The 57,671-nt window shown below is 59.4% G+C and carries 48 protein-coding genes and 1 pseudogene (1 of these 49 running past the window's edge); 11 read left to right on the forward strand and 38 right to left on the reverse strand.

The window, feature by feature from the left end; genetic code table 11:
- Positions 1-760 precede the first annotated feature (760 nt).
- Positions 761-1,846, forward strand: a complete 1,086-nt coding sequence (locus tag RDL66_RS02165; RefSeq protein WP_308534878.1) for a Fic family protein — start codon at positions 761-763, stop codon at positions 1,844-1,846.
- Positions 1,847-2,077: 231 nt separating this feature from the next.
- On the opposite strand, the gene glgB is transcribed toward RDL66_RS02165, so the two are convergent.
- The 3 genes from glgB to RDL66_RS02180 all read right to left on the reverse strand — a co-directional run bounded on the left by glgB (position 2,078) and on the right by RDL66_RS02180 (position 8,112).
- Positions 2,078-4,300, reverse strand: a complete 2,223-nt coding sequence (gene glgB, locus RDL66_RS02170) for a 1,4-alpha-glucan branching protein GlgB (protein ID WP_308534879.1) — start codon at positions 4,298-4,300, stop codon at positions 2,078-2,080.
- A 308-nt stretch (positions 4,301-4,608) separates the two neighbouring features.
- Entirely contained in the window at positions 4,609-7,137 is a 2,529-nt protein-coding gene (locus tag RDL66_RS02175) for a maltotransferase domain-containing protein (protein ID WP_308534881.1), read from the reverse strand.
- 216 nt (positions 7,138-7,353) lie between these two features.
- On the reverse strand, positions 7,354-8,112 hold the full coding sequence (locus tag RDL66_RS02180; RefSeq protein ID WP_308534883.1) for a VIT family protein: 759 nt from the start codon (positions 8,110-8,112) through the stop codon (positions 7,354-7,356).
- Between the two features lie 364 nt (positions 8,113-8,476).
- Between RDL66_RS02180 and RDL66_RS02185 the strand changes: the two genes are divergently transcribed.
- Positions 8,477-9,424, forward strand: a complete 948-nt coding sequence (locus RDL66_RS02185) for a tetratricopeptide repeat protein (RefSeq protein WP_308534885.1) — start codon at positions 8,477-8,479, stop codon at positions 9,422-9,424.
- Here RDL66_RS02185 and RDL66_RS02190 read toward each other — a convergent pair.
- The 3 genes from RDL66_RS02190 to RDL66_RS02200 form a co-directional block, all read right to left on the reverse strand.
- Complete coding sequence (locus RDL66_RS02190) at positions 9,408-10,061, reverse strand: TetR/AcrR family transcriptional regulator (RefSeq protein WP_308534887.1); 654 nt, start codon at positions 10,059-10,061, stop codon at positions 9,408-9,410. The two genes, RDL66_RS02185 and RDL66_RS02190, sit on opposite strands and share 17 nt — an antisense overlap.
- Positions 10,062-10,372: 311 nt before the next feature.
- Positions 10,373-12,994 (reverse strand): alpha-glucan family phosphorylase, encoded by a 2,622-nt coding sequence (glgP, locus tag RDL66_RS02195; protein WP_297722497.1) that lies wholly within the window; start codon positions 12,992-12,994, stop codon positions 10,373-10,375.
- A gap of 106 nt (positions 12,995-13,100) precedes the next feature.
- Positions 13,101-14,432, reverse strand: coding sequence for a DivIVA domain-containing protein (locus RDL66_RS02200; RefSeq protein WP_297722499.1), 1,332 nt, complete (start codon positions 14,430-14,432; stop codon positions 13,101-13,103).
- Positions 14,433-14,633: 201 nt separating this feature from the next.
- Between RDL66_RS02200 and RDL66_RS02205 the strand changes: the two genes are divergently transcribed.
- Together RDL66_RS02205 and RDL66_RS02210 are read left to right on the forward strand one after the other, a co-directional pair.
- A complete protein-coding gene (locus RDL66_RS02205) occupies positions 14,634-15,575 on the forward strand; it encodes a hypothetical protein (protein ID WP_308534889.1) in 942 nt (313 codons plus the stop codon).
- Complete coding sequence (locus RDL66_RS02210; protein WP_308534891.1) at positions 15,565-16,551, forward strand: hypothetical protein; 987 nt, start codon at positions 15,565-15,567, stop codon at positions 16,549-16,551. The genes RDL66_RS02205 and RDL66_RS02210 overlap by 11 nt, the downstream gene beginning before the upstream one ends.
- Before the next feature lie 102 nt (positions 16,552-16,653).
- Here the strand turns inward: RDL66_RS02210 and RDL66_RS02215 are convergent, their stop codons facing one another.
- Positions 16,654-17,430, reverse strand: a complete 777-nt coding sequence (locus tag RDL66_RS02215; protein ID WP_308534892.1) for an alpha/beta hydrolase — start codon at positions 17,428-17,430, stop codon at positions 16,654-16,656.
- Between the two features lie 174 nt (positions 17,431-17,604).
- On the opposite strand from RDL66_RS02215, the gene RDL66_RS02220 reads away from it, so the two are divergent.
- The gene (locus RDL66_RS02220) at positions 17,605-18,891 is read left to right on the forward strand and encodes an N-acetylglucosamine-6-phosphate deacetylase (RefSeq protein ID WP_297722510.1); all 1,287 of its coding nucleotides are present in this window, start codon (positions 17,605-17,607) and stop codon (positions 18,889-18,891) included.
- Between the two features lie 11 nt (positions 18,892-18,902).
- Positions 18,903-19,205 (forward strand): ATP/GTP-binding protein, encoded by a 303-nt coding sequence (locus RDL66_RS02225; protein ID WP_297722513.1) that lies wholly within the window; start codon positions 18,903-18,905, stop codon positions 19,203-19,205.
- A gap of 114 nt (positions 19,206-19,319) precedes the next feature.
- Here the strand turns inward: RDL66_RS02225 and nucS are convergent, their stop codons facing one another.
- The 22 genes and pseudogenes from nucS to rpmE all read right to left on the reverse strand — a co-directional run.
- Positions 19,320-20,012: an endonuclease NucS gene (nucS, locus tag RDL66_RS02230; RefSeq protein ID WP_297722515.1), complete on the reverse strand. Its 693-nt coding sequence runs from the start codon at positions 20,010-20,012 to the stop codon at positions 19,320-19,322.
- Between the two features lie 36 nt (positions 20,013-20,048).
- Positions 20,049-20,486 (reverse strand): DUF2550 domain-containing protein, encoded by a 438-nt coding sequence (locus tag RDL66_RS02235; protein WP_308534893.1) that lies wholly within the window; start codon positions 20,484-20,486, stop codon positions 20,049-20,051.
- Positions 20,487-20,674: 188 nt separating this feature from the next.
- Entirely contained in the window at positions 20,675-20,983 is a 309-nt protein-coding gene (locus RDL66_RS02240) for a F0F1 ATP synthase subunit epsilon (protein ID WP_297722520.1), read from the reverse strand.
- Between the two features lie 6 nt (positions 20,984-20,989).
- On the reverse strand, positions 20,990-22,435 hold the full coding sequence (gene atpD, locus RDL66_RS02245) for a F0F1 ATP synthase subunit beta (RefSeq protein ID WP_308534894.1): 1,446 nt from the start codon (positions 22,433-22,435) through the stop codon (positions 20,990-20,992).
- 33 nt (positions 22,436-22,468) lie between these two features.
- Positions 22,469-23,401 (reverse strand): F0F1 ATP synthase subunit gamma, encoded by a 933-nt coding sequence (locus tag RDL66_RS02250; protein WP_308534895.1) that lies wholly within the window; start codon positions 23,399-23,401, stop codon positions 22,469-22,471.
- Between the two features lie 66 nt (positions 23,402-23,467).
- Positions 23,468-25,090, reverse strand: coding sequence for a F0F1 ATP synthase subunit alpha (atpA, locus tag RDL66_RS02255; RefSeq protein ID WP_308534897.1), 1,623 nt, complete (start codon positions 25,088-25,090; stop codon positions 23,468-23,470).
- Between the two features lie 62 nt (positions 25,091-25,152).
- Positions 25,153-25,974, reverse strand: coding sequence for a F0F1 ATP synthase subunit delta (locus tag RDL66_RS02260; RefSeq protein ID WP_308534899.1), 822 nt, complete (start codon positions 25,972-25,974; stop codon positions 25,153-25,155).
- Positions 25,975-25,998: 24 nt separating this feature from the next.
- The gene (locus tag RDL66_RS02265; protein WP_297722535.1) at positions 25,999-26,547 is read right to left on the reverse strand and encodes a F0F1 ATP synthase subunit B; all 549 of its coding nucleotides are present in this window, start codon (positions 26,545-26,547) and stop codon (positions 25,999-26,001) included.
- Between the two features lie 9 nt (positions 26,548-26,556).
- Positions 26,557-26,772, reverse strand: a complete 216-nt coding sequence (gene atpE / locus RDL66_RS02270) for an ATP synthase F0 subunit C (RefSeq protein WP_004007339.1) — start codon at positions 26,770-26,772, stop codon at positions 26,557-26,559.
- Positions 26,773-26,833: 61 nt separating this feature from the next.
- A complete protein-coding gene (atpB, locus tag RDL66_RS02275) occupies positions 26,834-27,658 on the reverse strand; it encodes a F0F1 ATP synthase subunit A (protein ID WP_308534903.1) in 825 nt (274 codons plus the stop codon).
- Positions 27,659-27,768: 110 nt separating this feature from the next.
- Complete coding sequence (locus RDL66_RS02280; protein ID WP_308534905.1) at positions 27,769-28,272, reverse strand: hypothetical protein; 504 nt, start codon at positions 28,270-28,272, stop codon at positions 27,769-27,771.
- Positions 28,269-29,453: an MraY family glycosyltransferase gene (locus tag RDL66_RS02285; RefSeq protein ID WP_308534907.1), complete on the reverse strand. Its 1,185-nt coding sequence runs from the start codon at positions 29,451-29,453 to the stop codon at positions 28,269-28,271. Before RDL66_RS02285 ends, RDL66_RS02280 begins: the two co-directional genes overlap by 4 nt.
- A 128-nt stretch (positions 29,454-29,581) precedes the next feature.
- Complete coding sequence (locus RDL66_RS02290; RefSeq protein ID WP_308534909.1) at positions 29,582-30,229, reverse strand: L-threonylcarbamoyladenylate synthase; 648 nt, start codon at positions 30,227-30,229, stop codon at positions 29,582-29,584.
- A 96-nt stretch (positions 30,230-30,325) separates the two neighbouring features.
- Entirely contained in the window at positions 30,326-31,768 is a 1,443-nt protein-coding gene (locus RDL66_RS02295; RefSeq protein WP_374042899.1) for a DASS family sodium-coupled anion symporter, read from the reverse strand.
- 192 nt (positions 31,769-31,960) lie between these two features.
- Complete coding sequence (locus tag RDL66_RS02300) at positions 31,961-32,449, reverse strand: response regulator (protein ID WP_308534913.1); 489 nt, start codon at positions 32,447-32,449, stop codon at positions 31,961-31,963.
- A 127-nt stretch (positions 32,450-32,576) separates the two neighbouring features.
- A complete protein-coding gene (locus RDL66_RS02305) occupies positions 32,577-34,115 on the reverse strand; it encodes an ATP-binding protein (RefSeq protein ID WP_308534915.1) in 1,539 nt (512 codons plus the stop codon).
- A gap of 153 nt (positions 34,116-34,268) precedes the next feature.
- Positions 34,269-35,639 carry an ABC transporter permease gene (locus RDL66_RS02310; RefSeq protein ID WP_308534916.1) on the reverse strand — a complete coding sequence of 457 codons (1,371 nt, stop codon included), beginning with the start codon at positions 35,637-35,639 and terminating at the stop codon, positions 34,269-34,271.
- Entirely contained in the window at positions 35,636-36,451 is an 816-nt protein-coding gene (locus RDL66_RS02315; RefSeq protein ID WP_308534917.1) for an ABC transporter ATP-binding protein, read from the reverse strand. Before RDL66_RS02315 ends, RDL66_RS02310 begins: the two co-directional genes overlap by 4 nt.
- Positions 36,444-38,507 carry an efflux RND transporter periplasmic adaptor subunit gene (locus RDL66_RS02320; RefSeq protein WP_308534918.1) on the reverse strand — a complete coding sequence of 688 codons (2,064 nt, stop codon included), beginning with the start codon at positions 38,505-38,507 and terminating at the stop codon, positions 36,444-36,446. The genes RDL66_RS02315 and RDL66_RS02320 overlap by 8 nt, the downstream gene beginning before the upstream one ends.
- A gap of 231 nt (positions 38,508-38,738) precedes the next feature.
- Positions 38,739-39,611 (reverse strand): peptide chain release factor N(5)-glutamine methyltransferase, encoded by an 873-nt coding sequence (locus tag RDL66_RS02325; RefSeq protein WP_308534920.1) that lies wholly within the window; start codon positions 39,609-39,611, stop codon positions 38,739-38,741.
- 38 nt (positions 39,612-39,649) lie between these two features.
- Positions 39,650-40,753 carry a peptide chain release factor 1 gene (gene prfA / locus RDL66_RS02330; protein ID WP_308534922.1) on the reverse strand — a complete coding sequence of 368 codons (1,104 nt, stop codon included), beginning with the start codon at positions 40,751-40,753 and terminating at the stop codon, positions 39,650-39,652.
- Between the two features lie 215 nt (positions 40,754-40,968).
- A pseudogene (rpmE, locus tag RDL66_RS09020) lies at positions 40,969-41,169 on the reverse strand (50S ribosomal protein L31); the annotation flags it as partial.
- A gap of 203 nt (positions 41,170-41,372) precedes the next feature.
- Here rpmE and RDL66_RS02340 point away from each other — a divergent pair.
- Positions 41,373-42,851: a L,D-transpeptidase gene (locus tag RDL66_RS02340; protein ID WP_308534925.1), complete on the forward strand. Its 1,479-nt coding sequence runs from the start codon at positions 41,373-41,375 to the stop codon at positions 42,849-42,851.
- 21 nt (positions 42,852-42,872) lie between these two features.
- Complete coding sequence (locus RDL66_RS02345; RefSeq protein ID WP_308534927.1) at positions 42,873-43,862, forward strand: L,D-transpeptidase; 990 nt, start codon at positions 42,873-42,875, stop codon at positions 43,860-43,862.
- A 19-nt stretch (positions 43,863-43,881) separates the two neighbouring features.
- On the opposite strand, the gene RDL66_RS02350 is transcribed toward RDL66_RS02345, so the two are convergent.
- Positions 43,882-44,865: a stage II sporulation protein M gene (locus tag RDL66_RS02350; RefSeq protein ID WP_308534928.1), complete on the reverse strand. Its 984-nt coding sequence runs from the start codon at positions 44,863-44,865 to the stop codon at positions 43,882-43,884.
- Positions 44,866-44,883: 18 nt separating this feature from the next.
- On the opposite strand from RDL66_RS02350, the gene RDL66_RS02355 reads away from it, so the two are divergent.
- Positions 44,884-45,741, forward strand: coding sequence for an RDD family protein (locus RDL66_RS02355; protein WP_308534930.1), 858 nt, complete (start codon positions 44,884-44,886; stop codon positions 45,739-45,741).
- A gap of 15 nt (positions 45,742-45,756) precedes the next feature.
- Here the strand turns inward: RDL66_RS02355 and RDL66_RS02360 are convergent, their stop codons facing one another.
- From RDL66_RS02360 to manA, 4 genes are all read right to left on the reverse strand, one after another.
- Positions 45,757-47,430: a DUF5719 family protein gene (locus tag RDL66_RS02360; RefSeq protein ID WP_308534932.1), complete on the reverse strand. Its 1,674-nt coding sequence runs from the start codon at positions 47,428-47,430 to the stop codon at positions 45,757-45,759.
- Positions 47,427-50,759, reverse strand: a complete 3,333-nt coding sequence (locus tag RDL66_RS02365; protein WP_308534934.1) for a glycosyltransferase — start codon at positions 50,757-50,759, stop codon at positions 47,427-47,429. The genes RDL66_RS02360 and RDL66_RS02365 overlap by 4 nt, the downstream gene beginning before the upstream one ends.
- A 30-nt stretch (positions 50,760-50,789) precedes the next feature.
- Entirely contained in the window at positions 50,790-51,083 is a 294-nt protein-coding gene (locus RDL66_RS02370) for a WhiB family transcriptional regulator (RefSeq protein ID WP_299296206.1), read from the reverse strand.
- 258 nt (positions 51,084-51,341) lie between these two features.
- Positions 51,342-52,553 (reverse strand): mannose-6-phosphate isomerase, class I, encoded by a 1,212-nt coding sequence (manA, locus tag RDL66_RS02375; RefSeq protein ID WP_308534936.1) that lies wholly within the window; start codon positions 52,551-52,553, stop codon positions 51,342-51,344.
- Positions 52,554-52,649: 96 nt separating this feature from the next.
- Between manA and rfbA the strand changes: the two genes are divergently transcribed.
- Entirely contained in the window at positions 52,650-53,513 is an 864-nt protein-coding gene (gene rfbA / locus RDL66_RS02380; protein WP_308534938.1) for a glucose-1-phosphate thymidylyltransferase RfbA, read from the forward strand.
- 88 nt (positions 53,514-53,601) lie between these two features.
- Here rfbA and rfbB read toward each other — a convergent pair whose 3' ends face one another.
- From rfbB to RDL66_RS02400, 4 genes are read right to left on the reverse strand one after another with little or no spacing between them, the layout of a single operon-like run.
- Positions 53,602-54,594 (reverse strand): dTDP-glucose 4,6-dehydratase, encoded by a 993-nt coding sequence (gene rfbB, locus RDL66_RS02385; protein WP_308534940.1) that lies wholly within the window; start codon positions 54,592-54,594, stop codon positions 53,602-53,604.
- Positions 54,595-54,645: 51 nt separating this feature from the next.
- Positions 54,646-55,050 carry a DUF2304 domain-containing protein gene (locus RDL66_RS02390; RefSeq protein WP_308534941.1) on the reverse strand — a complete coding sequence of 135 codons (405 nt, stop codon included), beginning with the start codon at positions 55,048-55,050 and terminating at the stop codon, positions 54,646-54,648.
- A gap of 3 nt (positions 55,051-55,053) precedes the next feature.
- The gene (locus RDL66_RS02395) at positions 55,054-55,824 is read right to left on the reverse strand and encodes a glycosyltransferase family 2 protein (RefSeq protein ID WP_308534942.1); all 771 of its coding nucleotides are present in this window, start codon (positions 55,822-55,824) and stop codon (positions 55,054-55,056) included.
- Positions 55,781-56,233 carry a GtrA family protein gene (locus RDL66_RS02400; protein ID WP_308534943.1) on the reverse strand — a complete coding sequence of 151 codons (453 nt, stop codon included), beginning with the start codon at positions 56,231-56,233 and terminating at the stop codon, positions 55,781-55,783. The genes RDL66_RS02395 and RDL66_RS02400 overlap by 44 nt, the downstream gene beginning before the upstream one ends.
- A 24-nt stretch (positions 56,234-56,257) precedes the next feature.
- Here RDL66_RS02400 and RDL66_RS02405 point away from each other — a divergent pair, with 24 nt between their 5' ends.
- Positions 56,258-57,671: the 5' portion of a DUF2142 domain-containing protein gene (locus tag RDL66_RS02405; protein WP_308534944.1), read on the forward strand. It continues 248 nt past the right edge of the window; the window shows 1,414 of its 1,662 coding nt (coding positions 1-1,414); it begins with the start codon at positions 56,258-56,260; the stop codon falls past the right edge of the window.

The raw sequence follows: 57,671 nt of genomic DNA on the forward strand, positions 1-57,671 counted from the left end.
CACGTCAGCCGCCATCGCGGGAGCGACGCCCATGCCAGCAACCAGCGCCAACGAAGCAGCGCCAATCACAAACTTCTTCTTCAAATTCATCTTCAAAAAACCCTTCTTCTGGGTAATAAAGGGTGGAATTTTTTAAACCACCCAGGTGATCCAGGACGGAAACACCCGAGAAAAGTCTACACCACCCAAGTGTTCTGTCAATATTGCGAAAGTCCCCGAGTCGCGAATTCTCGCGGTTTTAGGGCCAATCGCTTCCGAGGAAACCCCCGGAACCAAGGTACCTTCCGGACCCTCGGCTATCAGCCGAAAGGCAGGGAGGAACCTTGCTAACACCCTATATATGTAAAGGCTGGGGACAATCTTACACGAAATGTCAGAAAACGAATGTGAGATAGGTCACACTCGGGGATTTTGGGCAGGTTGCCGTTTTACTCGCTGCTTTCAATGGCGAGCAGCACTAGATTTCTACTGTTGCTTACACGAACGACCGATTTCACCGCGCTTGTGACCACGTCCCTAGACTGCAAATGACCACCACCTGCGGTTTTGCTAAACCCCGGCGCGCAATCACCCAAAATTCCCGGCGAAATCTCTCGTTCATGCACCTGCTTTAATGACTATGGCTCGAAATCCCAGGAGCGCCGACCGGCCCGCCATCAGGACTCCCGGACGTGTAAAGCAGTTTTACACATCGAGAAAACGTGTAAAAAAATTCGGAAATTCTTTACACGTTATATCTTGTTGCAGGTAAACTAACCACATGAGTGTCAATCCTGAACGGCCGTACCAAGACTTGCCCCCGCTGCCGCCTGCGTGCAATCTGCACACCCCCAAAATCATTCGCAAGACCATTTCCGCATCCCGCGCCTTAGCTACAGCGGGAACTTCGGCGAAACGGCTGCCGAACCCGAACATTTTGATACACGCTATCCCGCTGCTGGAAGCCCGCGCCTCGAGCGAAATCGAAAACATCGTCACCACCAACGACGAACTGTTTAAAGCTGCAAGCAACGTCGCTAACCCCACCCTCGCGACTCGTGAAGCCCTCAACTACCGCGAAGCGCTTTATACCGGCTACCAGTCCCTAAAGCAACGGCCCTTGTGCCTGAACACCGCAACACTGGTTTGTTCCGTGATAACCGGCAACAACAGCGAGGTCCGCACCGGCTCCGGGACATATATTGGCCGCTCGGACACCAAGAAACGCATCTATACCCCACCTCAGGGCCGGGAGGAGATAATCAGGCATCTCAATCATTGGGAAAACTTCATGCACCGCAACCAAGACTTCGACCCGCTGATTAAGATGGCGCTACTGCACTACCAGTTTGAGGCTATCCACCCGTTCTCTGACGGCAACGGGCGCACCGGCAGAATCCTGAATGTGCTGTTTCTGGTGGAAAGCAATCTTCTGGATCAACCCATCACCTACCTATCCGGCTACATCGTGGAGAACAAAGGGGAATACTACGAACGGTTAAACGCCGTCACCCAAAACGCTGACTGGGAATCCTGGATAGAGTTCATCCTCACCGCCGTGGAAGTCACGTCCGAGTGGACAGACCACCTGGTGACACGGATTTACCAACTCATAGATCAGACTACGGAACAGTTGAAAGACACCAAGTTACCCGTTAGGGATTTGGCGCATCTGCTCTTTACTCAGCCCTACCTGAGATACGCGGATTTGATGGAGACTCAGGGTATCTCACGCCCGACTGCAACAAAGTGGGCAGAGGCGCTGACTCAATGCGGAATCGTGGAACGCCAAAAAGTCGGGAAAAATGTCATTTTTATAAATTGGCAGTACCTGGACGAGCTGTTCAATACGCCGCTGCCGCGTTGAGTCCGGGTGCGGAACTTCCACGTTATCCGAGGTCAAAAGGTTCTTGGCGAACCTGAGTTAGTCCGGGACGGGTTGGCGCCGGGTTGGTAACGTGTAAAACATTTTTGCACACCGAGAAAACGTGTAAAGAAATTCAGAAATTCTTTACACGTTGTCTCAAACGCGCTGGCGGTCCCCCAGACGTACACGCACGCTACATCGGTGCGCCGCAGCGCCCTTGTGAGCGAAAACCTAACGCGGGCGGTACGGATTATCCTCGGCGGGGCGCAGAATCACGACACCGAGCGGGGGAATCCGCAAAGATACCGAGCAGGGCCGGTTGTTCCACGGAATCTCTTCGGCCGTGACTTGGCCGAGGTTGCCCACCCCGGAACCGCCATAAACTTCAGCGTCCGTGTTCAGGATCTCGTCCCACTTGCCGGCAAACGGCAGGCCGACCCGGAACGGATCGTGGGGGTTGCCGCTAAAGTTCGCCACCACCGCCAGCAAGTGACCCGAATCAATCCCCGAAGGATCCGATTCCGCCACGGAGCGGCGCAGATAGGTGATCAAGTTGTGGTCGGCATCGCTGGGCTCAATCCACTCGAACCCGCGATAGTCGTCACACCACAGCGCCGGATTGGACGCATACAGGTGGTTCAAATCAGTGACCAGCTGGCGAATCCCCTGGTGCTCGGGAATGTCCAGGTGCCACCAATCCAGGGACGCCCCCGAATTCCATTCCGCGCCCTGGCCAAACTCGGAGCCCATGAAGATGAGCTGCTTGCCCGGATGCGTCCACTGGTAAGCAAACAGCAGGCGCAATCCGGCCAGCTGGCGCCAGTAATCGCCGGGCATCTTGGACAGCAGGGAGCCTTTGCCGTGCACGACCTCATCGTGGGACAGCGGCAGGACAAAGTTCTCTGAAAAGGCGTAGACCAGGCTAAACGTCAGCTCGTTGTGGTGCCACTTGCGGTTGACCGGATCCTCCGCCAAGTAGCGCAGAGTGTCGTTCATCCAACCCATGTTCCACTTGAAACCAAAGCCCAGGCCACCTTCGGAAGTCGGCTGGGTGACGCCGGGCCACGCGGTCGATTCCTCGGCAATCATGACCGTGCCGGGGCAAACCCGGTAGCAGGTCGCGGTCACTTCTTGCAGCAGGGCGATGGCCTCGAGGTTCTCCCGCCCGCCGTACTGGTTCGGGTGCCACTGGCCCTCTTTGCGGGAATAATCCAGGTACAGCATCGACGCCACCGCATCCACCCGCAGGCCGTCAATGTGGAAGTCCTCCATCCAGTACAGGGCGTTGGCGACCAGGAAGTTCTTCACCTCGCGGCGGCCGTAGTTGAACACCAGCGTCCCCCAGTCCGGGTGCTCGCCACGCTGCGGATCGGGGTCCTCGTACAGAGCCGTGCCATCGAATCCGGCCAGCGCCCAATCGTCCTTCGGGAAGTGCGCCGGAACCCAGTCCAAGATGACGCCAATCCCGTTTTGGTGCAGCACATCGACCAAGTAGCGGAAGTCGTCGGGCGTGCCGTAGCGCGCGGTCGGAGCGAAGTATGACGTGCACTGATACCCCCAGGATGGACCAAACGGGTGTTCCGCCACCGGCATGAACTCCACGTGGGTGAAGCCCATTTCCTTTACGTAAGGCACCAGGTGTTCGGCCAGGTCACGGTAGCCGTAGCCTTCTTTCCATGAACCAATATGGCATTCGTAGATGCTCATCGGCTGGGCGTGAATCGGGTGTTCCTCGACGTTCGCGGCGCGCTGTTCCATCCATTCGTCGTCGTTCCAGGTGTGGAATTTGTCGGTGACGACCGAGGCCGTGGCGGGGGGAATCTCCGTAGCGCGGGCCATCGGGTCGGCCTTTTGTCGCCAGTTCCCGTCCGGGCCTTTGATGTCGTATTTGTAGCGTGCGCCTATCTCGACACCGGGAATGAACAGCTCCCAGACGCCCGACGCGCCGAGGCTGCGCATCGCACACCCCGACCCGTCCCAAAAGTTGAAGTCCCCCACGACCTTCACCGCTTGTGCGTTCGGCGCCCACACCGCGAACGCCACGCCCTTTACGACCCCGAGCGGACCCTCGTACTCCTTAATATGCGCACCCAAAACGTCCCACAAGCGCTCGTGACGGCCTTCGGAAATGAGGTAAGTGTCCATTTCGCCCAAGGTCGGCAGGAAACGGTAGGGGTCGTCCCCCAGCACTTCCTGGTCGCCGTAGGTCACTTTCACACGGTAGTCCTCGACTTCGGCGTGCGGGATGACGGCCACCCACACTCCGTCCTGTTCGTGTTCAGCAGGGAATTCGCCGTGCTCGGTGACTATGGTGACGCTTTGCGCCATGTGACGCACGGTGCGGATGGTGACGTCCTCACCGTCCGAGTGCGGTCCCAGCACCGAGTGCGGGGCGTAGTAATTCGCGTAGGCGACCTGGTTCAAAAGTTCCGGGGAAACGGTGATTTTAGCCATGGGGTAATTCTTTCATATTTTGCTAGGCGATGTTTTGGGTTCAGTTATGCAATCGCTACCTACCGCGACTCGCGGCGACGCTAGGGCACGTGGTACTTGGAAAACTTCGCTTTCCGTGCCGCTTCCTTGGCTTTGACAATGCAAGCGAGCTTGCGCTGCCAAAGCCTTCGTCGCGGTGGGGTCCTGCACTATTTTTCTAGGCAACAAGTTGCCAAGAAAAATGTACGTGCACCCACAGTGTGCCTACGCGCTCGCCGCCTGAGTCTCGGATAAGAGAAGGACCAAAGACGAGGCACGACTCAACCGGTTCAGTCCGGAATGGGGCTGAAGCTGAGAATATGTCCGGGCGCGGTATAAGGATTGAGCTGGACAAAATTATCCCGTCCCCAGGTATATTCGGCGCCGGTCAGTTCATCGCGCACTACAAACAGGCGCTGCCCCTCGCCGGGCGCAGCCAGCTCCGGGAAGTCCTCCGGGCACAACCCTAGTGACGGCAAATCCAGGTGGACCCAGCCGGTTTGGGTGTTGTGCGGGTCGAGGTTCACGATGACCAGCACCGTGTCCGCCCGGCCGGTCGGGGAATGCGCGGCGTCAATGTGCTTGGAATAAGCGATGATGGCGTCGTTTTCGACAGCGTGGAACTTGATGTTGCGCAGCTGCATCAGCGCCGGGTGAGCGGCCCGGGCCGCGTTCAGGGTGCGCAGCAGGGAGGCGATGCCGTACTTGTCGCGCGCCGCCCAGTCATAGACTTTCACCTCATACTTCGGGTTGTCGTTGACTTCCTCGACCCCGGGACGCTGCACGTGTTCGCAAAACTCGTAGCTGCCCCCGAGGATTCCCCAGGTCGGAGCGGCCGTGGCCGCCAGCAGAGCGCGGGCTTTGAACGCCCCTACACCGGCCGTCATGTAGTCGGTCAAAATGTCGGGTGTCATAGGGAACAGAGCCGGGCGCAACACGTGGGCCGTTTCATAAGCGAGTTCCTCAAAGTACTCGGTCAGCTCCGTCTTGGAGTTGCGCCACGTAAAGTACGTGTAAGACAGGTGGAACCCCGCTTTTGCCAGCCCCCGCATCATCGCCGGAGCGGTAAACGCCTCGGAGAGCATCACCACTTCGGGGTGGGTTTGGTGCAGGTCGGCCGCCAGACGCTGCCAGAAACGCACCGGCTTCGTGTGCGGGTTATCCATGCGGAAAATCGTGACCCCGTGGTCAATCCAAAACTCGATCACCCGCCGGATTTCGGCATACAGCCCGTCCGGGTCGTGGTCAAAGTTCAGGGGATAGATGTCTTGGTATTTCTTGGGAGGATTTTCGGCGTAGGCAATCGAACCGTCAGCCCGGGCGGAAAACCATTCGGGGTGCGACTTTACCCACGGGTGGTCCGGGGAACACTGCAGGGCAAAGTCCAGCGCAATCTCCAGGTGGTTGCGTTTCGCCGCCGCCGCGAACTCGTCAAACGCCTCAATCCCGCCCAAAGCCGGATCGACCGCGTCATGCCCGCCGTCCTCGTTGCCAATCGCCCAAGGCGAGCCCGGATCGCTTGGCCCGGCCTCGAGCGCGTTGTTGCGCCCTTTGCGGAAAGCATGCCCAATCGGGTGGACGGGAGTGAGGTAGATGACATCGAAACCGTCAGCGGCGACCTCGGGCAAAATTTCCGCGGCCGTGCGCAGAGTCCCCGGCACAATCTGGCCGTCCGACCCGTAGTAGGACCCGATGGAACGCGGGAAGATTTCGTACCACGCTCCGGCCACCGAACGCGCCCGGTCGACCCGCAGCGGGCACAGTTTCGTGCGCGTCACCAAATCCCGCAGCGGATTTTCCGCCAAAATGTTCGCGACCAGCTCATTTGTGGCTGCCGACAAACGCACCTGGGGACGGCGCTTTTTCTCGCGCAAGCCCGCAATCGCGCCCTGCAACACGGCCGCGTCAGCCGCGGGCAGCGGAACGGCGGGAGTGGCCGTGTCACGAGCCGAACCGTAGGCCCGTTTCGCCTCGCCCGCAATCGCACGTTCCAGCAGGCGGGCGCCCTCCTCGAGGGTCAGCTCCACGTCGATGCCCGCCGGGATTTTCACCTTGGCGTCATGCACCCACGTCCCATAAGGGTCAATCCACGACTCGACCGCGAACGCGTAACGTCCCACGGTGTTGGGCTGGAGCCAGGCTTCAAACTGGTTTTCACCAGTACCGATTTCATACATCCGGGCGCGGTCCACGACTTCCCAAACCGTGGGGTCGCTCGGGTCAGGAGCGCCCTCGGGGCTGCCCGCCGGAGCATAGAGGTCATAGCCCTTTTCGCCGCGGCGTTTCGGGTCGGCGGGGCGCAGCAGCACCGCGTCAGCGCCGAAGAGGGAATGCCCGTCAACAAACACGGTGGCGTGGACTGGGAACAGCTCGCCGACCGCGGCTTTGGCCGGGAACAGGCCGTCCTCTACGGTGGGGCGCAGCTCGGTGACGCTGATGCGGTTCAGTTCCACGTCAGCAGGCAGGTGGTAGAGGTTCGTGAGGGTTGCCGGGGTTGGGGGTGTGGCCGCGGATTTTGCGGCGGCGGATTTCGCGGCAGTTGGGGTTGCCGGGGTTTCTGCGGCTGGGGTTGCCGGAGTTTCCTGGGTTTTCGCGGCCGCCGTAGGAGCCGGTTTCTTCGTTGATTTCGCGGCGCTTCCCGAGGCTTTTGCCGTCGATTTTGTGCCAGAAGTCCGGGTCTTGCGGGCGGCAGTCGGCTTACTCGGCTTGTCAGCCGGGGGCTTCGCCGCCGGCTTCGTAGCCGGACGAGTGTTAGCACTGGAATGACGCCCGGGTTTCTTGGCGTCGGAATTGCCCGTAGAGTTCGTCTTTTCGCTCACGTCTAAATCTTAAAGCATAACCACAGAATTTATAATCCGTGAGTGCGGGGCATTTACAGCCTTAGTAAAGCCGGGCGCAGAGGTTCAATCAGCACACCGGCCCCCAGAGAGAGCGAAACACCAGGAAAACTCGGCACCGCGCTTGTGAACCCGGCGAAAACCCGACCCACCAGCCTCGTGAGCGAACCAAAAACCCGACACAACGCGCTTGTGAACCTAAACAACGACCCCCAGGAAGTGGCCGACCCCGCCGGTGATTATCATCGCCAGGGCGCCCCCGACCATGACTCGGATGACCGCGCGGAGCCGTGGGGCCTCGCCGCGCCACGCCGAAAGCCAGCCGACCAGCGCTAACGCGACCATCACCATGACGAATGTGGCTTGGATTTTCCACGGGCCGCTGAACAGCAGAATCGCCAGCAGCGGCACCAGAGCGCCGACCGTGAAGGACACCGCCGAGGAAAACGCCGCCGCCCAGGGGGACGTGAATTCCTCGGAACTCAGGCCGTAATGGGCCTGGACATGGGCCTCGACCGGATCGTGGGCGGAGTATTCCTGGGCGACCAGGGTCGCGGTCGCGCGGGTCAGGCCCTTTTCGATGTAGTTTTCCACCAGGCCCTGAAATTCTTTTTCCGGATCCTCGGCAATCAGGCGGCGCTCCTTTGCCACCACCGCTTTTTCCGTGTCGCGCTGGGTGGACACCGAGACATATTCGCCCGCCGCCATCGACAGCGCCCCCGCTACTACGGCCGCGATGCCGGCGGTTGCGATGGCCGTGGTGTTTTCCTGATTCGCCGCCGCCACACCCACGACCACGCCCGCGGTCGAAACAATGCCGTCATTGGCACCTAACACTGCAGCTCGAAGCCAGTTTAGGCGCGAGGAAGTCGCCGCCGACTTGTCGTGTTTTTCGTCCGGTTCGTTCGGGTTTTCGTCCAGGCTTTGGCCCAACTGTTCGCTCAACTGTTCGCTCAAGGTGTGTCGCCTCCGTCGTCCCGTTCGGTGCTGTGTCTACTGTCTCAAGCTACGAGGTTTTCGGCGATATTTCAACGAATCTAAGGCTTGCCTTGGTTAGGCGCAGCTATGTCAGGGCGGGTTGTGAGGAACCGCGCGCGCGGAGCAGGCGAGCTGCAATGCCAACCGGAGAACCTCACTTGTGACAAATATCGCGGCACCGGAACGCAGACGCGCCAACCCCAGATGTCGCAGTGAGCACCGGCCGGTTTTAAGCGCTGGGCGATTTTCCTCAATCGGATTTGATACAGTCCAGGCTTAACGGGTTAAATATCAAGCAGGCGGCCAGCGTTGGCGCCGCGCCCGGATTTAGGAAAGATGAGGCATGACTATGAAAGCTCCCGAAGAACTGCACGATATTCCCGCTGGTCAGGGTGGTGGAGCTGGTGCGGGCGGCGCGGCAGCCTCGCAAACGATTCCCGGGCCGGTGGTCCGAGATGTCACTGATGATACGTTTGCCCAGCTCCTGGAGCTTTCCCGGACTGTTCCGTTTATTTTGGACATGTGGGCGCCCTGGTGTGGGCCGTGTCGCCAGCTCGGTCCCAATTTGGAAAAAGCTGTTAAGAAGGCCGGCGGGCGCGTGGCCTTGGCAAAGGTCAACATAGACGAAAACCCGGCCATCGGCCAAGCGTTTCGAGTGCAAAGCATTCCCGCCGTATTCCTGCTGATGAATGGGCAACCCGCGCCCTTGTTCAACGGCGCTCTGCCTGCTTCGGCAGTGCAGGAGGTCATCGGCAAGGTTATCGAGTTGGCTGAAAAGGAAGGCGTGACGGGTCGCGTGCAGACTGATGGAGCTGACGAGGCCGGATCTGCTGACGGGGCTGAGGCTGCCGGTGCGACTGCCCCGGACGCGCCGCCTGCGGTGGCCGAGGAAATCGAAACCGCGCTGAAACTTCAGGCCAAGGGCGAATATGACCAGGCCATCGAGACTTTAGAGACCTACCTCAAAGCCAACCCTGGTGAATCCAGCCAGGTGGAGCCGCTGTTGGCGAAAATTCGGTTGCAGGCCCGCTCGGCAGAGGCTGAGCCCGCTGGTGAGCCGGCTGGGAAGGGCGCGACCGGCGAGATAGCGGCGCAGCTCGAGGCCGCCGATGCCCAGATGAATGCGGGAGATGCTGCCGGGGCGCTGTCCCGGCTGCTGGGGGTCGTGGCGGAAACCAGCGGCGAGGACCGCGACGCGGCCCGGGCGCGTTTGGTGGAGTATTTCGCGATTCTGGGCGATGATCCGCTGGTTCCGGCGATGCGCTCGAAGCTGGCTACTTTGCTTTACTAGCCTTTTTCGCCGCGGTTTTTCGCGGGGTTCGGCTCGCAGGTTTCGCGGCAGGTTTCTTTGTGCCAGACGACTTTCCAGTTGAGCCGCTAGCTGCGGAGATAGCCTTCGTGACTTCTGCAGACATAGTGCGCAGGCCGCGAGAAAGCGCACCCGCATCATCAAAACCGGCCGCCAAGGTGAGCGTGCCCTCTACCCCGGACAGGGTGCGTTCGGACAGGGAAGCCGCCAAACCGCGGTCTACTCCCAGGCTGAGCAGGGCTTTCGTCAGCGCCGCACGCCACGTGTTGAAGTGCTCCTGCACCTCGGGGGCAAAGTCGCGGGCCGCGGCGTCATGAACCAGTTTGCCCCAGATGCTTTGTTTCTCGCCGTGGTCAAAGAACGTCAGGATTCCGGCGAACATCCCGGCGACGTCCGCCGATTCCAGCGGTGCGACCACGGCGGCTTGAAAGTCGTGTTCCACAGCTGCCAGAACCTCGCGCATCATCTGAGCTTTACCATCGGGAAAGAGGTGATACAGCGAGCCTCGCCCCAGTCCGGTCGTCGCCGAAATCTCGGCCATGCCAGCTCCGGTGTAGCCCCGCGCCTGAAATAGCGCCGCCAGTTTACCTACTATTTCCACGCGATTTGGTTTCCCCACCGCCGGTCCTTTCCGCGAGTCAATCCGTCTAACTGACAGTATGGTGAATTTTTGACCGTTCGTTCAATTGCCGCGCCGGCTGGCCCAGTTTTCCTCAAAAATCCCTCGGTATCGAAGTGTGCGTGGATTAAAGGTGAAAATAAGGTCGTAGCTGCCAATAATGGCAGCTACTGCCCAAATCCCACCTTATATTCGCAATCCAGCAAGTATCCCACTCACAAACAGCGGCTCAAAGCCCGCAGCCATAGAAAAAGCCCGGTCGGCTGGGAATCCCAGCCGACCGGGCAAATTCGGGCAAAAACCCGGCAAACTTAGCTTCCGAAGAAGTAGTGTGTCTCCGGGTTATCGGCGGCGCGCTCGGCATTGGTGACCAAGCCCAGCTCGGTGTAACCAGCCATCAGCGGATGGCTCGGCACCACGCGAACCTGGTAACCCAGCGGACCGGCATTTTTCAGCGTTGTCTCCAAACGGTAGGACACCACGCCGTTTTCAGAGCGTTCCGCCTGCATCGCCAGGACCTCGAAACCGGACAGGTCATCGCTGGAAGTGACGCGGCCCAGTAGCAACTGCACCTCGACGTCTTCGGGACGCAGGTTCCCCAGCTGGACATCAGCAAAGAACGAGGCGCTGTCCCCCACGATTGCTACGTCACCGACTTTGGAGCCGACGTGTTTCACCGCGACCTGATTCCAGCTCGAACGCACCCGCGCCTTGTAAGCCGCCAGGTCACGAGCCGCTTGGTGACCCACGCTGTTCAGCACCCGGTTGGACGCGGCAATCGGGGTATAGAGGTTTTCCACGTACTCGCTGACCATGCGCTGCGCCTGCACGCGCGGCCCCAGCGTCGCCAGGGTGTGGCGTACCATTTCCATCCAGTTGCGCGGAATCCCGTTCTCGTCTCGATCGTAGAAGCGCGGAGCGACCGTGTTCTCGATGAGGTTATACAGCCCCTCGGCCTCGATAGCGTCGCGACGTTCCGGATCGTCAACCCCGTCAGCGGTGGGAATGGCCCAGCCGTTGCGGCCGTCATACATTTCGTCCCACCAGCCGTCCAAGATGGACAGGTTCAAAGCACCGTTGATGGCGCACTTCATGCCAGAAGTCCCGGAGGCCTCCAGCGGGCGCAGCGGGTTGTTCAGCCACACATCCACGCCGGGCATCAGGGTTTGAGCCATATCCATGTCATAGTTGGGCAGGAAGGCGATACGGTCGCGCACATCGTACTGGTCAGCGAAAGCCACCAGGCGCTGAATCAGGCTGACGCCCTGTTCGTCGTCCGGGTGGGATTTCCCAGCCACGATGATCTGAACCGGGCGTTCTTTATTCGTCAAGATGGCCGCCAGGCGCTCCGGGTTGTTAATCATCAGCGTCAGACGCTTGTAAGTCGGGACGCGGCGGGCAAAACCAATGGTCAAAACATCAGGATCGAGGATTCGGTTCGTCCAGTCCAGCTCGGCCGGGGACGCCCCGCGCTCCAGCCAGGATTCACGCACCCGCCGGCGGGCATCGAGCACCAGCTGTTCGCGCAGCTCACGACGCAGTTCCCAGAGTTCCTCGTCGCTAACACCGCCTTCCTCGGGAGGGCGCACCCACCGGTAGGTGTTGACGTGTTCGCCGGGATCTTGGTGTCCACGAGCCAGCTGCGCCAAACGTCCATCAGTCCAGGTCGGGCCATGTACCCCGTTGGTAATAGAGGTGATGGGCACCTCGGAGACGTCAAATCCGGGCCACAGCTTGTGGAACATACCGCGCGAAACTTTGCCGTGCAGCCGAGCCACACCGTTGGCCATACGCGCCATGCGCAAGCCCAAAACCGCCATGTTGAACACGTTGGGGTCCCCGCCCTCGTACGTTTCCGCGCCCAGAGCCAGCAGCTGCTCGGTGGTCACGCCAGGAATCTCGATCGGCGCCAGGTAACGCTGCACCAAGGACCGGTCGAAACGGTCGATACCGGCGGGAACCGGCGTGTGGGTGGTGAACAGCGTGCCGGAACGCACCGCTTCAATAGCCGTGCCGAAGTCGAGGTGTTCCTCACCGGTCATCAGCTCGCGGATACGTTCCACCGCCATGAATCCGGCGTGGCCTTCGTTGCAGTGATAGACCTCGGGGGTCGGTGCGCCGGTCAACCGACTGTAGGTGCGCAGGGCTTTCACCCCGCCCACGCCGAGCAACAGTTCCTGTTCCATGCGGTGGTCTTTCGACCCACCATAGAGGCGGTCGGTCACCAGTCGGGCGGCCTCGTCGTTCTTGGCCACGTCAGAGTCCATCATCAGCAGGGAGATGCGCCCCACTTTCGCGACCCACACTTGGGCATACAGAGTGCGGTGGTCGGGCAGCGGCACTTCGATCATCGCGGGGGTGCCGTCATCTTCACGCAGCAGGGTCAGCGGCATATTATCCGGGTCGATGACCGGGTAGGATTCGCGCTGCCAGCCTTCGCGAGTCAGGGACTGACGGAAGTAGCCAGCCTGATAGAGCAGGCCCACGCCGATAATCGGAACCCCCAAGTCGGAAGCGGACTTCAAGTGATCGCCGGCCAGGATCCCCAAACCGCCGGAGTATTGCGGCAAAACGGCAGTCACGCCGAATTCAGCCGAGAAATACCCAATCGCGCTGGGCTTGTCAGCATTGTTGAACTGGGATTGATACCACTGCGGCTTTTCCAAGTAATCACCCAAATCGCGTTCCAAAGCCGCGGCTTGGTTCACAATGTCCGGGTTTGCCGAAAGTTCGTCCAGTTTTTGCACCGAAATCGAGCCGAGGAAAGCCGCCGGATCGTGGCCGACTTCCTCCCAGACTTTCGGATCCAAGGACGCGAAGAAATCGCGGGAAGGCCGGTGCCAGGACCAGCGCAGATTTTGAGCCAAGTTACCAATTGGCTTCAAGTTTTCAGGAAGGACGGAGCGTACAGTAAATCTTCGTATTGCTTTCACAGTCCTATCCTACGTGGTAGTTGAGGATTTTAGGTAAATTTTTACTAAAACATAGTTTTGGCGGCCCCGAAGGACCGCCAAAACTTGGGGGTGTCATGAAAAAAGTTTATTCGCTGGCATCTTCCGGCAGGGCGTAAGCGTCCACGTCGGCCGGCAACTCGACCGGCTCGCGGGTTTCCTCGTCCTCTTGCAGAGCCTGCAAACCAGAGATGGCATCGGCAGCGCGAGACCCCAACAGGCCACGCATCTCGTCGAGGTAGGCCGCCACAGATTCGCGCTGACGTTCCAGCTTTTCGACCGTGCGCTGTGCCGCGGCACGTTCGGCTTGAGCTTCGGCACGAGCCGCTTCGCGCAGCTGCTGCGCTTCGACTTCCGCAGCCGAGATGGTGGCCTCGGCGGTGCGGCGGGCGTCCTCTTGACGGCGGCGCACCACGGCATCGGTATCGGTCAACAGACGTTCGGCACGTTGCAGGGTTTCACCGAGGTGCTTCTCAGCGTCAGCGACCTGAGCCTTCGCAGTGGCAACCATCGCGGAGGTCTCGGCGCGAGCCTGTTCGTGCGCCTGCGCGTCAGCTTCACGAGCGGCCGCACGCGCGGAGGCAATCTCAGTTTCGGTGTCCTGGCGAGCCTGTTCAGATTCGGCACGCAGACGTTCGGCTTCGGCGCGAGCGTTAGAGATAATCTTGTCGGCTTCGGCGCGGGTTTCCGCCAGCAACTTTTCAGCCATTTGCTGAGCCTGTTCGCGCACCTGGGTGGCCTCGGCAGTAGCGGTTTCACGCAGCTCTTGAATCTCAGTCGCCGCTTCGTTACGCAAAGCCGTGGTTTCCTGTTCAGCCTTAACTCGGGCTTCTACGTAGTCCTTTTCAGCTTGAGCGCGCTGCAACTCGGTTTCGCGGTCAGCAGTGGCGCGCAGGTCGTTGACCTGGGTGTTCACTTCAGCGCGCAAGGACGCCGCTTCACGTTCCGCCGCGGCGACCAGTTCATCAGCGCGGTGCTGAGCGTTGGTGAGCACGGTTTCCGCTTCGGTTTCCGCCTGAGTGGTGCGTTCCTCCGCTTCACGGCGAGCCTCAGCCAGCATGGAAGCCGCTTCGGCTTCGGCGCGCTGGGTCAGGCGCTGCGTGTTAGAACGAGTCTTTTCCAGCAGGGATTCCGCGTCAGCGTTCGCCTTATTAATAACGGTGGTGGACTGTTCCTCAGCCGAACGCAACAGCTGTTCGATGCGCTCGCCCAAGCCGGTATAACTCGACTTGTCGCTTTCCTTTAGACGGCGCTGAGCTTCGCCCAAATCCCCAGCTAGGGTGGCATTACGCGCGTCGAGGGTTTCCACCTCGCGGCGTGCTTCAGCTAAAGCCGTCATTAAAGTTTGAATCTGCAGGTCAACCTGAACGCGGTCGTACCCGCGCATCACGATTGGAAAATCTGTCTGCTCTTCGGTCACTTGTGAGTCCTCCTAAAGACGTCAACCAACGGGCAAATTAACCTGCCCCGCCAAACTTAGTATAACGATACCCTAAGTCTATAACGAAAAATTCTAGGATTAACCATTTACACGAACCTTTATGACATGGCTAAGTCGCTGCGAGCCGCCATTCTCGCTAAAGTTAAAAGGTAGTCGGTTCCAAAATTTTCAAGGAGACCCATGTCAACGAATCGCACCGCCCGCTATCTCAGCATTGCCCTGCTGGTTGTCTCGCTTTTGGCGGCATTCATTGGGGTGTCTCGCCTGACTTTCCTGCGTCCCAGCGCTAACGTGGCGTTTCACAGTGAACCAACCAAGTCGGCGGTGGTGTTGACGGGAGAAAATCTGTTGGAGTCCACCGGGGAAAAGGTCACGATTCGTGCCACCGGCCCGGCAAAGCAGGAAGTCTTTTTAGGAATCGCCCTGACCTCGGACGCCATGGCTTTCGCCAAGTCCGTCAATCACCTGGAACTGACCGGTTTCAAAGCCGATGGCAAACTGACTTCTCGGAGCATCAAGGCGAAAAAAACTAATTCTGCTCCTGGCGAACAAACTTCGCCGGACGGTTTGCAGCACCTCGCCGCCCCCGCCCAGGCGGACGCAGCGGACCTGACGTCCTTGGATATTTGGAAACAGAGCGCCCGCGGCACCGGTCACGCCTCCCTGAACTGGCAACTCAGTGACAATCGCTGGAGCGCGGTCGCATTCGTGGTGAACGCCCCGGCTAAAGCGGCCGGACCGCAGCTGGAGCTGAAGTGGAAGCTGAAGCACGAACCCTCCAATATCTCGGCGATTTTGCTGGTAATCGTGGGGATTATCGCCGCGGGAGCCATCGCGACTTATCTGACCCTGCTGGTGCTGTCCGAACGGCGTTCGCGTGCCAAACGTTTGGAAACTTTGGAAAAGGATCAGGCACGCCAGCTCGCCAGTCAGGTCACTTCCGCGGTCACCGGCGACGCCCCCGCGGATACCGGCGTCATTCCGGCAGTTCATCCCACGCGCCGCTCCCTGCGGATGGCGGAGGAAGCCGAGAGCCAGACCCGAAAAGGCAGAAAGTCGCGGCACAGTGAGAAAAACGAGGACCTGAAAGACGCAGAGACGGAGGACACCCATGACGAATAAGCTGACGACCCTCCTGGCTGGCACCGCAACCGCGCTGGCCCTGAGCGCTTGTGCCTACACCCCCACCCTTGTGACCTCCCCCAATGCCGGTAACGAACCGCCCGCCCTTGACCAGCAGCGCATCACGAAGGTCACCACCGAGGCGAATGCTGCCGCCCAAGCCGGGGACGGCGCTCGTGACTGGCAGCAGCTGGCCAGCCGTTTTATGAACCCGGCTATGGCCATGCGCAACGGGGAATACCTGATGACCAACACGACCCGCGGCGCCAACCTAGGCGCCCTACCACTGGCGAATCCGCAGGTAGCAGTGGTTCAGCAGGCCTCGGACTGGCCGCGCTACGCCTACACGGTTTCACCTTCGGTCGAAGGCCAACCGCTGTACGTCTTCGGTTTCGTCCAGTCCTCGCCGCGCGCCAACTACGCGCTGTGGGGCTACACGAAACTGTTCCCCAAAGCGAGTTTCCCCGCGACTTTCAAGCCGGAAGTCGGCTCGCCCCGCCCCCCCGCGGATTCCAAAGATTTCGTGGTAGCGCCCAGAGCCTTGGCGAAAACTTACGCCGACTACCTGAACGACCCGAACAGCGCCAAAGACGTTTTTGAAACCGAGAACGATTCCTTAGCAGCGACTTTTGCCCAGCGGCGCACGGACTATGCCACTCTCTCTCAGCAAAGTCGCGGTTTGGAAGTCACGATGGCCGCGCGACCCGGCGCTGACGGCTGTATCGCCCTGGGCACCACCGACGGCGGAGCGCTGGTCATGGCGACCCTCAACTACGATGTGACCATGAAGTCTCCCCGGAAACTCCAGCTCTCTGCCCTGGCTCAGGCCCACACCGGGAAAAACACCGCGGCCTCGACCTTGACGGAAACCCACACGGTGGTGGCGTTGTTCAACTTGCCGGACAAAGCCAGCAAAAACCGGAAGATTACGGTCTTGGGCGCCTCCGATGCCGTCACGGCGATGAGCGCGGACTAGGGCGTTGCGGTCGCGTTCACAAGGGCGTTGCGGCAACGTTTGATGACGTTTCCGTGCGCGTTCACAAGGGTGTTGCCGCAGGTTAGTGTGTTTGGGTGCGGCTTACATGCACTGGGGGTAGAGCGCCATTAGACGGCGCGAAACGGCCCCGGGATTTTCAATCGGCACCAGGTGCGAGGTTTCGTGAACCTCGACGACTTCAGTGTGGGCGGCCTGAGCCATCGCGGCAGCACGCTCGGGGGAAACGACCGGGTCCTCCTCGCCGCGCATGACCAAGACCGGCTTGTCAAAGTTTTCCAGCAGCTCCATTCGGTCCGGGCGAGCCGCCATCACCCGCTGCGCCCAAGAAATTCCCTCGTTGGAGGCTTCCTCGGACCATTGCACCGCCTGAGAGACGACCTCGGGGCGCGCTCGGCGAGTCGAGGCGGTGAACTGGGATTCAATCTGGGGGGTCAACAGGCTCGCGCGGTTCCCGGCCAGCATGGTGATGAGATTTTCAAAACGGTCGGCTTTTTCGCTGACCGTATCCGCGTCCGCCCGGGTCCCAATCAAGCCCAGACCAGCCACGACATCAGGGTGACGCTCCAAAATGGTCAGCGCCACATAGCCACCCAGCGAATTACCCACCGGAATGATGCGCTCAATGCCGAACTTGCCCAGGTTCGCCACGATTTCATCCGCAAATGCGTCCAACGAAGGAGTGTCCATCATCGGCGGAGTTTGGCCGAATCCGGGGGCATCCACCATCAGCAGCGGCACCCCGCCCAAACGGTCCGCGGTCGGCAGCCACATCCGGTGATCCATCGGAAAAGCGTGAAGCAGCACCATCGTAGGACCAATCGGGCCGGGGATAATGTCGCGGGCAATCATGTTCAGCATGGTTTTATCTTAAAGGATTTCCTCTAATACCGGGTAAACCCGAACGGTTTTGCCCGCCTGGCACCACCCACATCGGTCCAGCCCCGCGAACCGGGCGTGACTGAACCGGCGACCGCCAGGACTGGGGAGGGAAAAAATTACTTTGAAACAGAGCAAAAATGCGATAATCGGAACATGAGTGAACCTTTTGCAGTACGCGGACGCATCGTCACGCCCTCTTCCATAATCGTTGATGGGGCCGTCATTATTGACGGGGAATCCATAGTGTGGATGGGCGAGGCGCCCCAGGCCCAGGCGGCAGGTTACGGCGCCGAGGTCGTGGCCGCTCCTTCTCCGACTGACGGACGCTACATTTTGCCGGGCCTAGTCGATACGCACTGCCACGGGGGTGGAGGCAGCTCTTTCCCCGCTGCCGACACGGTAGAAGCCATGATGACCGCCGTGTGGGAACACCGTGTTCACGGCACCACCACCCTGGTCGGTTCGCTCTCGACAGCCTCCCCGGAGGACCTGCGCCGACAGGGCCAGATGCTGGCCGATTTGTGTGACGCGGGCGAACTGGACGGGATTCACTTTGAAGGGCCGTTCCTGGCGTCGGGACGTTTGGGCGTGACGGGGATGCTGCCCGGAGACTCCCCCGCTGATTCCTTTCCCGGGGAAGGGCTCACCGCCCAGGAACGCGAGGAACGAGCTCGTGCCGTCCTGGGGACACAAGATTTCGCACAGGTCCAGCCCCCGAACCCGGCCCTGACCCGCGAGTTGATGATTACCACCCGCGGGCACACGGTGTCGATGACGCTGGCTCCGGAAGGCAAACGCGCCATCGGTTCGGGTTCTGTGGCGGAAGTTTTGATTGAAAACGGGGCGGTTCCCGCTTTTGGACACACGGTCGCCTCCGCCGAGATGATTCGCGGAGCCGCGGCCTGGACACGGGAAAAACTGGGGCTGACCCCCTCGGATAAGCTGCGTTGCCCCCGCTACATTGTGACGCATTTCTTTAACGGGATGCAGCCTTTCCACCATCGCAACCCCGGACCGATATTGGAACTGCTGGCGGATGCGGCCGGGGGCGGTTGCATTCTGGAGTTGATTGCGGACGGGGAACACGTGGATTTCAGCGCGGTGCGTAACGTGTTTGAACTGGTCGGACGCGACTCGGTGGTGTTTGTTAGCAACGCTACCGCCGCCACGGGAATGCCTTCTGACGAGCCCGGCTCCACCGAGGCTGAACCCAACTTGCACCTGGTAGACATCGTGCGCCGAGCCTGGAAAGGCGCGGGGATTCCGCTGAGCGATGCGGTGTACTGTGCTTCGGTGCAGGGAGCCCGCATTTTGGGTCAGACCAACATCGGCGAAATCACCGCGGGCAAACGCGCAGACTTGCTGGTCACGGACGAGAACCTCTATCCGCTTTCGGTCTATCGCCGCGGCACCCTGGTGGCTTCCGTACCTAAGAATTAACCGGATTAGCAGTGCCCAGTCAGCGAAAATCCAAGCGGCGCGGCCAACCCTATCGCCCCTTGGACATGCAGCGCCTCACCAGCGTCCCGCGGGTCGTGACGCGCGCTGGGCGGGAATACCACGTCCAGCGTCTGACCGGCGGCGGGGCTCAGAAATCCTATGTCTGTCCCGGTTGTGGGCACGCCGTAGAATCCAATACCCCACATATCGTGGCCTGGCCGCTGAGCGCTCCTTTTGGAGTGGACACTGGGGTGGCGGCGCGCCGCCACTGGCACACCTACTGCTGGGAATCCGGTACCACCGGAGGATTTTAGTCAGTTCCCGTGGTGTTGACGGCACCAGGCCGATAGGCGGCACAAGCGGGGTACGCGGCGTTTTCGGGTCGTCTTTCGGGGTAAAACCGCGGTTCAGGGGGATTTTTACGGGTTTTAGAACAGCCGATTCTCGGCGTCAAAATCCAAGCCGCGCATCTCATCGTAATCCAGCACGACACAGCGAATCCCGCGGTCAGTGGCCAGGGTGCGAGCCTGAGGTTTAATCTCTTGGGCAGCAAAAATCCCGGTAATGCCCTCCAGCTCGGCTTGCCGACCCAGCAAATCCAGGTAGCGAGTCAACTGCTCGACCCCATCAATTTCGCCGCGACGTTTCACCTCCACCGCGACCGGACGCCCTTGTGCATCACGAACCAGCAGGTCAACCGGACCAATGGGAGTGGGCCATTCCCGACGCACCAAAGTCCAGCCCTCCCCCAACCGCAGCGCGACCTGGTCAGCCAGCAACTGTTGCAGATGCGCCTCGACCCCGTCCTTTTCCAGTCCCGGATCGACCCCCAAATCGCACACGACATCTTCATAGACCTCTGTAATGTTAATCAGCAGGGCGTCGCCGGATTTGGCCTGGACCCGCCACGTTTGCGGGCCTTTGGGGGCGCTGGAATCTTCCAGCTCAATGTGTAGCTGGCAGGGCGGACTCATCCAATTCAGGGGCTTGTAGGAACCGCCGTCACTGTGAATCAGCACTGAACCGTCGGCTTTCACCATCAACAGCCGTTTCGCCGCGGCCAAATGCGCGTCCAAACGTCCCGAATAATTGACTTCACAATCCGCTATGACTAGGCGCATACAGCTAGCCTAGCCGAAGCGCGCGATCCAAGAAACTCAGTAAACCACCTGGGTGCGCGGCGGGGAGGATTCTTTCCAGCTGACCAGGCCGGAATAATCATGTTCATCCATCGCCAACCAAAAATCATCCGGCTCGGAAAAACCCTGACGCGGCGCGCGGCAATGCAAAATAGCCAGGGTAAAGTCTGAGTCCGGTTCCGTGTCTACCGCGGACTCCAAAATCTCAAAGTCCGCCCGTTCCCAACGGCGATTCGAGCCCCAACGCAGGGAAATAACCCGATACCACTTCAGAAAATCCTCGGAATAATGGCACACTCCGGCTCGCCACGGATCGGTAGCGTTAGCCCGCAAGGCCACATTAAATGAGCCGTTATTTTGGGCTTTAAACCGCAAGCGCGCCAGGAAGTAAATCGCCAGCGCGCAAATCAGGAACAGCACCAGGAGCAGACCGGTAAGTATATAACTGGTTGCCATGCCCATGATGTCCCTCCTCACGCCATAAAGCCGCAGCATTCGAGCCTGAATCTCAGGTTAATCTGTCAATGGCGGGCGCCCCTAGGGACGAACCCGCCACTGCCACCCCCAAGCAAACCCCTGGGGAAGGTGAATAGCCTTATGGGAAATCATATCCCAATCGGTCTGATTCGCGTAAGTTGTTTATTTTAGCTCTCCGGCTCGGGAGCCTGGTTTGCCGTTCCAGCAGACAAATCGCGTTCCAGCACCACGGTTACGGTGTCATTGTCTACCGAGGCAAACCCTGCCTCAACCGGAAAGTTATGCGAACCCGCTTTTCCGGTCGAATCCGGCGCGTCGACGCGCACCTGGCCGGCACGTAGCACGACCAGTAACGGCTGGTGACCCGGCAGAACCCCCAGGTCGCCGTCTGCGGCAGGCATGATGACCTGGGACGCTTCTCCCTGATACAGGGTGCGCGAGCGGTCTACCACCGCAACTTTCAGCGTGTCTGCCATGGTTTATCACATATCCTTTTGCAGTTTCGCCCAGGCCTCTTCGAGATCCTCGATACCGCCGATGTTAAAGAACGCCTGTTCGGGAATGTGGTCGTACTTGCCTTCGCAAATCCGCTTGAACGCCTCAATGGTTTCGCTCATCGGCACGGTCGAACCGGGCACACCGGTGAACTTCTCTGCCATATAGGTGTTTTGGGACAGGAACTGTTCGATACGACGCGCGCGCGCCACGGTGACCTTGTCCTCTTCGGACAGTTCGTCCACACCGAGAATGGCGATGATGTCTTGCAGTTCCTTGTTCTTTTGCAGAATCTGTTTGACCTGGGTCGCGACCTCGTAGTGTTCCTTGCCGACATAGCGCGGGTCGAGAATACGCGAGGTGGAGGCCAGCGGGTCTACTGCCGGGTACAGACCGCGGGACGCAATGTCACGAGACAGGTTCGTGGTCGCGTCCAGGTGGGCGAAGGTCGTCGCCGGGGCCGGGTCGGTGTAGTCGTCCGCTGGCACGTAGATGGCCTGCAGCGAAGTAATCGAGTGACCACCCGCGGAAGTAATGCGCTCCTGGAGCTGGCCCATTTCATCAGCCAGGTTCGGCTGGTAGCCCACGGCGGAAGGCATCCGGCCCAGCAGGGTGGACACCTCGGAGCCGGCCTGGGTGAAACGGAAAATGTTGTCGATAAACAGCAGCACGTCTTGGTTCTGGACGTCACGGAAGTATTCCGCCATCGTCAAACCGGACAGTGCCACGCGCAGACGGGTCCCCGGCGGCTCGTCCATCTGTCCGAACACCATCGCGGTCTTGTCCAACACGCCCGCGTCAGCCATCTCGTGAATCAAGTCGTTACCCTCACGAGTACGTTCGCCCACGCCGGCGAACACGGACACACCGCCGTGGTCCTGCGCCACACGCTGAATCATCTCTTGAATCAACACGGTCTTGCCCACACCAGCGCCGCCGAACAGGCCAATCTTGCCGCCCTGCACGTAAGGGGTCAGCAGGTCAATGACCTTGATGCCGGTCTCGAACATTTGCGTCTTGGATTCCAGCTTGTCGAAGGCCGGAGGGTTGCGGTGGATGGACCAACGCTCCTTGACGTCCAGGGTTTCGCCCTCTTTCAGGTTCAGGCAGTCGCCAATCACGTTAAAGACGTGACCCTTGGTGATGTCTCCCACCGGCACCGTAATCGGGGAGCCGGTGTCCACGACCTTGGCCCCGCGCACCAAACCGTCAGTAGGCTTCAGGGCGATGGACCGGACAATGTTGTCGCCCAAGTGCTGAGCCACCTCCATCGTCATGGTCTGCATCTGGCCGGCTTCGGTGCTGCCCATGCCCGTGTATTCCACGGTCAAAGCGTTGTACATATCAGGCAGTTGATCCGGGGGGAACTCCACGTCCACAACCGGGCCAATAACCCGGGAGATACGACCGGTTCCTGGGGTTTTCTCACTCATTTTCGTTTCCTCTAATCGGCGGTTGGTAATCGGTTATTTCTTAGAATCTTGGAGCGCGTCAGCACCGGACACGATTTCCGTAATCTCGGTGGTGATGTCGGCCTGACGAGCCTTGTTCATGTCCAAAGTCAGGGTGTTAATCAAGTTGGACGCATTATCGGTCGCGGCGTGCATAGCGTTTTGACGGCTGGCGAGCTCGGCGGCGGCGGCGTGCAGCAGGGCGGTGCGAATCCGCGACTCGACATACAGCGGCATGACGGTTTGCAGCACTTCCTCAGCACTGGGCTCAAAGTCGTACAGTGGCATGACGGACTTGTCGTCCACTTCACTCAGACCCATGCCATCAATCTGAATAGCTTCGTCGGGGTCAATGACCTTAATCGGCAGCATCTTGCGCACCTGAGGCACTTGGGAAACCATCGAACGGAACTTGGTGTAAACCATGTACAGCTCACACACTCCGCCCTCTTCGGGCGACTTCAGGAACGCCGCCAAGAGCGTCTTGGCGATTTCCATGGTGCGTTCCTCGCTGGGCTTGTCCGAATCCCCGGTCCACGCCCGGCGCACTTCCGTACCGCGGAAGTTGAAGTAGGACAGGCCGCGGCGACCCGAAACGTAAACCACCGGGTCTTTGCCTTCGTCACGCAAACGCTCCAGCAAACGCTCGGTTTCCCGCAAGATGGACGCGGAATAAGCACCGGCCATGCCACGGTCAGAGGTGACCGCCAAAACCGCCACGCGGTTGGTGTCGGTGCGTTCCGTAATCAGCGGATGATCGATTTTGGCGTGGGCGGACACGGCTGCAACTGCTGCCGCGATGGCCGAGTCATAAGTGGTGATGGATTCCGCCCCGGCTCGAGCCTTGCCGACCCGGGAGGCCGCAATCATCTCCATGGCACGGAAAATCTTTTGCAGAGTCTCAGTAGACTTGATTCTCTGCTTGAGAGCCCTTTGCGAACCTGACACTTTGCCCTTCCCTTACGTTCTGTTCGGTTACTTTCGGTGCTGGCCAACAGCGCTGGCACGAGCGCCTTAGCGCTGCTTAACGATTTGTTCCTCGGACTGCTCAGCCTCGGCTTCGCCCTCAATGGCATTCAAGTCAGCCTGAGGGACCAAGTCGTAAGACTTGCGGAAATCCTTGACGGCAGTTTCCAAACGCGCCACCAGTTCATCGGGCCAAGCGCCCTTTTCCCTGATTTCGTTGAGGATGCTGCCTTCGTTGCGCAGGTAATCCAACCAGTCCTTTTCAAACTGCAGTACCTTGTCGGTGGCGATGTCGTCGAGGTAACCGTTGGTGCCAGCCCAGATGGAGCACACCTGTTCTTCAACGGGATAAGGCGTGTACTGGGGCTGTTTCAACAGTTCCATCAGCCTCTCGCCGCGAGTCAGCTGCTTGCGGGTCGTGGCATCCAGGTCAGAAGCCAGCATGGCGAAAGCCGCCATCGAACGGTACTGAGCCAAGGTTAGCTTCAACGTACCGGCGACCTTCTTCATGGCCTTAATCTGAGCGTCGCCGCCCACACGGGACACCGAAATGCCCACGTCCACGGCCGGACGCTGGTTCGCGTTGAACAGGTCGGACTGCAGGAAGATTTGGCCGTCGGTGATGGAGATGACGTTGGTTGGAATGTAGGCCGACACGTCGTTCGCCTTAGTTTCGATAATCGGCAGACCGGTCATCGAACCGCCGCCCAAATCATCAGACAGCTTCGCGCAGCGTTCCAGCAAGCGAGAGTGCAGGTAGAAAACGTCACCAGGGTAAGCTTCACGCCCCGGCGGACGGCGCAGCAACAGCGACACCGCACGGTAGGCCTCGGCCTGCTTGGACAGGTCATCAAACACAATCAACACGTGCTTGCCCTGGTACATCCAGTGCTGACCAATGGCCGAACCGGTGTAGGGAGCCAGGTACTTGAACCCGGCCGCGTCCGAAGCGGGGGAAGCCACGATGGTGGTGAACTCCATCGCGCCGGCGTCTTCCAGCGCGCCCTTTACCGAGGCAATCGTGGAGCCTTTTTGACCGACCGCCACGTAGATGCAACGCACCTGCTTGTTGGGGTCGCCGGACTTCCAGTTGTCGCGCTGGTTCAAAATCGTGTCAATGGCGATAGCGGTCTTGCCGGTCTGGCGGTCGCCAATAATCAGCTCACGCTGGCCACGACCAATCGGAATCATCGAATCGATGGCTTTCAGGCCGGTCTGGAGTGGCTCAAACACGGAACGGCGCATCATCACGCCGGGAGCCTGCAATTCCAGAGCACGACGCTCGCCCAAGTCCTTGATTTCACCCAGGCCGTCAATCGGGTTGCCCAGCGGGTCAACCACGCGGCCCAGGTAACCATCGCCCACCGGCACGGAGAGCACGTCACCCGTGCGGTAGACCTCTTGACCTTCCTCAATCCCCGTGAAATCACCCAGGACGATAGCGCCAATCTCACGCTCATCCAGGTTCATTGCCAGACCCAGGGTGCCGTCTTGGAAGCGCAGCAGCTCGTTGGCCATAGTGCCGGGCAAGCCCTCGATATGGGCAATGCCGTCAGCAGTTTCGGTCACGTAGCCGATTTCCTCCGCGGTCGCGGCGGATGGTTCATACGCATCCACAAACTTGTCCAGGGCGCTCTTAATGTCCTGGGGACTTATTGATAGCTCAGCCATCAGCATTCCTTCTGTTGTCGTTCCATAGGGCCTTGCCCTATCGGTCATATTTTCGTTTCGTTTTAGCTTGCCAGCTTGCGCCGGAACTGCTCGGCGCGGGACTTCACCGCGCCATCCATCACCGTGTCGCCCTGCACAATCTTTATGCCGCCCACCAGGTTCGGGTCTACCACTACGTTGACCTCAACCTGTTCGCCGCTGCGGTCAGACAGCAACTGAATGAGCCGGGAGTGCTGGGTTTCACTCAGCGGCGTGGCGGTGTAAACCGTAGCCATCCTCCGCTGACGCATCCGCGCTGCTGAATCCAGCAAAGCCCGCAGGTCAGCCGCGAGACGGCCGGGCGCCGCTTTCGCAATCACCGCGTTGACCAAGCGCAACGCCAGGGGCTTGACCTCCTTGCCAACCAGGGAGTTGAAAGTCTCGAGACGCTGGTCCAGGGGGGCACGATGATTGTCAGTCAAGAAGTTACGCAAATCGCGGTTCTTGGCGACCACCTGGCTCATGGCGAAGATGTCGCGTTCGACGTCCTCTAGCTGGCCATTGTCCTGGGCGGTTTTCAGCAACACGTGGTTTGCCAGCAACCGGCAGGCTTCCTGCAGGTCATGCTCGCTGGACCAGCGACCGGCGGCGAGTTCCAACACTCCCGCCAGAGCCGGCTCAGAAAGTTTCGAACCCAAGATGGTGCGGACCAGTTCTTGCTTGTCCGGGGCGGTACGCGCCGGGTCGGACAGGTTGCGGGCCAAGCGGACGTTGTTTTCCAGCAGTTCAGACAGGGCAAAGTATTCCTCGGCGACCGCGGGGCCAGTCTTGGTAGTGGCTTTCCCCAGGGTCTTATCGACGGCCATGACCATAGCGGCCAAGGTCCTTACCGACGAGGCTCTCATTGACTTCCCTTACCTTCTCTATCCTTAAGCCACCGGCTGAGCTTCGAGTTCGTCGAGGAACCGATCCACGACGCGCGAGCTCAGGGCTTCATCTTTCAGCTGTTCGCCCACAATCTTTTCCGCGAGCTGGGTAGCCAAGTCGCCCACGTCCTGACGCAGGGAGGCTTCCGCCGCGGCCCGCTCAGCAGCAATCTGGCGCTGAGCCTGCTCGATGATGCGCTTGGCTTCTTGATCAGCGCGTTCGGTAGCGCGGGACACAATGTCCTCAGCTTGCGCGTTGGCCTTGTTGCGGATTTGCGCAGCTTCAGCTTTCGCGTCGCGCAGTTCGGATTCAATCCGCTGTGCCGCGGCCTGCGAGTCAGCCTGTGCCTTAGCCGTAGCGTCCAAGCCCTCCTGGAGCTTGTCGGCGCGTTCCTGCACCAACCCGCTGTACTTCGGCAAAGCCACCTTCACAATCATGATCAAAATGACCAAGAAGATAACTGCCGACCAAACAATGTCGTAAGTCGCCGGCAGCAGAGGGTTCGGGTTCTCGCCCGCCTCAGCCGCTAGTGATACCAAAGTGCCTAACATACGTGCTCCTTACCGGAACAGGAAGCCCGTTACCAAACCAATCAAAGCCAAGGCTTCGACGAAGGCGATACCGATGAACATGTTAGTGGTGAGCTTTCCGGACAGTTCCGGCTGACGGGCAATAGCGTCCTGAGTGTGACCAATCAGAATGCCCAAGCCAATGCCAGGGCCAATGGCGGCCAGACCATAGCCGATGGTTGCGAGAACAAGTGCACTTCCAGTCATGTTTTCTTTCCTTATTTGTTGTTATTCTCATGCCGGTTGGCGTGAGAAGCCTATTGTTTTTCTAATGTGCGTGTACGGAGAGGTTCACATACACCGCGGTCAGAATCGCGAAAATGTATGCCTGCAGGAAAGCCACCAGGATTTCGAACAGGGTAAACGCGAAAGCTGCCGCAAAAGTCAGAATCCCTATCGGGGACAGCGCCGAGAGATGCGCAAAGAGGAAATAGTTCGTGGCGCTCAGGGTCAAAGCCAGCAAGAAGTGGCCGGCAATCATGTTGGCCAACAAACGGACGAACAGGGTGAACGGACGAATGATGAAGGTCGAGATGGCCTCAATCGGGGTCAGCAGGATGTACAGCGGCCACGGCACCCCCGGCGGGAACAGGGAGGACTTGAAGAAGTGACCCACACCGGTCTCTCGAATTCCGGCGTAAATGAAAACAAACCAGGCAAACACCGCTAACAGTAGCGGGAAGCCCGGTTTCGCGGAACCAGCCAGGTTAAAGCCGGGAATAATACCCGCAATGTTCATGAACAAAACCGAGAAGAATACGGAAGTCACGATGGGCGTGTATTTGCGCCCGATTTCCTTGCCGATGACTTCCTCAGCAATGTTTTCCTGGCAGAATTTGAACCCGAACTCCATCACGTACTGGGCGCGCCCCGGGATGAGCTTAGCCCGCGTGGCGTACAGCACCAAGCACAGCACCAGCAGCAGCGTCATGATGAGACGAATCATCATGACACGGTCAATGGCAAAAGGAGTTCCAGCGAAAGCAACGACCGGGGGGAACAAGTCCATAATGGTGGGGGCATGGAACGAGTCATCTGTAGCGGGAACCAAATTCGGCATCAATGCCGACATGAGCGTCAACTGCACTCCCATTGTTCTCCTTTGAGTCCTAAATCATGAGTTCGCCTAACAACGTTATCATGAAATTCAAGCGCGATTGACACGGGTGAAAACTGGCGGAGGTGAAAAAACGCAAATTTTCACTACTGCGTTGGATTTTCCCCTGCGGATTCCGGTTGCGTGGGCGGAGAAGCTGGGTCTAACAAGGGCACTTGCGCTTTGGTCAGCGCCACCGGAAAGACGATAGCTTGGACCAAAATCATGGCCAGCAGGGTGAAAAAAATTGTTTCCGCATCCAGGCCCGGCAGCTTTCGCGCCACCCCCAAGGCCAGCAAAATGACTATGATTTTCAGGACAAAATCTGCGCCCATGCCCGCCATCATCAAGTCAGGGTGATTCAAGGTGAACAGGTGGGTGGCAAACGTCACCGCCACTAGACCCGCCCCCACCGCAGCGCATAAACCTACGGAACGCAGTCCCACCACCCCTTCCAGCCACGCCGTTAACCCGGCCGCCACCAGCAGTACCGCCACCACCGCTAGGGAAATCGCGGTCAGAGAAAACTTCACCGCCCGGCGAGTCCGGGGACCCAAGGGGGCCGCGAGGAAAGCGACGGATTGCTCAGGTCGGGGAGTCGTTTCGTTCACGGCTTTACGCTATCAGAAAGGGAAGAGTCACGGTAAAGGGCGTGTTCCGGGCCGTGGGGCTGGCGATAGTTCGGATTAAACCAGCGGCGCACCCCTTCGCGCCAGGCGGGCAGAATCTCGATGGTCGCCACCATCGCCAGCAGGGAGGCTATCAGCATCAACACCAACACGTAGCGCATCCGCAGCAAAGTCAGCGAGGCCGCCCCCAGGGAAAACACCGCCGTCCACAGGTACATGACCAGTACGGCGCGAACTCGGGAACGTCCGGCATGGGACAGGCGATGGTGCAGGTGACCGGCATCGGCTTGGAAGGGAGACTGGTGATGATACAACCGACGAATGACCGCGGCGACCATGTCAATAATGGGTATCGCCAGCACCGCTAGGGGCAAAACTATGGGCAGGAAAGACGGAAAAGCCTGGCGGAAATAGACGACAGCCGGGTCGATTTGGCCGGTGACGATGATGGCGGAGGCCACCGTCAGTAAACCCAGCAGCATGGCTCCGGTATCGCCCATGAATATGGAGGCGGGAGAAAAGTTGTGTGCCAAGAATCCCAGGCAGATTCCGGCCAGAGCCGCCGCCACCGTTGAGGCCAAAGAGGCGTAGGACGCAGCACCCAGCGTGCGCGACAGCGTGTAGGAATAGATGAACAGGCCGGTCGCGCTGATGGCCATCATGCCGGAAGCTAAACCATCCAAGCCGTCCACGAAGTTCACCGCGTTGATGGCAGCCACCACTACCAGCACTGTGACCAGCAAAGACAGGCGAGATGAGCCGATGGTAAGGCCGAAAATCGGGAAAGAGGTTAGCTGGATACCCAACCAAGACATCAATCCCGCCACCAAGATTTGGCCCGCCAGTTTCGTGTACCAATCCAAGTCCCAGATGTCATCGATGACCCCCAAGATCACAATCAGGACAACACCCACGGCCAAACCTTTGATGTTATGAAAGCTGGCGGCATCGGCCAAGAATGGCGTGTGTGAGGCGATGGCCAGTGCCGCGAGGAAACCCGCACCCATCGCTACCCCGCCCAGACGCGGGGTAGGAAATTCGTGGACGTCACGTTCCCGCACCGGAGCTAAAGTGCCTGTTGCCAGGGCAAACTGGCGCACCAGCGGGACCGTGAGGTACGTCACCGCGGCCGCGACCAGGAATATCAACAGGTAAAACTTCATACGGGCTTTAGTTTATCCGGTTAGTGGCGAGTTATTTTGCTCCGATGTGAATATAGGGTGGGATATGGGCAGCAGCTGCCATTATTGGCAGCTGCTGCCCATATCCCCCTGTATAACCGCACGAGGCCTCAAGCCAGAGCCGCGAGGATGTCAGACAGGGGTATATCACCCTGGCGGATCAAGCGCGGGGAGCCCTCTGTCAAGGTGATGATGGTGGACGGATGCCCGGAGGGCGAGGGGCCGGCATCGACATAAACACTGACACGTTGCCCAAAATATTGGGTGGCGGCGGCAATATCGGTGGCGGGAGGCCGGGTATGCAGGTTGGCGGAGGTGACCGCCAGAGGACCGGTATAGCCCAGAATTTCGAGGGCACGGGGGTGGTCGGGCTGGCGCAAGGCGATAGTCCCGTGGGTTTGTCCCAAATCCCAGCCCAGAGCCGGGTTCGCAGTCACAATAATAGTCAGGGCACCGGGCCAAAAGCGCTGTGCGAGCACACGCGCCGCGCGGCCCTGGCTCTCGCCCGTCTGAGTCGCCGGAGCCATCAATTCATCCAGCGCTGCCGGACCGGAAACCAACACCGGCGGGGGAAAATCCTCCCCCCGACCTTTGGCCTGTTGCAGACGCTCCACCGCCGCGGGGGCAAACGGCACCGAGGCTATTCCATAAACCGTATCGGTAGGCATGACCAGCAGCTCATCGCGTTTCACCGCTGCGTCAATCGCCGCCAGGTCAGTAGAGGTAATCGGCCCGGTCAGGGCATCAACAATCTTCATAGAGCTAATGTTAGTACCCGCGCTGGCTCAACCGGCAGGCCCGGCCCCACCGCGCTTGTGACCGCGTTTGCGAAACAGGACCAGTCGGGGCGCTCCTTAGCCGACAAACCCCATGAGCGCCCACAGCTGCGGCAGCGCGAACACCAGCGTCAAAGTGGCGGCGGTTCCGACCACCATACCCAGCAAAGCCATCTGTTTCACCGAGATTTCCCCGGTAGCATAAGCAATGGCGTTCGGCGGGGTCGAGATGGGCAGCGACATGCCTAGCGAGCAGGCGATGGCTACCGCGCAGGCGACCGTGACCGTATCGACCGAATCGCCTAGGGACACAGCCAAAGAAACAGCCAGCGGCACCAGCAGGTTCGCGGAGGCCGAGTGGGAGATGACGTTGGCGATCGCGAAACCGACGAAACCGAGCAGTGCCACAATCAGCACCGCCCCCAGGGAATTCCACGGCACGGAGTTGACCAAGAACTTGTCCAGGCCGGTGTTTCCGATGCCCTCGCCCATCGCGATACCGCCCGCCACCAGCCACAGCACCGGCCAGTCGATGCTCTTGATGTCCTCGCCGCTCATGACTTTGAGACACAGCAAAGCCACGACGGGCAGGAACCCGACCACGTTGGAGGAAATCCCGTGCAGGCTCTCGGTCATCCATAGCAAAATCGTGGATCCGGCGATGATATAGAACAGTACGGCTTTCGGGGTTTTGTTCCACTTAGAGGTCATTTCAATGTGGATCACGGCATCGCGCGGGATAAACACGGCACTGAGGAACAGCCACGACAAAAACAGCACGACCAGCATAAACGGCACCGCCATCAGCATCCACTGGCCGAAAGACACGTGAATGCCCTGGGCGGCTAGGGCGCCGACTGCAATGGCGTTGGGCGGGGTGCCGACCGGGGTGCCGATACCGCCCACGTTGGCGGCTAGGGGAATCGACAGTGCCACACCAGCTCGCGCCCGGCCCTTTGGCAGCGCCGCCAAAATGGGGATAACCACGGTAAACATGGTGGCAGTCGTGGCGGTGTTGGACATAAACATGGACAGCATAGCGGTAATCAGCATGAGTCCCAAGGTCGTCAGACGCGCCTTTTCCGGGAAAGGTTTGAGCATCACCGCCGCCAGGTTGCGGTCCAGGGAAAACTTTTCAGCGCCTTCCGCAATCATAAAACCACCCATGAAGAGGATAATTGTCGGGTGGGCCAGGGTCGCGAAGTATTCCGAATACTTGGCGACATGTTCCGCTTGCGACGGGTCACCACCGGTGGGGTCAAAGGGCGACCCAGTTGACACGAGGAGCACTTCCAGCCCAATGACCAGCACCGCGGTGGCGGTCAGGGGAATCGGCTCGGTAATCCAAAACACGATAGCTAGCAGGAAAATCGCCAGCATCCGTTCGCCCGGCTCGCCCAGGTTCGGGATGTCAACCAGCAGCGGAACGAAGAACACGATGGCCCCGAGCACCAGGCCAATCTTTTCTTTCAAGCCCAGCGGGGCGGTTTTCTTAACGTTGGAGGGGGGTTTGGGTCGCAAAGTGCGGATGGGACGTTTCACGGGTTTTGGGACGGCGGCACGAGACGGGGACTGAGTTGCCGCCGGTTCGTTGCGTTCCCGGCCCGCCGCATCGGACGGTTCGATAGCGTTTTCGGATTGCGGATTGTCTGGATTACTCACTGACCCTGCCCCTTTGTTCCTCGCTGTTCGATGCCACGTGCCGGCAACCGGTTAGTCCGGGCGGCTGAGCCCCTTGGTCAGCTCCATCGCCCGCGCCGGATCCAGCGCCGAGAGATAGGGCACCGGGTCAATCCCCGCCAGTTCCACATAATCGGTCAGCATAGTGCGCACCACGTCTTGGAGTTCCTCGGGCTTCCAGGGTTTCGCCACGTACTGATCAAGCCCGGCTTCGTTCACCGCGCGCACGGTGTCAGCCAGGTCAGCCTGGCCGGTCACCAGGACTTTGCGGGTCAGCTGGGTGCGTTCGTCGGACATCATCTGGCCCATGAACTCGATGCCGGTTGTGCCGGGCAGCCGATGGTCGCACAGTGCCAGAGCCAGGGCATCGCCATCGTTGGAAATCTCATCGATGACCTCCCAAGCGTCAGGCACATCCTCCGCCGGTTCGATGCGCAAAGTGTCCGCGAATCCCAGCAGGTCACGGGTTACAGCGGCACGAACTTCCGGTTCGTCTTCGAGGATTAGGATGGCGAGTTTCATGGTTTCTCCTTCATTGGGGATTTTTCTATTCTTTCACCCCGTCGCGGGGTTTGGACAAATTTGCCGGAAAACGTCAGCAACCGAAAACCGGCCGGCCGCGCGAACCCGCCCGGCTTGGCTTGTGACCCTAAAGCGAGACTGGGGTCCCGGTCGTCGGCAACTCTACGGTAGCCAGGGTGCCCGTTGGGTTCGTGACGTTTTCCAGCCGGATGGTTCCGCCGTGGTTTTCCACAATCGAGCGACATAGCCCCAGGCCAATGCCCATTCCGAACCTCACTTCGCCGCCTTTGGTAGAGAAATGCGGCTGGAAAATGTGTTCGATGACATCAGGGGCAATGCCCGGTCCGGTGTCGCGGAACGTCACCACGATTTGGTCGCCACGGGCTTTCGTTTCGATGTTGAGCTGCCCAATCATTCCCGCCAGTTCGGCTCGATCCGTGGGGCGTTTGCCGACCGCATCGCTGGCGGCCGAAGCCTCGCCGGACATGGCCTCTACCGCGTTCGTAATCAGATTTGTCCACACTTCGTCGAGCTGGCCGGGGTGACAAGAAATCCGCGGCAGTTCACCATATTCCACGTTTACCGCGATTTTGTCCAAGCGGTGGGACAGCAGGCGCAGTGTGTCTTGCAGCCCTGAGTTGACGTCTACGTTTTGTACCGGATCCCCGTCAGGTCGGGCATAAGAGCGCAGCGAGGCTACCAGGTCAATGATGCGTCCCGAGGCGGTGCGCAGGTTGCGCAGACTGGTGCCGATGGCGGCCGCCTGTTCCAACGCCCCCAGGTCCGTGTCCGGGTTGGCTTTCATGTCTCTGGCGAGGTTGCGGGCCAGGTCAGTGCTGTAGACTCCCGCCACGGACAGGCGTTCCACCAGGGTCGCGTCTCCCAGGATTTCCAACAGTTCACGTTTGCGCGCCCGCGTTTCCTTGGTGGACAAGAACGGGGCTTCCTCGGCATTTTCCAGGGATTCCAGGGCCAGGTTCCGCCACGTTACATCGGGACAGGTCGACAGCAGCATCCGCATGTCCTCGTGAATGTAATCCGCGGCGCGGCGAATCGCCGCCACCGGATTATTCAGTTCGTGGGCCACTCCCGCCGCCAGCTCGCCAAGCGAGGCAAACCGGGCTTGTGCAGCCATTTCCTCGCGAGTTTCGCGCAGCTTGTCCAAGGCTTTCGCCAGGTTCGTCCGCTGTAGCGCCAGCTGGTCGGCCATCACCGCCGACTCTAGGTGCAGATTTTCCGCGCGACGCAGCCGGCGATCGTAAGTGCGCATGAACAAGGCTGCTACCAGTAGCGATACCCGGGAATCCCCGGCAATTATCTTGTTCATTTCGTCGAGAGTGAGGCTGACCCCCACGACTTCCTCGGTCACCACGGCGGTAAAGAACGCCCCGATTTCCTCCCCGGAGGACAGCATCCCGATGATGCGCCCGGTCGAAGCGTGGTGCATCAGCAGGTCCCCGCTCGCCGAGGAGCGTTCCAGGGCGATACTGCCGGATAGCGCCAGGATAATGCTGCGAACCGGCTGGCCTTCCTCGGTCAGGTGTGCCCCCACCGGGAACGTTATCCGCTCCTGGGGTCCCAAGATAGTCTCGGCGCGGCGCACGATTTCGGCGATGATTTCCTCATCGTCTTGTTCGAGGTCAAAAACAAAGCGTCTTTCGTACATGCCACTATCATGCCGGAATTTTGCTGGCGCACGGGTAAGTTTGCGAGCCAAGGATATTTTCGGGTGTTAATCCTATTAATCTGGCTCGGTGTGCCATATATGGCACACCGAGGCATAAAAATAGTTTTTAGACAGGGACGTCACACTTCCGGACTACTCGTAGCGCAGAGCCTCGATGGGGTCGAGTTTGGCGGCTTTGGACGCCGGATAGTAGCCGAAGAAAATCCCGATACCCAGCGAGAAAGCCAGCGAGAACAGCACCCCACCCAAGGGCGGGATAGCGGGATTGCCCATCGCGTTGGACCCCAGGTATCCGGCTAGACCTCCCAGGGCCACGCCGAGAAGCCCTCCCAGCAGACACACCATCATGGCCTCGACCAGGAACTGCAACCGGATATTCCACTGGGTCGCCCCCAGAGCCTTGCGAATACCTATCTCTCGGGTACGTTCGGTGACCGACACCAGCATGATGTTCATCACCCCGATGCCTCCGACCAGCAAACTCAGCCCCGCGATAACCGACAGTCCCATAGCGATAGTGGAAAAGACTTTCTTAATCTCATCCATCATCGAGTCCATGGAATCAATCGAGACGCCGTAATCTGAGTCAGCCCAGGCTTTATCTAAGAACTCCTGCAGATTGCGTTTCAAGGCTTTCGCATCGGTGCCGGGAATCGGGCGCACGGTTGCCCAGCTAAACCCCGGCTCCTTGGTACCGGTGACTTCCTCTTCCAGAGTGTAGGGAATATAAAAGGTCGTTCCACTCGCCCCTCCGCCTACGCTTAAGAGCGCGTTAGCAGCCCCTTTCATTTGTACCTGCCGGGCGACCCCGATGACTTGAAACGTCAGTTGGGATTCGTCGCTGTTAAACTCGAAGCTCTGGCCCACGGCGTTTTGCGCCGCTCCCCCGAAAAGTTTTTTCGCCAGGGTATCAGAAATGACTGCCACCGTGTCGGCGCTTTCGATTTCACTGGCATCAAAACCGCGGCCGGCAACCATTTCCATGTTGGATCCAATCAGGAAATCCTGGTTGGTGGTTTGCACGTCCGCATCCTCGTCTCCGCCCGTGCCCGTAGCGGTGCCATAGCCTCCCATTCCTTGCACGCTGATACCTTTAATCTGGTCAGAAAATTCTTCGCGTATCTGGTCCAGGATTTCCGGGGTCAGGTATTGGTCGTCGCCCTCACTGTCCGCAATAGCCGAGCCGGCATCGCTATCCCCGGACATGTCCTCGTCATCTTCGTTAGGTTCCTCGGTCGTGCTGCCGTCAGCTTCCGTGCCAGGCTGAGCCTCATTAGCCTTGTTTTTGGCGATGTTTTCCTTGGTATCGACCGAGAGGTACATATCCTGACCTCCCAGGGAACCCAGCGAGTCGGTGACCGCGCTGGTCACTCCGCGGGAAATGGTGAGAATCGTCACCACTGAGGCGATACCGATGATGATGCCCAGCAGGGTCAGAATGGCCCGTAGCTTGTTCGCCCACAGTCCCGCCAGAGCCAGGCGCACGTTTTCTCCGAAAGTCATTGGGCACCTCCTTGGGCGGTTACGCCCTCGCCCAACACGCCGTCAACCATGGTGAAAATCCGCTGGGTTTGCTCAGCCAGCTCCGGGTTGTGGGTAATCAAAACAATGGTTTTGCCCTGTTCACGATGCAGCCGGTGGAACAGGTCCATGACCATGTGACCGGTGGCCGTGTCCAAGGCTCCGGTCGGCTCGTCAGCCAAAATAATGTCCGGGTCATTAGCCATCGCCCGGGCAATCGCCACCCGCTGCTTTTGCCCGCCGGACAACTCGCTGGGCTGATGATGGATTCGTTCGCTCATTTCAACCAGTTCCAACAGTTTCAGCGCCCGCTCGCGGCGTTGAACCCGCCCGATTCCCGCATACATCATCGGCAGTTCCACGTTCTTCAAGGCGTCGGTACGTCCCACCAGGTTGAAATTTTGGAACACGAACCCGATGGACAGCGAGCGAATCAACGCCGTCTCGTTGTCGTCAGCTTCGGAAATGTCCACGTCTCCCAGCAGGTAGCTGCCCGAAGTCGGCCGGTCCAGCAGGCCGATGATGTTCATCAGGGTGGATTTGCCCGAACCGGAGGATCCCACGATGGAGACGAACTCTCCCGGGTAAATCGCCAGGTTCACGCCTTTCAGTACGGTCAGCTCGTGGTCGGTGCCTAGAAAGAATCCTTTATAGATGTCACTCAGCTGGATGACCGGCTGCCCCTTCGCCTCCCCCGACTGACCGGCACCCTGCGGCGCAAGCGCGGGAGGCGACGCTTGTGAATCCGCCTGACCCTCAGCGAAAACCCCCGGCAGGCTCGTAATGTCACTCAACAGTCCCCTCCATCACCTGCGGAGTGTCAACGTAGTGGCCAGTTTCACCGACCAAGTCGAGGTAGTTCAGGGCGTTGTCCAGCACGGTCGTGCCCTCTTTGATGCCCTTACCCTTGATTGCGGCCATGCCGTTGCCTTCTACCAGGACTTCCACCGGGACTTCGCGAATCTTCGGCTGTTCCGAGTCGGGGTTGTCTATCACCAGCACGGACTTCGGACCATCATCAGCAGACGTCCCCGGCGCCATCATTCCTCCCGAAACGGGAGCTTCGTTGGAAGATGAATCCTTGCCGTCAAGCGGAATCATCGCATCGACCAAAGCACCCTTCGGCACGGTCAAAACGTTCTTTTGCCCGGCGATAATCGCCTTGACTTTAGCGGTAGAGCCCAGGCGCAAGCCCTGCAAACCACCGGTCACCGTAATCTGCACCGGGAACATGACCGAGGCATTGCCACCCCCGCTGCCGCTTCCTTGGTCAGCACCCGGACCGGAGGGTGCGGAGGTCTGGTCGAGGGCTGCCGGAGAGATAAAGGCCACCGTCCCCGTGAACTCTTTATCGCCGGTGGCCGGAGTGGTAAAAGTGACCTGGTTACCCACGCTGAGCTTGGAGACCCCGGATTCTTTAATCTGGGTTTCAATGACCATATTCTGATCATCTTCCACCGTCATCAGGGAGCCCTCCGGCGTGGCGCCGACCTTGGCGGTTACCGAGGTCACGATGCCCGCCATCGGGGACGTCACGTGCGCCGAGTTGATGTCAGCCCGCAGCTTTTGGATGGCGCTCTGGCCTTCTGCCATGCCCGAGCCGGCAGTGGCTTGCGCCGCCCGCAATGCCCGCAGATTTGAGTTCACTTCCTGGGCGGCATGGATTTTGGCGGATTCCAAGGCGACTTTGGCGTCAGATATGCCGGTTTGGGCCTTGGCGACCGCCTCGCCTGCTTCGGCTAACTGCTCATCAATGGCACGCAAGTTTGACTTGTAGCGACGCCGCGCCATCGCCAAATTTTCCGACGCCTGCCTTACGGCAGTATTGGCTGCGGTTTTCTCAGTGTAAGCGGAATCCAGAGCCTCCTGGGCCGCCTTGGTTGCTGCGTCAGCTGACAATGCGGTAGCCTTGGCTTCAGCAATCAGACCCGGCAACTCCTTCAGTCGGTTTTCCTCGTCGGCAGTGCGCGACGTCTTATTTTTCAGCGTGGTCAATTCTTGCTGCAACTGCTGTAAATCAGCCCCCGCCGCAACGGCATCAACCGAAGCCATGTCACGTTCTTTCTCGGCCTGGCTTACGCCAAGGCCCAACCGCGAAGCATTCAGCTTGGCGTTCTCATATTCCTGCAGGGCGCTGCGCAACGCAGCGTCGTTCTCAGTAATCGCCGGAAGGGAACCGGAGGCCTTGTCTTTCTTCATCCGGTCATAAGCGCGAGACGCTTTCACATATTCGTTTTGCGCCTCGTGCAGGGCGGTTTGCGCCCCGCGAATATCCTGGTTCAAGCCCTGATCCAAGGCACTTTTCGCGTTTTGGTAGTTTTGGGCGGCCTCGTCAATGCTGTTTTGCTGAGTGATGCGACTCTCGTTCAGCTGGGACTGCTGACTGGACAGCTGAGACATGGCCTCAGAGCTGTCCAACTGCGCCAACAGCTGGCCTTGGCTCACGCGGTCTCCCGCCTTTACATTGAGCGTCTGCACTTTCGAGTTCAGCGAGGAGAACAAGGTCATGCTCTTGGCGCTTTTCAGCGTGCCGGTCATGTTGAGACTCTTGATAACGTCGTCTTTCGTAACGGTGGCGACGTCCCCGCGGTAAACGGCAGTCGGGTCGTACTTGGGAGCACCCAGACCCATCACTGCCGGAATGACCAGCCCGGCAATCGCCAGGACCGCCACCGCGCTGACCCCGATGATGATTTTCTTTTTCTTGCTCGTTTTTCCCTTGCCGAGTTTCAGCTTTTTCTTGCCCTTGAGCAGGGATTTCGCGGACTTTTTCGAGCCCTCTCCCGCCACTGTGGCGGCGGGGGTGACGGTCGGGTCATCGACGGGAGTGAACACGGGTTCGTCGCTCACAAATACTCCTTATTATCCAAAATCTCTTTTGAAAAACTATAAACTCACCAGGGCGCTGTTGCTCTGCTGAAAGCGGTAAATCCAGGAAAATCGGTCCGAGGTAGGAGACTTTGCCGGTCCCCGGATATGCCGCTCTCACTCCCCAGGAGGAGACAGTCCCACATTATCTTGGATCCCCGCCCGGCCGCCATCAGGGATACCCCTGATTTAACCCTGACAAGCCCTGAGTCGTCAGGCTACAGCTTGTAAGAATCGGGGGCGACCGGCCAGGTCACATCGGGTTTGGGCGTCTCTGAGACCGAGCGCGTGGGCCGCTTTCACCAGGGCCTCGCCTTGCGACTCGGCGTGTTCCATCACGATGGTGGCTCCCGGAGTCGCAACCGCGGCGGCGGCAGCCAAAAACGCCCGCGGCCACTCCAGGCCGTCACTCCCCCCTCCATAGAGCGCCAACTGCGGGTCCTGGGCCGCTTCAGGCTGGGTCACCGGGTCGACCACGTAGGGCGGGTTGGTGGCGATGACGTGGAACTTTGGCAGGATTTCGGCGCGCACAAGGGCGTTGCGCAGCGTTTGCGGGTCGGTCGCGTCAGCGTGCAGGACTCGCGCCGCTACCCCGGTAAACCGGGCGTTCTCCGCCGTCAGGTCCACCGCCGCTTCTGACACGTCCACGCAGGTCAAAACGGACTCGGGAACTTCGGAGGCGATAGACAACCCCAGCGCCCCCGAACCGCAGCCGAGGTCCAGCACTCGCGGAGCCACCCCTTGACGCACCCAATCCGCGGCCGCGTCGATGGCCCCTTGGGCGACCCACTCCGTCTCGGGACGCACCACGAATACTCCAGGACGGGCGTGCAGGGTTAGGCGGCGAAAGTACATGACCCCCATGACGTGCTGCAACGGGACGCGGGTGGCGCGCTGTCCGACCAGCTCAAAGAACCGCTGCCAAGTCGCCCCGTCCAAGCGCTCACCGTAGCCGGGCCGGTGGCCCAACACGTGCTCCAGCAGCAGGCGCGCCTCACCGGGGGCATTGTTGATTCCGGCCTCGCTCAACACGAACGCCGCGTCGTTGAGTGCCGAACGCGCTGCCGCCTGCTGGGGTATCTGCATGGGATTCCTTCCGCCGTCTGAGGCGACACGCATGCGGGCTAGTGCGTGGACTTGCCTACCGCCGCCAAGCGGGCGGCTTCGTCGGCGTCAATAGCGGACTGGATGACCGGGGCCAGGTCGCCGTTTAGCACCTGGTCTAGGTTGTAGGCCTTATAGCCGGTGCGATGGTCAGCGATACGGTTTTCCGGGAAGTTGTAGGTGCGAATTCGCTCGGAGCGGTCCACAGTGCGGACCTGGGAGGCGCGCGCCTCAGCCGCCTCAGCCTCGCGCTTTTCCGCCTCCAGCTGCATCAGGCGGGAACGCAACACCCGCATACCGGCCTCTTTGTTTTGCAGCTGGGACTTTTCGTTTTGCATCGACACCACGATTCCCGTGGGCAGGTGGGTGATGCGTACCGCCGAGTCGGTGGTGTTCACGGACTGACCCCCCGGCCCCGAGGAACGGTACACGTCAATGCGCAGGTCATTAGGGTCAATCTCGATGTCCCCGGTTTCCTCAGCCTCCGGCATGACCAGCACGCCTGCCGCCGAAGTGTGGATCCGCCCTTGCGACTCGGTGACCGGAACCCGCTGCACCCGGTGGACCCCACCCTCGTATTTGAGGTGCGCCCACACGCCTTCCTCCGGGGTGGGGTTGCCTTTCGCTTTGAACGCAATCGAGGCGTCCTTCACCCCGCCGAGGTCAGATTCGGTCAAGCCCAGGACCTGTACCGTCCAGCCCATCTTTTCGGCGTAATGCTGATACATTCGCATCAAATCACCGGCGAACAGGGCGGATTCCTCGCCGCCCTCGCCAGCTTTGATTTCCATGATGACATCGCGGGCATCGTCGGGGTCGCGCGGGGTCAGGGCCTCAATCAAATCGGCGTTGGCTTGCTCAAAAGCGGCCTCAAGCCCGGGGATTTCCGCCGCAAAGTCCGGGTCCTCACCAGCCATTTCACGCCCGGCTTCCAAGTCGTCACGCGCCTGCAGCCAGTTTTGCACCACGGTGTTGATGCGGCTCAGTTCCGCATAGCGGCGGCCAACCTTGCGGGCATGAGCCTGGTTGGAGTGCAAATCCGGGTCGCTCATCTGTGCCTCGACCTGGTGGAACTCTTCCAGCAGGGCTTCTACGCCCCCAAATTCTTCAGGGAAGTCACTCATTTCTGACCTTTCATATCGCTTGCGGCTAAGAGTTGTTCACCGGCAAACCCCGGCAAATAAAAGGCACCGGTCGGCAACATGTACCGACCGGTGCCAAAGTTTCGCTATTCCGCGGCGGCGGGAGCCTTAGCTTCCTCGGCCTTAGCGGCCTGCTTAGCGGCCTTTTCGGCGTCTTTCTTAGCCTTGTCGGCAGCTTTCTTTTTAGCGTCTTGGAACTTGGCGTAGCGAGCCTCGAAGCGAGCCACACGACCGCCGGTGTCAAGAATCTTTTGCTTGCCGGTGTAGAACGGGTGGCAAGCCGAGCACACATCCACGCGCATCTGACCAGAAGTCAGGGTGGAGCGAGTCGTAAAGTGATTTCCGCAGGTGCAGGTGACCTCGGTTAAAACATATTCGGGGTGGATTCCCTGTTTCATGATTACTCCTTGGGTTCAAGGGCCCCGGGTCCCGCGGCGAAGGCTTTGGGTGAACCGGAAAGACCAAGGGTCTATTATGCCACAATCCACAAAGTCGCACCAACTGGCGATACCACGACCGCGCGGCTACACCCGCCGGTCTGGGGACTTCTCGATTCAATGCGGTAATCAGTTATCATAAACAATGGCATAAAGGGGAAATCATGACACAAGATTCTACAAATCCACAGCTGGAAATTCGTGGTATCGTCAAGCAAAAACGGCGCTGGCCCATCGTGGTTGGCGTCAGCGCGGGGATTCTCGCCCTCGCCCTGACCGGCAGCGGCTGGGCTTACGCCACGCACTATTCCAAGTTAGCCCTGCCGCACACTACGGTCGGCAAACTTGACGTCGGAGGCATGACCCCTGATGAACTGAAACGCCATTTGACGGACAACTGCCAAAATCTGAACGCTGCCTTCAGCGGCGGTATTCCCCACACCTCCCTGAGCTTGGGGCAGATGGGCTTGGACTGCGACGTCCCCGGCACCGCCGCCGCCGTAATGAAAGCGAACCAGAACCTCGGCGAAATCTTGGCCTCCACCGTCAGAGAACGCCAAGTCACCCCCCTGTTTACTCTCGATGAAGCCGCCGCCACTCAGGCAGCCCGGGCTTTGACTGCGCAGCGACCCAACACCGTCGTGGACCCACATCTGGGATTCAACAGCGAACAAGGCTCTTTCGAAGTGCAGCCGGGCAGCGCCGGGCAGGGAGTCGACCCGAAAGTCGTCATCGCTGCTGCTCAGAAGACTTGGGAAACCCAGACGAAACAATCTATAAAGGTGAAACTGACCGAAGTTACCCCAATCGCCCCGGATCCGCAGCTGGAAACCTGGGCGCAGCGTGCCAACTCGCTCATTGCCCCGAAAGTAAACCTGATTGGTCGCAGAGTCGGACACATCATCACCCCCGCGGACAAAGCCCAGTGGGTAGAGGTCACCGAGAACGGACCGGTCGTCAGCGAAAAGAAAGTACTGGACTGGCTCAAGACGTTCACCGACGAAAAAATTGACGTCAATAACGGTCCGGGCGAACGCACCATGACGAAAGACGGCTACCTTTTGACCATGACGAAAATGGCTCTGGACTCAAAGAAAGTCTCGAACAACGACACTATCGCCGCCGAAATCACCGCGGCACTGAACGCCGGGCAAAACTACCGCGGGGTTTTTGAGATGAAAGTCCAGGAAGGCAAGTTCCACGACACCGTTGTGGATCAAACCCTTCCCCGCCCGCCCTACAACGCCAAACCTGGAGAAAAGTTCATCAGTATCGACCTGACCAACCACACCGTGGCGGCTTGGGAAGGTGACAAAGTCGTGTGGGGACCGGTCGAGGCGGTCCACGGCTCGCTGCCCTCCCCGACCCACCCGGGAATTTTTCATGTCCAAACCAAACTGGTGAACGCCCACATGAAAAACGATGAAGCCTGGGACGGCCCTTATGACACCTGGAGTCCCTGGACCATGTACTACCAGGGCGGCTACGCCGTACATGGCACCTATACCCGCTGGAATTGGGTGCAAACGAACTATGGCGGGTCACACGGCTGCGTGAACTTGAAGCCCGCGAAAGCCAAGGAACTGTTCGACTGGGCCCGGGTGGGCACCCCGGTGGTCATCCATCGAGCTGGGGTTATCTAGGTTTTTCGAAAGGTTCAATGGATGCGCTTTTCGTATCGTCCGACGCATTTGACGCCGCAGCATCGGCGTGGGTCGCTCGCGTCCAGCCCCGGATGGCTCGCGCTCGGAGCCACGCTGCTGGTGGCAGTTGGAGGCGGTTGGCTAGCTTTTAGCTACACGCCGTTTTGGAACCCCGAACAGTCCGCCCAGATTAGCGCGGCAAGGGACTCGGCGTGCCAGCGCAGCGTCACTTTGCGCCTCGGGGACAACAGCTTTTTGGCCAAGCCTGACCAAGTTTGCTCGTGGCTGCATCCCGTGCCCCAGCCCACCAAACAGCTCAGCCCCCAACCACTGCCCTCACCACAGTTCAACGTCGACGCAATTACCCAGTGGGTCCACTCCTGCACCTCCCAAGTCGAGAAACCGGCCAAGAACGGCAGCCGGCAGGTGGACAGCGAGGGTCGCCTGGTGAGTCTGCTGAAAGACCCGGTCGACGGCGCGCTCGTGGAACACCCGAACAACCTGGTTTCCCAGATCAAAAAAGCCCTGGACAGCGGCAATGGCAACGTGGAAATCACCGCTAAACTGTCCCCCCGCAAAGGCGGTTTCGACGACACCGTCGTGGCGGCTCCGCCACTGCCCTACCAACCCCAGCCTGACGAAAAATGGGTTGACGTCAATCTGACCAATCACACCCTGGCTGCTTACGAGGGCGAAAAACTGGTTTTGGGTCCGGTTCCGGTCGTCCATGGGCACCGGCTCGCCCCCACAGCGCAGGGTGTGTTCAAAATCTATTCACGAGTCCCGTTCCAAGACATGACCGGGATTGGGTTCGATGGGCCGTATTCCGAGCCGGCGAACTATATCCAGTATTTTCACAAGGGTTTTGCCCTGCACCCTGCCCCGTGGCGCACCAGTTTCGTCTACACTCCCGATACCGGTTCACACGGTTGTGTCAATATGCGCCCCGACGACGCGAAGTGGCTGTGGGATTGGGCTGACACGAACACAACGGTGGTGTCCCACCCCTAGTGAGCTAGCGCTCTGTGCGCTAGGCCACGTAGCCGGCAGCCGATTCCGCCAGGTCCCCGCTCAGGCCCGCCCGCAATGCTCGCCGTGCGAAAACCACGACCCAGGTCACTAGGGCCGCATAGACCACCACGGCCACCGCAATCTTTACGGGAGTCAGCAGCGCCGACGGGGTCAAGAACGCTTCTTCCAAGCCCGAAATCCCCAACAGGATAATCAACCCGGCAGCCACTGGCCCGAACTGGCGGCCCGCCCGCGCCAAGGAAACCATGCGCGGGTCTTCCCCGGGCACGAATAACGCCCAAAACAGCCGCAGCGCCGCGGCGCAAGCCAAGACGATGCAGGACAGTTCCAGCAGGCCGTGAGGGGTAATCAGCCCAAAGAAAATCCCTAGGTCACCGTACTTGGCCATGATGGCTCCGGCCACCCCCACGTTGGCGAAGTTCATCAGCAGCTGGTAAACCGGATAGACCCCGGTAAAGAACATGGCCACCATCAGCACGGCGATTGTCGCGTTGTTCGTCCACACCTGGGCAGCAAAATCCGGAGCCGGATAGTTTGAATAATAGGCTTTGAAAGAGTCCTCGGCGTATTGGCGCATCTCTATCTCAGATTGCTGAGCCAGCAGAATCTCGGGGTGGGTGTAGACCCAAAAACCGGTGAAAACAGCCGTAATCAGCGATAGCGCCAGCAGCACCAGGAAGATCGGTCCGATTCGATACAACGCGAGGGGCAGAGTCACGGTAAAGAACCCGCCCACGGACTCCCGAAATGTCCGGCGCGTCCCCCCGATACGGCCTCGTGCAGTGGACACCAGATTCGTCAACTCCAGCACGACATCCGGGTCGGTCGGCACGGAAGTGATGGTCGCCAAGTCCGCACTGGCGCGATGATACAACCCCATGAGTTCGTCGATTTCCGCACCGCTCAGACGGCGTTTTCGGTTCAGTTGAGCCAGGCGCGTCCAGTCCTCAGTTCGCCCTGCGGTATACGCATCGATGTCCATGCTGCTAATTTATACTCAATGGAACAATTTAGCGGAACGAAAATCCGGCCCGACGTGGTCATCACCGGCGAAGCCATTGCCTTGCTGGTGCAGCCAGCCTCCCTGTTTTTGCGCATCGTTTCAGCTGCTATTGATGCGGCTGTGTCGATTTTGGGGATGGTTATCACTTACGAGGTGTTGTTCCTGATATTGACTTTGAGCGGCGAGGACGACGGTTTTCTGTATTTTTCCAACCAGGCACAAGTCACTGCGTTCGTCGCGGTGATTACGGCGGTGTGGCTGTTCTTTGTGCCGATGACGGTAGAGACTCTGACCCGCGGAAAGTCGCTGGGACGCTTCATTGTGGGAACACGCATAGTCCGCGACGACGGCGGTCCCATCACTCTGCGCCACGCTTTCGTACGCACCCTGATTGGTCTGGGCGAACTGTGGGCGACGGTAGGAGCCGGAGCCATCATCGCGGCGTGGACGAACCGCAGAGGCAAACGTATCGGGGATATTTTCGCTGGTACCTACGCGGTTTCCGAAGCGTCCGGGGTGACTCGCCGACCGCTGCTGTTGGCTCCGGAGCTGGCAGATTGGGCTGGCGGAGCCAATGTCGGTGAGCTGGACGGGGTCACCACCGTGGCGGCGCGCCGATTCCTGCAAAGCGCTGCCAAGATGGACCCGCTCCACCGCCAGCAGGCGGCCCATACGCTCGCCACCGCCCTTGTGAACAAGGTGTATCCGCCGCCTCCCCCCGAAACTGACCCGGAACGATTTATCGCGGCAGTCCTGGTGTTGCGCCGAGATGCCGAATACCACACGAATAACGCCGTTCAGGCGCGCTTGGAGAAAAAACTCTCCGCGGTGTCCGGTTCCCGATACGGGATTTAGTCGCGCCGAGCTGCGTCAGCTGGTGAGGTGGACGTAGATTTGGCTGGACACAGATAGGTCTGGAATCGGTTCCAGGGCGTCAATCCCGTCGCCGTCCCCCAAATTGGTGGTGACCACCTGGGTTACGTACAAGTCAGGAGCCTCTATCAACTGGGGAGTTTCGTCTTTAAGGGGCACAACCACGGTCGTCGTCGCGTTGACGACGTGGGTGGCTCCGTCAATCCGATATTCCCGATTTTCGGCGTTAAGGTTCGTCACCAGCAGTTGGCGCTGCGTCGCGGCGGGTCCCATCACCACTCCTCCGCCGGTAGAAAGGGCGGGCAGCCACGCCAGGTCTCGCACAAATTTGTCCGAGTCAGTGGGGGAAACTGAGCCTTGCCGATATATCACCGCCCCCGCCGCCACGGGCTGGGTGGCGTTGACGATGACCGCATAGTTGCCCGGCTGCAGACCGCCCAGCGTGAAATCCAGCACCGCGCCGGGATCCAGATCCAGGTCTTTGCCTCCCGGCAGCGGGAAACGCCCGTTTTCGTTGACGACTTCGATGGTGGCCCGCGCCGAATCCGTGCCGGGGTTCAACAGGCGCACCGCGCCGAGACTTCCGTCCATCGCCACACCGGGAATGACCTGGGTGGTATTGGGCAGGGCCGAGGTGTGTACCAGCGATACACCCCCTGCGGTCAGGCCCAGTAAACTGTGCGTCATCAGCGAGGAGGCCAGGCCGGCTCCGTTCGAGGTGACCCTTACCACCAGGCGCTGGGTCCCTCCCACCTGGGATTCCAAGGGGATGGCTTGCAGCTGGCGGGCCGGGACGGTGATTTTTTCCCCCCGGGGGAAATCGAGTTTCCCGGTGTCACCCCACACTTCTACCTTGGCATCAACCGAGTTAGACGAGGGGTTCATCAGCTGCAGGACACTCGATTCCCCAATCTCGGTCGACCCGCCGACCAACCAAGATTCCAGCTGCGCCGGCTGGCAGGACGCACTGGCCAGGCCGCGGTAGTCTCCTGAGGAAACCGATTGTTCAATATCCGCCCCGGCAAGGGCGACTTTACCGTCCCACGGCTGAGCGGTGAGAAAACCGCTGACCGGGGTGGAAAAACTGCCGTAAAGCATGGCCGATTTCGGGGTGAGGTCCAGGTCGTTATGGGGATTTTCCGGGGGCGGCGCTACTTCTTCGGTATCGTCTGTATCGGGGTTCGTGCCCCCGTCCGGGTGCGAAGTCGTTTGGTCCGGGGTCGTTTCTTCCGGAGTCGGGGCGGCGGACTGCGGAGCACGGCCCCGCGAACCCAAGGGTTGATACACTGCCTTTTCCGGGACCCGCGCGGTGCGAGCCAGAACGGTGGAGGTCATCGACCCCGCAATTTTTGGCGGCGCCAACGGATTTCCGGAGCCGTCAACTGCCGCTGGGTTCACCGTAGGCGGCACCTGGGGACAAGCCAAGGTAATCTGGCCGGGAGGCACCGGCACGGGCTCGCCGTAGTGAGGCTTCTGGGCAGCTGCCGGCCGAGTCAGACCAACGGCAACCACCAGAGCCGCCACGGCCACAACCAGCAGGGTGGCCAGGAACCAGCGCACCGCATCCCAACGGCTGACCGTAGTGTAACGAGAACCAGCCGACGGAACCTTCTCCGGCTCCGTATCCTGGTGCGAATCCGGGCGCGAACCCTGAGCGGTTTGCGGTTTCACAATCTCACCTCCGACACCCGACGCAGCGGTAGGGCTGCAGCCAGGGCAATCAGCAGAGACAGCAGCAGCACCGCACCCCACAACTGGTAAGGAAGATAGGCGTACGTGATGGACACGGTACCGGGATTGGGAGGCAGCTGGTAGAGCGCATTCCACTGACCAGTTTCCACCGGGTCGATGATTTTGCCGTTGAACCGCACCGTAAAGCTGCTATCAGCTCGTTCACTCAACGCCAGCAGGCGACCCGCCGGTCCGGCCTTGACTTGTGCCTTTCCGCCGCGCACATTGAGAGCCTGAGCCCTGACTTCGCCGGTCGGCCAGGAGGGATGTCCCCCTTTCCACTGGGCCGGGGCGACCCGAGCCACGCTGACCGCGGCGGTATCGGCCAAGCGCCACACCGTACCAGCCTCCGTGGTGGTAATCCGTTCCAGTGGCGCGGCGGAATCCAACGTGTTGACCAGGGCGGTGGTCGCGGCGTCCTTGCTGCGGGGCACGATGATGAAGTTCACATCCAACTGGGCGAGTTGTTCTCCCAGCTTCGGGGTGGAGCCTCCCAGCACCGCGGCCACCGTGGCCTGCAGCGCCGCGTCGGCCGCATCGGGGGTGCGCGAACCGGTCACGTTGCGGTAATTCTTCAGTTTCAGGTAGGGGGAAGCCTCAAAAGTCGTGTGCCGCCAGTCCCGCCATAGACCGGCCGTCACCAGGGTGGATTGGTTGGGGGCGCTGGCGACCTCCAGGTTCAGGGCCCGCAGGTGGCGCGGGGAGGACTGGCCTTGGACGACGGTGGCGGGGAGGCTCACATCCCGAAACGTTTCCAGCGCGTTGAAACCGGACGCGGCGGGGGCACCAACCTGGTTCACCAGCATCGGAGTGGCCCCCAAGACAGGAATCAGCACCGCCCCGGCCACCACGGCCTGAACAGTGCGATTGCTCCAGTTGGCCATCTCGGCCGGAATCGTCAACTGCAGACGCCCCACCGAGAACAGGGCGGAGGTAATCAGTCCCGCGTGAAACACCGCCAATCCCGGCCCGGCCCAGGCACACACAGCGTTGGCCCCCGAGACAGACACCGGTGTGGAACTGGCCAACCACGCCGTCGCCAAGCCTCCCAGCGCGAACAGCAGACTCCAGTGAGACCCGGTGGAATGGCTTGGAATGATTACCCCGGATACCACGGTGAGCAACAGCAGTCCCAAGGGCAGGAAAGCGAGAACCTGCCAGCCTGGCAGGGCAATGGGTAGGGACGTCGCCGCCACATCAAGCGGCCAAGCGGTGAGCAAATCCCACCAGTTCGGCTTCGAGACGGGCAACGGCACCGACAGGCTGGACAGCCACAGCGGCCATTGGGCAGGCGAACCAACCGTGCGCACCACCGTGGGCACGGCCAACAAAACGGCCGGTGCCAGCACAATCAGGGCGTGGACGGCTTTCAGCCGCAGCCGGACCGGAATATGGCTGAGTACCGGGTCTGGCGCCTCGGTTTGCGACGTGGCAAAAAGGGGGTTAGTGACCCCCTTCAGCATTGCCATCAACACCAGGAATACCACCGGAATGACCATAACCACGGCCGCGCTCACCGCTAGGAAACCGGTGAGGGCGGCGATACCAACCTGGATAATCGCGGCGGAATGCACGCTGACCGTGACCGGTTCGATTTCTCCCATCACAATGCGGGACACCGGCATCCCGGCGCCCCGGGCTAGTGAACCGACAAAAAGGGGCACACTCACCGCTAAACCCCACACCGGCAGCTGCCCCAAACCCATACTGACCAGCAAGTTCGGGCTCAAAACCCAAGACAAGGCAGCCAGGGTACGCAGCGTGCGGGAATCGGTGAGAACCCCGGCAGCCCACCATGCGCTGAGCCAAGCCAGCGGCAGGGTCGCGAACAGCAAAACCGCCAGCACCACCGACCCTTTTATCCCTACGAAACCCGCGATTTGGCCCAGGCTCGCCACCTCCAGGCCCAGGGGGTCCACCGCCCCGACAGCCGAACCGTAGCCCAGACCGGCGGGAATCCACCCGGAAATCAGGTCAGTCCAAAAGTCTCGGTTGTTCACCGGCAGGTTCGCCAGCGCCCCGCCGGACACCCCCCCGATGGCAAAACGCCAGCCCAACAGCCCTACCAGGGTCAGGGCGGCAGCGACGATCCACACGAGGGTGCGATCCACAGACTTTTCGGTATAAAAATTGCGCCGCGCTGTCGCGTCCGGGATTTGGGGACGGCGCTGATCTTTAGCGACGCGCCGAGCCGTGGTTTTGGCTTGGCGGATTTGGGAAGATTTCACCTGGAGGGGCCGCAAAGTACGGGGACTCGACTTGCTTTGCCGCACCCGCCGCAGCCGGGATTTCCACGCAGCAAAAGGCCGGAACACGGTCACCAGGGTCGATTTCAGTTCTCCCGCCGCGAGCTTGGGCTCTTTCGTGACGATACGCCAGAAAAACCGCAGCAGGCCGAGTACCAAAACAATCAGCGGGAGGAAGATAAACTGCCACCAGGGTGCCGCCACCATCCAGTTGTGCAGCTGGGCGATACGCCGGGCGGTAAAGGAACGCTTCGCGTCGGACTCTAGCTTGCCGTTGGCTTCCAAGTCACGCCCGGTCGGGTCGAAGCTACGGGCGGAACGAGTGGGACGACCCCCGTCGGGACCGCGCAGCCCAAAGTAGCCCGCCATCTTGTGATAAACCACGGCACGCGGCGCCACCACGACCCGATACCCCGCCAGGTGTACTCGCCGGGAAAACTCCAGACCATCACCGAAAGGACCCAGGTGCGGGTCAAAACCGTCCAGACGGCAGAACGTCTCCCAGTCCACCAGCATTCCCGCCGTGCCCACGCCCAGCACGTCCTCGCGACCATCGTATTGTCCCTGGTCAACCTCACCGGCGTCCATCTCTTGCAAGCGCCGCCCGGACTGAGTGGCGCGAATGCCGACCTCTACGATTTGATTGGCTTTGTCCCACAATCGCTGTTTCGCACCGACGACTTTGATGGAGGCGCCGGATTCCAGGACTTGCATCTGTTCTGCCAGGCAGGAGGGCGCCGGGGCGGAGTCGTCGTGCAAAATCCACAGGGCGTGGGGTTGGCCCGGGGTCGACGTGGGGAAATCGGGCTGAGATTTGGCTTGGCGCAGCGCTTCGCCCAAGTTGGGGGCTCCTGGAGTTTTCAGGACTTTCGTGCCGGAGCGGTGAGCCACTCCGGAGCTGGAAACATCGATGACGAACACATCGCGTGGCGCCAGAGTTTGCCGGGATACCGCCAAAAGGGTCGCCGCCAGGTAAGGTGTCTCCCCGGAGGTTACGATGAGGGCGGTAACTGCAGTGCGCACAGGGTTAAGGATATTACGTCCCTAATGGGGTTAGGACGCGCGACGCTTCAAACGACGGCGTTCCCGCTCGGACAAGCCACCCCAAATTCCAAAGCGTTCGTCGTTTTCCAGCGCGTATTGCAGACACTCAGCCTTGACCTCGCAGCGGGCGCAGACATTTTTCGCTTCGCGGGTCGAACCGCCCTTTTCCGGGAAAAAGGCCTCCGGGTCAGTTTGGGCGCACAGAGCCTGAGCCTGCCAGGCGAGGGGCCCGTTGAGAATTTCGTCCATCTCTGGGCTTGCATCAGCGAAGTCGAGTTCGCCTTCACCAAACAGATTCCACAAGGACCCTTCACCTCATTCGCTCTGACAACTTTTGTAAAACTTGGTGCCGCGTCTCAGAGGCGCCAAGAACTGTTACCTATAAGTTACACGCGTGTGATTCATTAGTTCAAGTGGTTTCAGGAACCAAGTTTGGCTCAAGTATGCGAAAATCCACCAATTGCACAGCTCGAACGCAAATGTGAGATATATCACATAGGCTCGACACGCCCGTGGAACGTTTGCCACAAAAGCGGGTTTGGGACTAATTGCTAACTCACCTCAAGGGATGTCGGCCTGGAGGACGACCCCGGTCCCTGAGGCATAAACCGGAACCTTATCCGCCCGCACAAACACGACTTCTCCCGAATGTAACACCAAACCAGCAGTCGCTCCATCACGCAAGGTCGGAGTGCCTTCAAGGCAAAGAATCAGCCGTCCGCCGTGACCGGGCAGCGCCAGTTCCCGCCCGTCCAGGCGGGTCACGGAAAACTCGAAATCGTCCACCGGGGCATAGAACACCTGGGTCGATTCCGTAACCCACTCCGGGGCAATACGCACCGGCGGGGCGGCGACATAATCCAGGCAGTTCAACAGCTCCTGGCAATCCACGTGTTTTTCAGTCAGCCCTGCCCGCAACACATTATCCGAGCTGGCCATGACTTCCACCCCCAGCCCGGACAGATAAGCGTGAATCCCGCCGGGAGGCGTAAACAGCACTTCCCCCGGCCGCAACGTCACCGGGTTCAACATCGCCGCCACTACTGCCCCGGCATCACCCGGATAGGAACGCGCCAAACCCATCACGGTACGGTCCACGCGCACGGACGGCGAGATCCCTGCCTGCAGGCGGTCCGTCATCGCCGCCACCGTGGCCTCGACCTGCGCCGCTTGTGGGGTCGTATGCGGAGACAAAAGCCGGTCCACTACCGTGCGGATGCCCTCAGGAGACGTATTGACTCGCAGCATGGACACGATTTGCATCGCCAACTCGGTGTCCAAGTCAGCGAAGATTTCGATGATGCGCCGGGGCGCCCGGAACCCCGCCAGCGCCTCGAACTTTGTAATCGCGTAGATGAGTTCGGGTTTATAGTTGGGATCCTTGTACAGCCGCTGCGGAGAATCCAGCGGGATCCCCGCCAGTTCCTCGGCTTTGTAGCGGGCTTCGGCACGCTCCTTGTCCGGGTGGACCTGCAGGGACAGCGGGCGTTTCGGGGCGATGAACTTCATCAGATAGGGCAGGCGCGGCCCAAAGCGCTCCACCACCGAAGCCCCCAGCGTGCCCACGGGGTCGGCCGCAACCCAGTCTTCCAAAGTCAAGGGGTCCTCCTCGGGCTGCCCCGACTCATCGAGCAGGACCGAGGGCGAAAGGGTGTGGGCACCGAACCACACTTCTGCCAACGTCTGACCGAGCGTACCGATGCCAAAGCGCTCCTGAATAGCCGTATCCGAGCCCCAGGCGTAGCGTTTCTCAATCCCTCCGATGCGTTCCACGGTGTTTCCCCTTTCACTGGTTTGGGATTAATTTTAGGGAGGTTTTCGCCGTTCATAAGTCATTTCGGGAGGCTTTTGGTTGGTAGGCTTGGTTTCATGCGTGGAATTATTTTGGCCGGCGGGTCCGGCACTCGTTTGCATCCCATCACTTTGGGCACCTCAAAACAGTTGGTGCCAGTCTATGACAAGCCGATGGTGTACTACCCCTTGACGACCTTGATTCTGGCCGGGATTCGAGACATCCTGGTCATCACCACCCCGCACGATGCCCCGTCTTTTCACCGTCTGCTCGGCGACGGCTCCCAGTTCGGGATTCACCTGGAATATCGGGTGCAAGAGGTGCCCAACGGCCTAGCCCAGGCGTTCGTGTTGGGAGCGGACTTCATCGGTTCGGAAGAAGCCGCCCTGGTGCTGGGCGACAACATTTTCTATGGTCCGGGCATGGGCGACCAGCTGCAGCGTTTCAAGGGGATTGATGGTGGAGCGGTGTTCGCCTACCACGTGCATAACCCCAAGGCTTACGGCGTGGTGGAGTTCGACGAGAACTTCCGCGCGATCTCTATTGAAGAAAAACCCGCGCAGCCCAAGTCAAACTATGCGGTGCCAGGTCTGTATTTCTACGACAACGACGTGGTAGAGATAGCCCGGGATCTGAAACCCAGCGCCCGCGGAGAATACGAGATTACGGACGTCAACCGGGCGTACCTTGAAGCCGGGAAACTGCAAGTAGAGGTCCTGCCGCGGGGCACGGCCTGGCTGGACACCGGCACTTTTGACTCCCTGGCCGACGCGACCGCTTTCGTGCGGACTGTGGAAAAACGCCAAGACCTGAAAGTGGGCTGCCCCGAAGAAGCCGCATGGCGCCGCGGATTTTTGAGTGACACGGAGCTGGCCAAACGCGCCGAGCCGCTGCGGAAATCCGGCTACGGAGACTACCTGCTGGGGCTGCTGGAGGCATAGCACCCCCGCGATGTAAGAATTCGGGGATGAAATCGGGGTTGCTGGTCTATATGACCAGCAACCCCGATTTAAGCTACAGCGGCTCTGTCTAGTGGCCCTGTTTGGCGTATTTTGCCTCAGTTGCTTCCTTTGCCGGACGCCACCAATCCTCGTGGGCGGTGTACCACTCGATAGTGTCGCGCAAACCATCCTCGAAGGAAGTAAACCGCGGGGTCCAGCCGGTTTCCTCGCACAGCTTCGTGTTGTCAATCGCGTAGCGTCGGTCATGGCCGGGACGGTCCTTGACGTGGTCGAAGTCGTCCTCGGGGAATCCCATCATCCGGTTCAGAGTTTGCACGACTTCCAGGTTGTTCTTTTCACCATCGGCGCCAATCAGGTAGGTTTCACCCAAGCGGCCTTTCTCAATAATGGCCCACACCGCAGTGTTGTGGTCATGCACATGAATCCAGTCGCGCACGTTCAAGCCATCGCCGTACAGGCGCGGACGAACCCCGTCAATCCTGTTTGTAATCATGCGGGGAATGAACTTTTCCACGTGCTGATATGGTCCGTAATTATTGCTGCAGTTCGAAATCGTGGCCTCCACCCCGAACGAACGCACCCAGGCACGCACCAGCATGTCAGACCCCGCTTTTGAAGCCGAGTAGGGAGAAGAGGGCCAGTAGGGAGTTTCGGGGGTGAACTTGTGGGGGTCGTCTAGCGCCAGGTCGCCATAGACTTCGTCAGTCGAGATGTGGTGCAAGCGCACGTGGTGACGCCGGCAGGCCTCGAGGACGTGGAAGGTGCCCACCAGGTTGGAATAGATAAACGGCGAAGGATCCACCAGCGAGTTGTCATTGTGGGACTCGGCCGCAAAATGAACCACCAGGTCAGCGTCCTTCACAAGGGAGTCCACCAGGTCGCGGTCGGCCAGGTCACCGACCACCAAGTTCACCCGATCCAGCCCCGCAATCGAGTCCGGGTTACCGGCATAACCCAGCTTATCCAGCACCGTTACGGTGGCATCCGGATAATCCTCGACGGTGGTGTGGACAAAGTTAGCGCCAATAAAACCGGCTCCGCCGGTGACTAAAACATGCATAGGGTTCCTCCTTTTTTATTCCTTCCAGCGCGTGTTGGAAGGAGCAGGTTTTTATTCTGTTCCATTTTTGTCAGTCTCATCTGTGTTTTCAGTGTGTGGTTTTGCTTCGGGATTGTTGTGTTCCAGGGTAGCCAGAGCCTGAGCCCTCGCTAAATCACGAACTTGTTTCTGGGTTGCTACCAGTTGCATGGACAGCTGCAGCACCGCAATAAGCAACACAAAAATCGCCACGGCAAAAAGGAAATTTGAAGTCAGTTCAAAACCCAAACTTCTGGCCATCCAGTCGGCGACTGCAGGAAATATCGCAAACACCAACAGGGCCAGCAGCATAGCAATCCAGATGGAGGCATATTTGACAGTAAGTTTATGCTCACGCAACAGCCAAAATAAGTAACCTCCCAGCACCAATACCACTGCGAAAGGAACCAAGCGATACAGTAACGTAACCCATTCCATGTTCTATTCCGCCCCCTGATTCGGTGTGTCAATCTTTCGCCGAGTGAGTGCTACCAGCACCGTGGCCATAGCGCGAAATAACTGTTGAGCCGACTTCCAGGCGCTGTGGCTGGGTAAACCAGCAACTCGCTCGTGCATTTCGACCCCTACCTGAGTAACTTTCAGACCAGCTTTTCGCATGATGACCAGCGCTTCAATCGTGTCGCCTAAGTACTCCACCGGCATATGGTTTGCCAAAATCCAATTAGCCCGAGCATTGGTAAGTTTGAATCCAGAAGTGGGGTCGGTCAGGCGGGCGCGCGTAACGGCTGAAAGCAATCCCGCCAGCATTTTAGAGGCCCATTTTCGCGGTCCATGCATTTGATAGTCGCCAACCCCAGCGAAACGAGCCCCAATAACTACATCAGCTGCGCTAGATTTTGCTGCCTCCAGCATTTCCCTAACAAATTTAGGATCGTGTTGACCATCCGCATCAATCTGGCATGCATAGTCATATCCCTGTTTCACTGCATATTCATATCCCACTCGCAGGGCCCCTCCCACCCCTAGGTTTACCGGCAAAGTCGCGACTTGGCACTCCACGCCCGCGTTTAATGCGGCTGCAGTAGTGTTGTCGCTAGAACCGTCATTGACCACCAGGATGTCTGCTTCAGGGAGTTCCCTGCTGATGCCTGAAAGAGTGAGGGGAAGCGCTTTCTCTTCGTTCCAAGCCGGGATGATAACCAGCAATTTAGCCACGTTTCTCCTGTTCAATAGAGCTGGCGCAAATGCCATCACTATCAGGTGTAGCATCGCGCCGAGAAGGATGGCTATATACCCAGTGTCCCATAATCGGGTAGTTCCACAGGGTGGTAATCGCAGCAGCAACAATTTTTCCTACCAAGTACAAATCCACCCAGGTATCGAAACCCTGCACAACCAAAGCCGTAAACACCGTGTTTACGCCCAATAGAATTAGATAGCGAAGCAAGGATTTCCCAGTTGGGGCGTGTGAGCCATAAGTAAAGTATTTTTGGCCCAAGAAAGCAAAAATTGTGGAAACAATAAAGGCCAGTCCGGCAGACAACCACGCGACAACTCCACACACTGATTTCAGCAATGCAAGCAGACCAAAGTCTAGCGCAAAGGCTGTTCCCCCGGTCAGAAGGTAGCGGATGACTCGGCTAAAATCTACCCGACTCAAGCTACCACCCCCTAGGATATAGTCGTGGGTACAAATAGTTTACAAGACGGAAACTCCGATTGGGAAACTGCAAAAGGGACGCAACATTCGTCACCGGCTTCAGATGAGGCAGTAAGTTCATCACATCCCGTCCTGTCAAATGGTAAAACTGGGTCCGCGATTATAGAACAGGGCTCAAAGCTTTCTTGGTCTAGACTGGGGGCAGTATTTTGCCTGTTTTCCTTGATCGGCATTCTCTGGGCAACCTTTGTCCCCCTGGGCGGTTACAACGACGAGTGGACGCATGCCCGTTATGCGGCCGCAGTGGTACGCGGTGAGTTTCCCGTCACCAAGTGTGATGCCAAACCTTTTAAGTGCGGAGATGTTATCTGTGACGGACGCTGTTGGATTTCTGTACCAAAATCTATCGCCGAAATTCAAGGATTTCGAGCCCTGGCTGCCAACCCGCAACTGCCCGACTCTGTCATCGTGGAGACCCCTTCGGGAGAGTCGGGAAACACCCTGGTGCGTAATTCTGCTGCCAACTACCCTCCCCTGTACTATCTTTTGGTGGGTTGGCCCACTTTGTTCCTGAATGGCACGGCAGCTTGGTATGCCATGCGGATAGTTTCGGTACTGCTATGCGCTTTGTTTATGACCCTGATTTTTGCCGGATTGTCGTCGGTCATGCCCTGGAGTGCCACATTCTTGATGCTAATTTGGATAACGCCTGTTACCGTGACTTTTTTTGGTGCAATCAATCCGCAAGGTATTGAGATTTTGAGCACAGGGGCGTTGGCGGCACTAATATTTCCTATGGGTTTTTCAAAAAAACCTGGTTTCTCCGTCTTGTTGACAGCCTCAGTTGTGCTGGCTGTTTCCGTAAATATCCGCACCCCCACTGTCATCTGGAACTTCATAGTGGTCTTGATGTGGCTCCTGCTGCTGAACCTCGACACAATCAAATCCATTTTCTCCCTGAAACGCTGGTGGATTCCTTTCCTCATCGCAATTGGGGGAGTGACGTTTAGCATGGTTTGGACACTCTCAACTTCGCACTTGGTGAGCGTGTTGGGAACGCCTGATTCCAAAATGGGCTTTACCGGTCTACTCGAAACTATGGCTCAAAGCACGGTCATACATTACATTCCACAAATGATTGGAAACTGGGGATGGGGCGATAATTTTCTGCCCCCTTTAGTACACATTATTGTTTCTGTTCTTTTTGCAGCAGTGCTGATTTATTCAATAATTTTAGGCTCGTGGAGAACCCGATTGGCTCTGCTGCTGGGCTTATTTTCAATCCCTCTTACTTCGGTGATTATCCAATATCGAATGCTGAGCCAATCCGGCATGATGTGGGCCGGAAGATACAATCTACCGGTCTGGGTGGCCATAGGCGTGCTCTCGACGATGATTATCATGATGTTGTCACGCCGACGTCACCGACTTCTTGCCG

This window comes from uncultured Mobiluncus sp. (genome assembly GCF_902488535.1).
Classification (GTDB): Bacteria; Actinomycetota; Actinomycetes; order Actinomycetales; family Actinomycetaceae; genus Mobiluncus.

Excerpts from the sequence above, each read along its gene's own strand:
- RDL66_RS02165 (WP_308534878.1), top strand. The coding sequence starts at position 761 with ATGAGTGTCAATCCTGAACGGCCGTACCAAGACTTGCCCCCGCTGCCG.
- glgB (WP_308534879.1), bottom strand. The coding sequence starts at position 4,300 with ATGGCTAAAATCACCGTTTCCCCGGAACTTTTGAACCAGGTCGCCTAC.
- RDL66_RS02185 (WP_308534885.1), top strand. The coding sequence starts at position 8,477 with ATGACTATGAAAGCTCCCGAAGAACTGCACGATATTCCCGCTGGTCAG.
- RDL66_RS02205 (WP_308534889.1), top strand. The coding sequence starts at position 14,634 with ATGTCAACGAATCGCACCGCCCGCTATCTCAGCATTGCCCTGCTGGTT.
- RDL66_RS02210 (WP_308534891.1), top strand. The coding sequence starts at position 15,565 with ATGACGAATAAGCTGACGACCCTCCTGGCTGGCACCGCAACCGCGCTG.
- RDL66_RS02215 (WP_308534892.1), bottom strand. The coding sequence starts at position 17,430 with ATGCTGAACATGATTGCCCGCGACATTATCCCCGGCCCGATTGGTCCT.
- RDL66_RS02220 (WP_297722510.1), top strand. The coding sequence starts at position 17,605 with ATGAGTGAACCTTTTGCAGTACGCGGACGCATCGTCACGCCCTCTTCC.
- nucS (WP_297722515.1), bottom strand. The coding sequence starts at position 20,012 with ATGCGCCTAGTCATAGCGGATTGTGAAGTCAATTATTCGGGACGTTTG.
- RDL66_RS02235 (WP_308534893.1), bottom strand. The coding sequence starts at position 20,486 with ATGGCAACCAGTTATATACTTACCGGTCTGCTCCTGGTGCTGTTCCTG.
- RDL66_RS02240 (WP_297722520.1), bottom strand. The coding sequence starts at position 20,983 with ATGGCAGACACGCTGAAAGTTGCGGTGGTAGACCGCTCGCGCACCCTG.
- atpD (WP_308534894.1), bottom strand. The coding sequence starts at position 22,435 with ATGAGTGAGAAAACCCCAGGAACCGGTCGTATCTCCCGGGTTATTGGC.
- atpA (WP_308534897.1), bottom strand. The coding sequence starts at position 25,090 with ATGGCTGAGCTATCAATAAGTCCCCAGGACATTAAGAGCGCCCTGGAC.
- RDL66_RS02260 (WP_308534899.1), bottom strand. The coding sequence starts at position 25,974 with ATGAGAGCCTCGTCGGTAAGGACCTTGGCCGCTATGGTCATGGCCGTC.
- RDL66_RS02265 (WP_297722535.1), bottom strand. The coding sequence starts at position 26,547 with ATGTTAGGCACTTTGGTATCACTAGCGGCTGAGGCGGGCGAGAACCCG.
- atpE (WP_004007339.1), bottom strand. The coding sequence starts at position 26,772 with ATGACTGGAAGTGCACTTGTTCTCGCAACCATCGGCTATGGTCTGGCC.
- atpB (WP_308534903.1), bottom strand. The coding sequence starts at position 27,658 with ATGGGAGTGCAGTTGACGCTCATGTCGGCATTGATGCCGAATTTGGTT.
- RDL66_RS02285 (WP_308534907.1), bottom strand. The coding sequence starts at position 29,453 with ATGAAGTTTTACCTGTTGATATTCCTGGTCGCGGCCGCGGTGACGTAC.
- RDL66_RS02290 (WP_308534909.1), bottom strand. The coding sequence starts at position 30,229 with ATGAAGATTGTTGATGCCCTGACCGGGCCGATTACCTCTACTGACCTG.
- RDL66_RS02300 (WP_308534913.1), bottom strand. The coding sequence starts at position 32,449 with ATGAAACTCGCCATCCTAATCCTCGAAGACGAACCGGAAGTTCGTGCC.
- RDL66_RS02305 (WP_308534915.1), bottom strand. The coding sequence starts at position 34,115 with ATGTACGAAAGACGCTTTGTTTTTGACCTCGAACAAGACGATGAGGAA.
- RDL66_RS02310 (WP_308534916.1), bottom strand. The coding sequence starts at position 35,639 with ATGACTTTCGGAGAAAACGTGCGCCTGGCTCTGGCGGGACTGTGGGCG.
- RDL66_RS02325 (WP_308534920.1), bottom strand. The coding sequence starts at position 39,611 with ATGCAGATACCCCAGCAGGCGGCAGCGCGTTCGGCACTCAACGACGCG.
- prfA (WP_308534922.1), bottom strand. The coding sequence starts at position 40,753 with ATGAGTGACTTCCCTGAAGAATTTGGGGGCGTAGAAGCCCTGCTGGAA.
- RDL66_RS02340 (WP_308534925.1), top strand. The coding sequence starts at position 41,373 with ATGACACAAGATTCTACAAATCCACAGCTGGAAATTCGTGGTATCGTC.
- RDL66_RS02345 (WP_308534927.1), top strand. The coding sequence starts at position 42,873 with ATGCGCTTTTCGTATCGTCCGACGCATTTGACGCCGCAGCATCGGCGT.
- RDL66_RS02350 (WP_308534928.1), bottom strand. The coding sequence starts at position 44,865 with ATGGACATCGATGCGTATACCGCAGGGCGAACTGAGGACTGGACGCGC.
- RDL66_RS02355 (WP_308534930.1), top strand. The coding sequence starts at position 44,884 with ATGGAACAATTTAGCGGAACGAAAATCCGGCCCGACGTGGTCATCACC.
- rfbA (WP_308534938.1), top strand. The coding sequence starts at position 52,650 with ATGCGTGGAATTATTTTGGCCGGCGGGTCCGGCACTCGTTTGCATCCC.
- rfbB (WP_308534940.1), bottom strand. The coding sequence starts at position 54,594 with ATGCATGTTTTAGTCACCGGCGGAGCCGGTTTTATTGGCGCTAACTTT.
- RDL66_RS02390 (WP_308534941.1), bottom strand. The coding sequence starts at position 55,050 with ATGGAATGGGTTACGTTACTGTATCGCTTGGTTCCTTTCGCAGTGGTA.
- RDL66_RS02395 (WP_308534942.1), bottom strand. The coding sequence starts at position 55,824 with ATGGCATTTGCGCCAGCTCTATTGAACAGGAGAAACGTGGCTAAATTG.